Origin of the sequence: Streptococcus infantis, from assembly GCF_047465035.1 — a bacterium.
Lineage (GTDB): Bacteria > Bacillota > Bacilli > Lactobacillales > Streptococcaceae > Streptococcus > Streptococcus infantis_T.
Genome location: NZ_JASHAQ010000018.1, coordinates 1 through 45,174 on the forward strand (window position 1 = coordinate 1; position 45,174 = coordinate 45,174).

Annotated in this window: 31 protein-coding genes; 7 read left to right on the forward strand and 24 right to left on the reverse strand. The window is 41.4% G+C overall.

Features of this window, described 5'->3' with window-relative positions; translation table 11 throughout:
- On the reverse strand, nt 1-5,072 hold a 5,072-nt coding region (locus tag QM406_RS08025; RefSeq protein ID WP_414273912.1), incomplete at its 3' end, for a Rib/alpha-like domain-containing protein.
- A 294-nt stretch (nt 5,073-5,366) separates the two neighbouring features.
- Between QM406_RS08025 and QM406_RS08030 the strand changes: the two genes are divergently transcribed.
- Together QM406_RS08030 and QM406_RS08035 are read left to right on the forward strand one after the other, a co-directional pair.
- On the forward strand, nt 5,367-6,836 hold the full coding sequence (locus QM406_RS08030; RefSeq protein WP_414273913.1) for a M protein trans-acting positive regulator PRD domain-containing protein: 1,470 nt from the start codon (nt 5,367-5,369) through the stop codon (nt 6,834-6,836).
- Between the two features lie 971 nt (nt 6,837-7,807).
- Nucleotides 7,808-11,509, forward strand: a complete 3,702-nt coding sequence (locus QM406_RS08035) for a pullulanase (RefSeq protein WP_414273914.1) — start codon at nt 7,808-7,810, stop codon at nt 11,507-11,509.
- Nucleotides 11,510-11,890: 381 nt separating this feature from the next.
- On the opposite strand, the gene QM406_RS08040 is transcribed toward QM406_RS08035, so the two are convergent.
- Together QM406_RS08040 and QM406_RS08045 are read right to left on the reverse strand one after the other, a co-directional pair.
- A complete protein-coding gene (locus tag QM406_RS08040) occupies nt 11,891-12,328 on the reverse strand; it encodes an Rrf2 family transcriptional regulator (RefSeq protein ID WP_414273915.1) in 438 nt (145 codons plus the stop codon).
- A gap of 71 nt (nt 12,329-12,399) precedes the next feature.
- Nucleotides 12,400-13,239 carry a metallophosphoesterase family protein gene (locus QM406_RS08045; protein WP_311522807.1) on the reverse strand — a complete coding sequence of 280 codons (840 nt, stop codon included), beginning with the start codon at nt 13,237-13,239 and terminating at the stop codon, nt 12,400-12,402.
- 145 nt (nt 13,240-13,384) lie between these two features.
- On the opposite strand from QM406_RS08045, the gene QM406_RS08050 reads away from it, so the two are divergent.
- Nucleotides 13,385-13,837: a universal stress protein gene (locus QM406_RS08050; RefSeq protein ID WP_049504821.1), complete on the forward strand. Its 453-nt coding sequence runs from the start codon at nt 13,385-13,387 to the stop codon at nt 13,835-13,837.
- Between the two features lie 221 nt (nt 13,838-14,058).
- On the opposite strand, the gene QM406_RS08055 is transcribed toward QM406_RS08050, so the two are convergent.
- A complete protein-coding gene (locus QM406_RS08055) occupies nt 14,059-15,450 on the reverse strand; it encodes a Cof-type HAD-IIB family hydrolase (RefSeq protein WP_414273916.1) in 1,392 nt (463 codons plus the stop codon).
- 65 nt (nt 15,451-15,515) lie between these two features.
- On the opposite strand from QM406_RS08055, the gene QM406_RS08060 reads away from it, so the two are divergent.
- A complete protein-coding gene (locus tag QM406_RS08060; RefSeq protein WP_414273917.1) occupies nt 15,516-16,478 on the forward strand; it encodes an asparaginase in 963 nt (320 codons plus the stop codon).
- 303 nt (nt 16,479-16,781) lie between these two features.
- Here the strand turns inward: QM406_RS08060 and ccpA are convergent, their stop codons facing one another.
- The gene (gene ccpA / locus QM406_RS08065) at nt 16,782-17,789 is read right to left on the reverse strand and encodes a catabolite control protein A (RefSeq protein WP_311522810.1); all 1,008 of its coding nucleotides are present in this window, start codon (nt 17,787-17,789) and stop codon (nt 16,782-16,784) included.
- A gap of 205 nt (nt 17,790-17,994) precedes the next feature.
- On the opposite strand from ccpA, the gene QM406_RS08070 reads away from it, so the two are divergent.
- Nucleotides 17,995-18,312 carry a DUF960 domain-containing protein gene (locus tag QM406_RS08070; protein ID WP_311522812.1) on the forward strand — a complete coding sequence of 106 codons (318 nt, stop codon included), beginning with the start codon at nt 17,995-17,997 and terminating at the stop codon, nt 18,310-18,312.
- Nucleotides 18,313-18,354: 42 nt separating this feature from the next.
- On the opposite strand, the gene folK is transcribed toward QM406_RS08070, so the two are convergent.
- The 7 genes from folK to QM406_RS08105 form a co-directional block, all read right to left on the reverse strand.
- A complete protein-coding gene (folK, locus tag QM406_RS08075) occupies nt 18,355-19,167 on the reverse strand; it encodes a 2-amino-4-hydroxy-6-hydroxymethyldihydropteridine diphosphokinase (RefSeq protein WP_153224892.1) in 813 nt (270 codons plus the stop codon).
- A gap of 40 nt (nt 19,168-19,207) precedes the next feature.
- Complete coding sequence (gene folE / locus QM406_RS08080; RefSeq protein ID WP_000380927.1) at nt 19,208-19,762, reverse strand: GTP cyclohydrolase I FolE; 555 nt, start codon at nt 19,760-19,762, stop codon at nt 19,208-19,210.
- 1 nt (nt 19,763) lies between these two features.
- Nucleotides 19,764-21,062 (reverse strand): bifunctional folylpolyglutamate synthase/dihydrofolate synthase, encoded by a 1,299-nt coding sequence (locus QM406_RS08085; RefSeq protein WP_414273918.1) that lies wholly within the window; start codon nt 21,060-21,062, stop codon nt 19,764-19,766.
- A 1-nt stretch (nt 21,063) separates the two neighbouring features.
- Nucleotides 21,064-22,014 (reverse strand): dihydropteroate synthase, encoded by a 951-nt coding sequence (folP, locus tag QM406_RS08090; RefSeq protein ID WP_414273919.1) that lies wholly within the window; start codon nt 22,012-22,014, stop codon nt 21,064-21,066.
- Nucleotides 22,015-22,149: 135 nt separating this feature from the next.
- Nucleotides 22,150-23,349, reverse strand: coding sequence for a phosphoglycerate kinase (locus QM406_RS08095; RefSeq protein ID WP_001096781.1), 1,200 nt, complete (start codon nt 23,347-23,349; stop codon nt 22,150-22,152).
- 374 nt (nt 23,350-23,723) lie between these two features.
- Nucleotides 23,724-24,257, reverse strand: a complete 534-nt coding sequence (locus QM406_RS08100; protein WP_075231975.1) for a hypothetical protein — start codon at nt 24,255-24,257, stop codon at nt 23,724-23,726.
- Nucleotides 24,258-24,508: 251 nt separating this feature from the next.
- A complete protein-coding gene (locus QM406_RS08105; protein ID WP_414273920.1) occupies nt 24,509-29,509 on the reverse strand; it encodes an endo-beta-N-acetylglucosaminidase in 5,001 nt (1,666 codons plus the stop codon).
- Nucleotides 29,510-29,813: 304 nt separating this feature from the next.
- Here QM406_RS08105 and QM406_RS08110 point away from each other — a divergent pair, with 304 nt between their 5' ends.
- Nucleotides 29,814-31,445, forward strand: a complete 1,632-nt coding sequence (locus QM406_RS08110) for a Na/Pi cotransporter family protein (protein WP_414273921.1) — start codon at nt 29,814-29,816, stop codon at nt 31,443-31,445.
- A 96-nt stretch (nt 31,446-31,541) separates the two neighbouring features.
- On the opposite strand, the gene QM406_RS08115 is transcribed toward QM406_RS08110, so the two are convergent.
- From QM406_RS08115 to QM406_RS08170, 12 genes are all read right to left on the reverse strand, one after another.
- Nucleotides 31,542-31,838 carry a bacteriocin immunity protein gene (locus QM406_RS08115; protein WP_414273922.1) on the reverse strand — a complete coding sequence of 99 codons (297 nt, stop codon included), beginning with the start codon at nt 31,836-31,838 and terminating at the stop codon, nt 31,542-31,544.
- 24 nt (nt 31,839-31,862) lie between these two features.
- Nucleotides 31,863-32,927 (reverse strand): glutamyl aminopeptidase, encoded by a 1,065-nt coding sequence (gene pepA, locus QM406_RS08120; protein WP_414273923.1) that lies wholly within the window; start codon nt 32,925-32,927, stop codon nt 31,863-31,865.
- A gap of 103 nt (nt 32,928-33,030) precedes the next feature.
- Nucleotides 33,031-33,285, reverse strand: coding sequence for a membrane protein insertion efficiency factor YidD (yidD, locus tag QM406_RS08125; protein WP_414273924.1), 255 nt, complete (start codon nt 33,283-33,285; stop codon nt 33,031-33,033).
- Nucleotides 33,285-34,010, reverse strand: coding sequence for a pseudouridine synthase (locus tag QM406_RS08130; RefSeq protein WP_414273925.1), 726 nt, complete (start codon nt 34,008-34,010; stop codon nt 33,285-33,287). The genes yidD and QM406_RS08130 overlap by 1 nt, the downstream gene beginning before the upstream one ends.
- On the reverse strand, nt 33,997-34,566 hold the full coding sequence (gene scpB / locus QM406_RS08135) for an SMC-Scp complex subunit ScpB (protein ID WP_371608208.1): 570 nt from the start codon (nt 34,564-34,566) through the stop codon (nt 33,997-33,999). The genes QM406_RS08130 and scpB overlap by 14 nt, the downstream gene beginning before the upstream one ends.
- A 12-nt stretch (nt 34,567-34,578) precedes the next feature.
- Nucleotides 34,579-35,313: a segregation/condensation protein A gene (locus QM406_RS08140; RefSeq protein WP_371608209.1), complete on the reverse strand. Its 735-nt coding sequence runs from the start codon at nt 35,311-35,313 to the stop codon at nt 34,579-34,581.
- Nucleotides 35,313-36,047, reverse strand: a complete 735-nt coding sequence (gene xerD / locus QM406_RS08145; RefSeq protein WP_414273926.1) for a site-specific tyrosine recombinase XerD — start codon at nt 36,045-36,047, stop codon at nt 35,313-35,315. The genes QM406_RS08140 and xerD overlap by 1 nt, the downstream gene beginning before the upstream one ends.
- A complete protein-coding gene (gene cbpB, locus QM406_RS08150) occupies nt 36,044-36,505 on the reverse strand; it encodes a cyclic-di-AMP-binding protein CbpB (RefSeq protein ID WP_414273927.1) in 462 nt (153 codons plus the stop codon). The genes xerD and cbpB overlap by 4 nt, the downstream gene beginning before the upstream one ends.
- A complete protein-coding gene (locus QM406_RS08155) occupies nt 36,502-37,023 on the reverse strand; it encodes a metallophosphoesterase (RefSeq protein WP_004251713.1) in 522 nt (173 codons plus the stop codon). The genes cbpB and QM406_RS08155 overlap by 4 nt, the downstream gene beginning before the upstream one ends.
- Nucleotides 36,999-37,970 (reverse strand): nucleoside-triphosphate diphosphatase, encoded by a 972-nt coding sequence (locus tag QM406_RS08160; protein WP_414273928.1) that lies wholly within the window; start codon nt 37,968-37,970, stop codon nt 36,999-37,001. The genes QM406_RS08155 and QM406_RS08160 overlap by 25 nt, the downstream gene beginning before the upstream one ends.
- Nucleotides 37,967-38,761, reverse strand: a complete 795-nt coding sequence (gene racE, locus QM406_RS08165; RefSeq protein ID WP_049503242.1) for a glutamate racemase — start codon at nt 38,759-38,761, stop codon at nt 37,967-37,969. Before racE ends, QM406_RS08160 begins: the two co-directional genes overlap by 4 nt.
- Nucleotides 38,762-38,966: 205 nt before the next feature.
- Nucleotides 38,967-39,212 carry a YneF family protein gene (locus QM406_RS08170; protein WP_001048970.1) on the reverse strand — a complete coding sequence of 82 codons (246 nt, stop codon included), beginning with the start codon at nt 39,210-39,212 and terminating at the stop codon, nt 38,967-38,969.
- Nucleotides 39,213-39,527: 315 nt separating this feature from the next.
- Here QM406_RS08170 and QM406_RS08175 point away from each other — a divergent pair, with 315 nt between their 5' ends.
- A complete protein-coding gene (locus QM406_RS08175) occupies nt 39,528-44,981 on the forward strand; it encodes an SIALI-17 repeat-containing surface protein (RefSeq protein WP_414273929.1) in 5,454 nt (1,817 codons plus the stop codon).
- The last annotated feature ends 193 nt before the right edge of the window (nt 44,982-45,174 follow it).

A 45,174-nucleotide genomic window follows, 5' to 3' on the forward strand; every position in this document is an offset into this window, starting at 1 on the left:
TTAGGAAGATCTTTCAAGTTACCGATTGAATCTTCTGCTTTTGGTTCAGTTCCTTTATCTACAGTTTGAGCTTTTGGTGTTGGCTCGTTCTTATCTGCATCTGTTGGTTTTTTAGTTACAAATTCTGATAATGGTTTTGTATCTGTAGAACCATCTGTATAGGTTACTACAAGATTTCCTTTGTCATCTTTTGTGACTGATTTAATCTTACCATCTTTATCAACTGGAGTATCTTTTGCGATGTTCGCATCATCGTTATCTTTTTTGTACTCAAGTTGTAATTTTTCTTTGATTTTATCTAACTCAGCATCTGTTACTTTATCTGGATCTGCTACTTCAACTTTATCAGCTGGAGCTGGAGTTGCAATATCGTACTTATCTGTTTGAGATTTAACGATAAAGTGAACATATCCTGGTGTCTGAGTTGCATTAGGGTTTTGATCCAATGCTCTAAAATCAGTAGTTGATGGTGCATTATCATTGTCATTAGCAACAACAAAGCTTGTCCAATGGTTTGGAGCTTTAAGTGTTGTAACACCTGTCATCTTAATAGTAGCTGTAGCACCTGATACAGTACCATCACCATGAGTGACTGCTGAATTCTCGATTTTTCCAGTTGTGAAACCGTAATCTGCCGTATTATCTTTTCCAATACCACCAGGACCACGTACATACATATCTTTAACAGCAGTGTTGTCTGATGCTTTGAATGTTAAATCAGTGTTTTCACCTGTATAAACATAAATTTCTTTCTTAGCTTCATTTGAGTATGGGAGCTCAACTGTTGGAGCTACGTTTACAAATTCTGACAATGGTTTCTTATCTTGAGAACCATCTGCATAGGTTACTACAAGATTTCCATCAGCGTCTTTTGTGACTGATTGAATCTTAGCATCTTTATCAGCTACAGCTGTACCTTTTTTGTCTGCTAAGTTAGCGTCATCGTTGTTTTGAGAGTACTCAAGTTGGACTTTTTCTTTGATTTTAGCCAACTCAGCTTCTGTTACATTTGCTGGATCTGCTACAGTAACTTTTTCAGTTGGAGTAGCAATGTCATATTTTTGAGTTTGTGCCTTAAGCATGACACGGAATGCACCTGGGTCAGTTGCGTTTGAAGCATTTGTTGCTCCATTCTGAATAAATGCACCATCTGTATCCGTTGCAGTTGCATAACGCCATCCCAAAGCCAAACCTTCTGGATTTTCTCCTTTAGTTGCTGCATCTAGTCTTTCTTTTGATAAACCATCTGTTGCTGCTGGAGTACCTGAGTAGGTAATGACTGCTGGTGCATCTGCTGTTGCCGGAGTTTCAGCATTGATAACATTTGCTTTAAATCCATATTGAGTGTTGATGGTATTTGCTTCACCTGCAACATCAGCAAACGCTTTGTTACCACCTTGTTTTACAGTAGCACTTGCAATTTTTCCGCTATCATCTTTGAATTTGATATCGAATGAGTTTGCTTCTCCACCGTATACATAAACTTCTTTAGTAGCTTTATTAGAGTAAGGAATCTCTACTGTTGGTGCTACGTTGTCACGTGCAGGAGTTGTTGTATCTTTAGTTACAAATTCTGACAATGGTTTCTTATCTTGAGAACCATCTTTATAGGTCACAACAAGATTTCCATCAGCGTCTTTTGTGACTGATTGAATCTTAGCATCTTTATCAGCTACAGCTGTACCTTTTTTGTCTGCCAAGTTAGCATCATCATTCGTTTGAGAGTACTCAAGTTGGAGTTTCTCTTTGATTTTAGCTAAGTCGTCATCTGTTACATTCGTTGGGTCTGCTACAGCAACTTTTTCTGTTGGAGCTACAATGTCATATTTTTGAGTTTGTGCCTTAAGCATGACACGGAATGCACCTGGGTCAGTTGGGTTTGAAGCATTTGTTGCTCCATTCTCAATTTTCGCACCATCTGTATCCGTTGCAGTTGCATAACGCCATCCTAAAGCTACACCTTTTGGATTTTCACCTCTAGTGGCAGCATCTAAGTCGTTTTGTGTAAATTTCCCTTCTGGTGCTGGAGTACCTGAATAAGTAATGACTGCTGGTGCATCTGCTGTTGCTGGTGTTTCAGCAGAGATAACATTTGCTTTAAATCCAAATTGAGTGTTAATTTTATTTGCTTCACCTTCAACTGGTTTAAATGCTTGGTTTCCTCCAGCGTTTACAGTAGCACTTGCAATTTTTCCACTATCATCTTTGAATTTGATATCGAATGAGTTTGCTTCTCCACCATAGACATAAACTTCTTTTTCAGCTTTATTAGAGTAAGGAATTTCTACTGTTGGTGCTACGTTTTCACGTGCAGGAGTTGTTGGGTTAACGAGATATGCTGCTGCAACCTTATCTGTTGATTTATCAGGGTATGTGATTGTAAGGTTACCCTTTTCATCTACACTGTATTGTGAACCTGCTGGAAGACTTGGGTTCGCAGTTTTAACTGAGTTGATGATCTTGTTCTTTTCATCTTCACTAACGTTGTTTGGATTTGCAATATCTACTTTTGTACCTGCAACTGGGTCATACTTTTTAGTAGTCTCAAGAACTGTAACAGTGATTACTCGATCAATCGATACTTTCTGATTACTTGTTGGCTCTGGACTTCCAGTAGCTCTAAAGACGACCTTAGTATCCCCTAGAGGTTGGGTCCATGCAACAGTACCTTTTGCTTCAGCATGGCTGTTTCTTATTGCTGCACTTCCATTAGTAGACAATCCACCCGATGGTTCTACCCCTTTTACATTAAAAGCTGTTTCTGGAACAATTCCGAACCAACGCAAAGCTGTCCCAGCAGCATCACCTGTTAAAGTAAGTTTATCTCCACGATAAAGTGTCACCTTTGTCGTATTGGTGATCATTTGCAACTTATAAGGACCCTTGGTCACCTCATCGTTCGAAATCGGCGTTGGTGTTTTTGTAACTGTAATCGGTGCACTCTTAGCTGACTCTGTTCCACCTGCTGGTGTTGAAGTAGCTGTGATCTCTCCTTCAGGAAGGCTGTTTGTAGGGTGAACAGTTGCTACACCTTTATCGTTAGCTACGGCTTCACCGATCACAACGCCATCTTTGTTGTAAAGTTTAACAGTTGAACCTGCTGGTGCTTTCACTGTTACATCAGCTGGAGTACTTGCTTTACCTGCCAAATCATTGACAATTTCTGGGGCTGATGCTGGGGCTGTAGTTGCGCCATCTACTGCTGGAGTAATTGGTTTTGATGGTTCTGGTTGTGGCTGTGGCTGTGGTTGTGGTGCTGGAGTCTCCTCTTTTGGAGCTTCTTCAACGTTACGTGATTGCCATCCTTGAAGACTTGAGTAGCTGCCTTCTTTCATGTTAGAGATAACTCGTGCTGTTGTTCCAGCTTTCATATCTTTGTTCAAGGTCAAGTTGATCGTTGAGTAGTGGGCTCCTTGATCACTTGAAGCAACACTTGCAAGTGCACTGTTTGTTACTTGCCAGTTGCCTGGAACAGCATCACGTTTAAGCACAACTTCTCGAGCATTGCCATCTGCGTCCGTAAATTGGAAATAAGCTGCTCCTGCATCATGCGGTACTTTCAAGGTAACGTTTCTATCATTTTCAACAAGATTATTTTGTTGTTTTGATTTAGATGATGGAACGATCTCTGAGTGACCTAGAGAGACGTTTACAGGTGTAGCAGCACTTTCTACTCCACCAACTGTTTGGCTAACGCTGATTTGACTCCCAGGAACCAGCTGTGCCCCACCAGTAACGTTACTATTCAAACCAATAGTAATTGGGAATGACCACTGTCCGTTCTGTCCAACTACGGTACTATCATTAACAGTTTTACCCTCACTCTTAATATTGATGCGGGCACCTGGTGTTCCTGTACCTGTCAAGACTGTATCTGTAGAAGCTATAGTAGGCACTGTAATCGTGTCATTTGTTTGGGTGTAGGTGTTGTTGACTCCTGGTTGTGGTGCAAGTCTTGATGAAAGATTGATACCGACTTCTGGGAAGTCTGAAGTACGATTTTTAACAGCTGATGAACCATTCATCCCACCATTTTCTAGTGAGTTTTTTACAATAGCTGTTGCAAAACGAGCAAACAGATTGTGACGGGTCCCTTTAGTCACTACACTATAGGTAAGCGAATCAGGAACTCCTCCACCAATGTATTTATAATGAGACGCCAAAGCTTTGTGATTGCTCATAGCAGGGAGCTTTCCAAAATCTTTCTCAACGTAATAATCCTCATTCAGACGTCCAGCATTAGGACCACGGTCTACGACAGTAATACTTTGAATTGTATCATCTGATGCGACCACCAAGCCAGCAGCTTGGTGATTCTTATGCTGCGGTACAACACTAATTGTCCAAGTTGTTCTGTCTCCATCCACACTGTAGCGAACTGACTGAAACTGCTTGACACCCGCACCAGCAAATTCACCTTCAGCGACTGATCCGTCAACTGAACGGTTTGCTGCACGTGAACTTAGATCACGTTTGCCTCTTGGACGAGCTACTTCAGTTTCCGCTACTGCTGTTTCAGCTTTATCCTCTGTCGCTTCAGCTTTAGCTTCAGTGGCTACTGCTGTTGCTTTTTCTTCTTTAGCAGCAAGTTGAGCTACTGCCTCTTTGAGACTAGCGACTGCTGCATCCACTTGGTCTTGGCTAGCTTCTGCATTTGCCAAAACATTTTGTGCTTGTTCAAGTGCTGTGTTCAAGCGAGAAAGAGAGTCTTCTGTCTTTCCTGCTTTGTCCAAGCCTTTTACTTCTTCGACCAACTGGGTCAAAGCTTCTTTGTTAGCTGTTTTAGCAGTAGTGTTTTCCGCTACCACTGCTTTTCCAACTGTTGCTGGCTGAGTCTCTGCCACAGCAGCAGGAGCTTCATAAGTCCCCATTTCTCCACCATATCCAGGCTTAGCCTCTTTAGCTTTTGAGCCACTCTCAACTGTAGATTCCGATGCTGTGTCTGCATGGACCGTTTGAATAGCTAAGCTAGCTCCGACCGCAAAAACAAGCGAACAACCAAAAAGGAAATGTTTTCCTTTTTTAATCATACGCCAGTTCTTCTGCTCTGCATTTTTACGATTAAAATACATTCTTATCTCCTATTTATTTTTTATTAGAGTCGCATGTGTTTTACATACGTTGCTATTATAAAATATGGTATCAACATAGTCAAGTTTTTTGCTCCTTTTAGAAAAAAAAAAAACATTTGATGCAAATCATTTCCAAATTTACTCTTTTTTTAGTAAAATTATTATAAAATTTGATAATTTATAAACGAATTTTAAAAATTTTTTCCGAAAACATGCTATAATAGAAAAAAGCCCTGATAATTGTTTTTATCTTTTTTTGTTTATAAGACTTTATATTTCCAAGGAGTATTTCCCATGAGAGAACTATTATCTCACAAAGAACAGAGACAATTAAAAATTCTAGAATACTTATTTGAGAACCAAGAATGGATTCATATTGACACCTTGGCTGATATTCTAGATTTGAATGGACGCATCATCAAAAGCGATATCAAAGAAATGCGCGAGCAACTTTCGTGTTTTGATATTCTATCATCAACCGCTGGTATCATACTGAGGAACGAACATAATTTTGGTATTGAGCGAATTTATAGACACGTTTTGCAAGAGTCTGTTAATTTTCAGGTACTCAGAGCTTTCTTCCTATTAGAAGAACCATTTACTTTCGAGCACCTAGTTCAAACGCTTGACATTTCTCTTCCCTCACTTCGTAAGAAGGTTGCTGAAATCAATAATATTCTGCAGTCAAAATATAAATTCAAGCTCAAGGTGACGCCTATTTCAATTATTGGAGACGAAAGAGACATTCGCTTCTTTTTTGCCCAGTATTTCCATGAAGCCTATGGTTTCTTCAAATGGCCATTTCATCTGTCTTCTGAAGATGTAGAGGAAATTGTGACTTTTCTTGTCAAGATAACAGGCTATCCCATCACCTACCAAAATATGCTTCAGCTGAAGACACAAATTGCAGTCAATCTCCATCGAGTAAAGATTTTACCGAGACCTAAAGAGGAAATCGAGTTTGACCCTCTTCGCCCTATTTTTAGTCAACTTTCAAACTTCCAGCAGGAATTGCAATCTCTTGGTGATCGTCTTGGAATCACACTCGATTTTACAACTCTTGACCAAATTTTCAGCTCCTATACTCAAGAGGAGATTTTCTTCACGGTCGAGGATTTCCTAGAGGCGCGGAAAGACAATGAGAAAGTCGATCACTCCTATCACTCAGCTCGAGATGTCCTAGACAATCTTACCCGACAGTTTGATGTCCACTTTTCAAATACCGATCAATTGATTTGGCACTTGCATAACACTGCATTTCTAGAACGTCAAGAAATCAACTCAGAATCTATCATTTCTCATAATAAATCTTATGCAGTGAATAAGATTAAAAAGTTCTTCCCAGATTTTTACGAAGCAGCTAGTTTTGAAATGATGCGCTATAAGTCTAGCTTGGGACAAAAGGATAAACTTCACGCTGTAATCCATCTAGTCTATACTCTTTTAACCCACGCAACTGATCTAATGGAACAACTCCTAAAGCGCCAAACTAAGGTTCGTGTTCTTGTTTTGAGTGAGTTTGACTTTGCCCATCCTCAGGCCTTGATTTCACTTTATCAATTTTACACCTCTAAAAACATTCACTTTGAAACATGGGATAAAGAGACACTCAATGTTGATGAAATCATGGAAGCGGGTTACGATGCCATCATTACAAACTTTGATATTGAAGGATTGGTTCATCCGAAGCTCATGAACGTCGGTCGCATGGCTAATCTACAAGTCGTCAATGAACTCAATACTCTTTCCATTGGTAAACTTTAAAAATAGCCTCTGTTTTATGACCAAACAAGCAGGCTAAAACAGATATAAACGCATAATGTCAGGCATCTTAAAAACTTGATATTATGCGTTTTTACTTTCAAAAGTGTAGGGAAATGAAATAAAAGCCAAATCAATCGGGAAATTCATACTCAATGAAAATCAAAGAGCAAACTAGGAAGCGAGCCGCAGGCTGTACTTGAGTACGGCAAGACGCAGCTGACGTGGTTTGAAGAGATTTTTGAAGAGTATCAAATCAATTTCTTACAATTTTTAAGAACTACATCCTACTATTCTAAAATCAGTCAACTATAGATTCGCACTTGTCGATAAAATTTTGCTCATTTACAATAATTTTGTTGTATGATAGATTGAATATAAAACACTATAGTAGATTGAAATAAGGTATGAACAATTCGATTAGAAAAGTCAAACTAATTTCTAGAAATATTTTTAGCAGCCGTTATGTACTATTCTAGATTCAATCTACTATAATTTTGTTGTGTAGCAGATTGAATAGAAAACACTATAGTAGATTCAAATAAGATATAAACAAATAGATTAGGAAAATCAAACTTATTTCTAGAAATATTTTTAGCAGCCGTTATGTACTATTCTAGATTCAATCTACTCTGCATTGTGAATTCTAAAAAATTGCTAGAAATTGACTTAACTTCTCTAGTAAATTTATTCAGATTTTATTTAACTATAACCTATCTATTTCAGTCTAACAAAAGACTTTTCCTTGCTTTGCTAGAATATAGCAAGATCTACTGATTAGCTGGTCAATTTCAATGTTTTTACTCAGGCTAGGATATTTCTTCAGTAGACTATCAACAAAAAGGGGTTTTGATTTTAATGGAGGTTGATTTTTCACCTAGTCTGATTTCTCATCTACAAAACAAAAGAAAACGATTGCATAAACTCTTACTCCATGATATACTAGGATAAAAATAAACAATAGGAGAGTGTCTATGAAAAACACGTCATCTCAACCAGATAAAAAAATGATTTACAGCATCCGTTCTCTGAAAAACGGAACTGGCTCTGTCCTTATTGGAGCAAGCTTTATCCTCCTTGCCTTAACAGCACCTTCTGTATCTGCAGCTGAAACTAGTCTTGGCACACAAGAAAATGTAAGCGCTATTAGTGCAGGCCCAGTTACTACAGAAACCAGCCAAGCTGAGGAAAAAACGCCTATTTTGGACCACAAAGATGCAAACGCTTCCCTAGAGTCTAAAACATCTGAACCAGTAGCAGTTTCTGAAACAGCTACAACTGAGACTAGTGCAAGCCTTCCAAACAATAAAGACGAGAAAACTGAAGTATCAAGTCTAGCTGCTGAGAAAGCTGCGCCAGCAGACACTGTAGCTGAAAATCCAATCCAAGACAACTACTTCCGTATCCACGTCAAAAAACTTCCCCAAGAAAACCAAGATTCGCAAGGTCTTTGGACTTGGGATGATGTTGAAAAACCATCTGAGAACTGGCCAAATGGCGCCCAGTCCTTCAAGGATGCCAAGAAAGACGACTACGGCTACTACCTAGATGTCAAACTAAAAAATGAACAAGCCAAGAAAGTCAGCTTCCTCATCAACAACTCCAAAGGTGACAACCTTACTGGAGACCGTTCGGTAGAGCGCCTCTCTCCAAAGATGAATGAAGCTTGGCTTGATGAGGACTTCAAGGTTCATAACTACCAACCGCAGCCAGCTGGAACAATCCGCGTCAACTATTTCCGCACCGATGGCAACTATGACAAGAAATCTCTCTGGTACTGGGGAGATGTGAAGACTCCAAGTAGTGGAGAATGGCCTGACGGTACAGACTTTACTGCAAGTGGAAAACACGGACGCTACATCGATATTCCGCTCAATGAAGCCGCCAGAGAATTTGGATTTTTACTATTAGATGAGAGCAAGAAAGGCGATGATGTGAAAATCAGAAAAGAAGATTATAAATTTACTGACCTGAAAAACCACAGTCAAATCTTCCTTAAGGATGATGACGAAACAATCTACACCAACCCTTACTATGTGCATGACATCCGTATGACTGGTGCCCAACATGTGGCTAAGTCCCGTATTGAAAGTAGTTTTTCTACCTTGGTTGGTGCTAAAAAAGAAGACATCCTTAAACATTCCAACATCACTGACCACCAAGGGAATAAAGTGGCTATCTCCGATGTTACAATCGATGAAGCAGGTAAGAAGGTAACCTACATCGGTGATTTTTCGGACACTAAAAACCCTTATACAGTTGCCTACGATTCAGACCGTTTTACAACTCGTTCAAGCTGGCGTCTCAAAGATGAGACTTACAGTTACGATGGTCCACTCGGTGCAAATCTTAAAGAAGATGGTAAACGTGTTGATCTGACTCTTTGGTCTCCAAGTGCCGATAAGGTTTCAGTTGTCGTCTACGATAAGAAAGATCCTGAAAAAGTGGTCGGAACCGTCGCCCTTGAAAAAGGAGAAAAAGGAACCTGGAAACAAACTCTGAATGAAAACTCTGGTCTTGGCATCAGCAACTATACTGGCTACTACTACCAATATCAAATTGAGCGCCAAGGCAAGACTGTTCTCGCACTCGATCCTTACGCTAAATCTCTCGCTGCTTGGAACAGTGATCTAGCAAAAACAGATCCTGCCCATAAAGTTGCTAAAGCTGCTTTTGTGGATCCAGCAAAACTTGGACCTCAAGACCTGACTTATGGTAAGATTCATAACTTCAAATCTCGTGAAGATGCTGTTATCTACGAGGCTCACGTTCGTGACTTTACCTCAGATCCTGCTATCGCAAAAGATTTGACCAAACCATTTGGTACTTTTGAAGCCTTTATCGAAAAACTAGACTACCTCAAAGACTTGGGTGTAACCCACATCCAGCTCCTTCCAGTCTTGTCATACTACTATGTCAATGAATTGAAAAACCATGAACGCTTGTCCGCCTATGCTTCAAGCGATAGCAACTACAACTGGGGTTATGATCCTCAAAACTACTTCTCCTTGACTGGTATGTACTCAAGCAATCCTAAGGACCCAGAAAAACGTATCGCAGAATTTAAGAACCTTGTCAACGAAATCCATAAACGTGGCATGGGTGCTATCTTAGACGTAGTTTACAACCATACTGCCAATGTTGATATCTTTGAAGACATTGAGCCAAACTACTACCACTTCATGGATGCAGATGGGACACCTCGTACTAGCTTTGGTGGTGGTCGTCTAGGAACAACCCACTACATGTCTAAACGCGTCATGGTAGACTCTATCAAGTATCTAGTTGAAACCTATAAAGTAGATGGTTTCCGTTTCGATATGATGGGAGATCATGATGCAGCTTCTGTCGAAGAAGCTTACAAGGCTGCACGCGCCCTCAATCCAAATCTCATCATGCTTGGTGAAGGTTGGAGAACCTATTCTGGTGATGAAAATATGCCTACTAAAGCTGCTGACCAAGATTGGATGAAACATACCGATACTGTCGCTGTATTTTCAGATGACATCCGTAACAACCTCAAGTCTGGTTATCCAAATGAAGGTCAACCTGCCTTTATCACAGGTGGAAAACGCGATATCAATACCATCTTTAAAAATCTAATTGCTCAACCAACCAACTTTGAAGCAGATAGCCCTGGAGATGTGATTCAATACATCGCAGCCCATGATAACTTGACCCTCTTTGACATCATTGCCCAATCAATCAAAAAAGACCCAAGCAAGGCTGAAAACTATGCGGAAATCCATCGTCGTTTGCGCCTCGGAAATCTCATGGTCTTGACAGCTCAAGGAACTCCATTTATTCACTCTGGTCAGGAATACGGACGTACCAAACAATTCCGTGACCCAGCCTACAAGACTCCAGTTTCAGAAGATAAGGTACCAAATAAATCTCACTTGTTGCGTGATAAGGACGGTAACCCATTTGACTATCCTTACTTCATCCATGATTCTTATGACTCTAGTGATGCTGTCAACAAGTTTGATTGGACCAAGGCAACTGATGGAAAAGCTTATCCTGAAAATGTCAAGAGCCGTGACTACATGAAAGGTTTAATTGCACTTCGCCAATCTACAGACGCCTTCCGACTTAAGAGTCTTCAAGATATCAAGGACCGTGTCCACCTCATCACTATCCCAGGCCAAAATGGTGTGGACAAAGAAGATGTAGTGATTGGCTACCAAATCACTGCTCCAAACGGAGATATCTACGCAGTCTTTGTCAATGCGGACGAAAAAGCTCGCGAATTTAATTTGGGAACTGCCTTTGCACATCTAAGAAATGCTGAAGTTTTAGCAGATGAAAACCAAGCAGGACCAGTCGGAATTGCCAACCCTCAAGGACTTGAATGGACTGAAAAAGGCTTGAAATTAAATGCCCTTACAGCCACTGTTCTTCGAATCGCTCAAGGCGGTGCCATCGTTGCCCCAGCTGTGGAAGAAAAACCAGAATTTGATCTTTCTAGCTTGAATGTCGAACAAGAACAAGGGCAAGGGCAAGCCCAAAACCTAGCAGCAAATCCTGAAACCCAAGAAACTGCTGCAGAGGCTCTTTCTCAGAAAGTCCTTCCAAACACAGGAACTGAGAGCAAATCTCTTCTTACTCTTGCAGGAATCAGCCTCCTATCCCTCCTTGGACTTGGTAGCTTCCTCAAGTCAAGAAAGGAACAATAAAAGCAAGGACTCTATAAATCCAGCAACTTGATAGAAAAACATGTAAAAAGAGGCTGGGAGAAAAGTCTTTAAAATCAGAAAAACGCATATTATTCAGATGTTTAAAAAAACTTGATAATATGCGTTTTATTGTGGAAAGATTTATACTCAATATTCTACTAAAATTATGTTTGTGTCTCTCCTCTTCAGATTTAAAAAAAGGTTCATTTTGATCAACTTGCTTCAATCTCTTTCTTTTACTAGAGAAAATAAAAAAACTCTTAAAAATAGCATTATGTCAACATTTCTAAGAATTTTTACTATATAGTATCCAACCTCTATAAGGACAATTTTTTTATTACTGATAGGGTATGTCTAGGTTCTGCCTCTTTCTAGAAGCTCTTATTTCTCCATCCTTGCTTCTGCATCTGCCACCACTTGAGCAAGACTGGTTTGGCTCAGCTCCTGCTCCATGGCTAGCTGAATCTTTTGTAATTTCTCATCTAAAACCCCGTGGATATTTGCGCCAACTGGACAGGCTGGATTGGGATTATCATGAAAACTAAAGAGTTGTCCAGTTTTTCCAAGGCATTCGACCGCTTGATAAATATCCAAAAGACTGATATCCTCAAGATTTTTGATAATCTCTGCTCCACCAGTTCCACGCGCAACTGAGATCAACTCCGCCTTTTTCAGTTGAGATAAGGTCTTACGGATAATGACAGGATTGACTCCAACACTACTAGCTAGAAAATCACTAGTCACCTTGCTTTCCTTCCCTTTTAGGGCAATGATTACCAACATATGTGTCGCAATGGTAAATCGGCTTGAAATTTGCATCCTCTTCTCCTTTTTTCGTCAGATTAGTTCCTTCTTTTCTTAAGTTTATTATATCTCTTCTAGTTGTAATGTCAAGAGTTACCACTAAGCCAGTCATCCAATTCAACATCATGTCCTTGACTCTGAGCGATTTCGTGCAACAAGTCCTGATTGTGGGTATGGTGAATCCCATTAACCAAACTTTCATAATAAACTTGGTAGTAGGGTAATTGTAAGTCTTTGGCTAGCTGTAATTCTGCCTCAATATCATAATCGACACGACGAAAATCAGCATCTTTTAAACCTTTTTCGTCAAATTCTAAGATCATGTATTGGGCCCGCAAGTCTTTGCGTAAATTCCCAGATAAAAAGAAGGGTTGCCCAATCGAACCTGGATTCAGGATAAGCTGGCCACCACTACCATAACGAAGAAACTGCTGATGGATATGGCCATAAATGGCAATATCGCAATCTGGATTGGTGACAAGACGATCAAAATCCTCTTGCTTACCAAGATGAATCAGCTCTCTTCCCCAGTTTTTATCAGGCAAGTGATGACTAATCCCTAGCTTCAGATCTCCAAACTGGCGATGCACTTGCAAAGGATAGTCCTGCAGTGCCTCAATCTCCTCGATGCTGAGTTCTTCCATAATATACTGACATTGGCGTAAGAGATAACGATGACTGGGTCTGGTTTCATCTAACTGACGATGGCAGGCGCGCCACAAGCTCTCCTCCCAATTCCCTAAAACTCTATGGGTGATGGGTAAAGTGTCCAGTATCTGGAGAATATTTTTTCGTCCTGTTCCAGGCATGAGGATATCTCCCAAGAGCCAATACTCATCAACCTCCGACTTCTGGGCATCTGCCAGAACAGCCTCTAAGGCTGTTGTATTGCCATGTATATCTGATAATACTGCGATTTTTGTCATATCTTTTCCTCTTAGCTTTTCTATTTTTATTATAACAAACTCCAAGTCAAAGTCAAAAAGCACCTATCTTTTCTATCGTTTTTTACTTTACTTTTTTAGTGAAAAGGATTACAATGAAGGTAATAAGAATGAGGAGGTTTTTGCTATGACACAACGTTATGAAAATATCATGGTAGCAGTTGACGGTTCTAAGGAAGCTGACTTGGCTTTCATCAAAGGGGTTCATTCAGCACTGCGTAACCAAGCAAAACTAACTATTGCTCATGTCATTGACACACGTGCTCTTCAAAGCATCTCAACATTTGATGCTGAAGTTTACGAAGAATTGCAAGTAGAGGCCAACGATTTGATGGCAGAATATGAAAAGCGTGCAAGAGATGCTGGTCTCACAGACATAAAAGTTGTTATTGAGATGGGTAACCCTAAAACTCTCTTAGCTAAAACAATTCCAGACAAAGAAAAGGTTGATTTGATTTTAGTTGGAGCAACAGGACTCAATGCCTTTGAGCGCCTGCTAGTTGGTTCTTCATCAGAATATATCCTACGCCATACCAGCGTTGACCTTCTCGTCGTTAGAGATAAGGATAAAACTTTGTAATAAAAACAGAAATGAGGTTGGGATTTTTCTCCTAACCTCATTTTTTTATATAATAGATTGAATTAAGATGCGAACAAAGAGATTGGGAAAGCCAACTTGATTTCTAGAAGTTTTTTTAGAATCTGTAGTGTACTATTCTAGATTCAACCAACTATAAACTGTTGATGTCGTAGTTGGAGCTAGGAAATAAAAACATCATTCCCGGCTTCCTTTCCTACCGCCTATTTCTTATCGGCTCTTTCCTTGTGGCGTTCATAGGCCTTTATCTGGCGCTCAATTTCCTTTTTAATGGCTGGTTCTGGAGCGTATTTTTCTTCCCAGTCATCTGGTTTTAGGATTTTGTGGGTCACTGGGTCAAAATGAGCTTTTCCATCAGGGAACATTTTACCCATATTGGCTTGATGGACAATATCAAAAATCCGTTCTGGATCCACCCCCATCAAAACAAAGCTACCATAGGTGAAGTATAGGGTGTCTATCAAGGCATCTACTTGTCCTATCAAATCTTGCTTAGCAGGCGTTTTCTTAGCAACTTTATCTGCTGCCTTATCAAGAGCTTGATGAAGTTGCGATAGAGCTTGACCAAAGTTCTCTTCAGAGGGACTGGCTGCTCGAACAAACTCCACCAATTCTTCTATTTTAAAGCCAGCCCTGTGGGTTGCACCTTCTAAATCCCAAGCTCGAGGTTCTTCTTGGGTCCGTTCATCCATCATGTGGTGGAAGGTCTTGACCTTATTGAAATGATAGTCACGGCTGACAAAGACTTTTTCTGAGGCCAGAACGCCAAAATGTTCCAAGGCCTTGTGGATTCCGTCTTGCTGATTGCTGGTTGTAATGTGCTTAGCAACTTCCTTAACACTGCTACTACCATTTCCCATAGCGACAGACATACCGACACCCGCCAGCATTTCTAGGTCGTTATCCGAGTCACCAAAGGCCATGACTTGATTGAGATCAAAACCATACTCTTTTCCGACTCGGCGAATACCTTCTAGCTTGGAATTTCCTTGATTTATGACATCGGCCGCAAAAGGATTACTACGAGTCAATTTCAAGTCTTGAAAATCAGCTGCTGCTTTCTCAGATTCTTCTGGTGTCATTAGCATCAAAACTTGATAAATTGGCTGATTCATCAACTGGAGCAGATCTTCTTCCTTCTGAGGAACGACCTTACTCACCATTCGATTAAAGGAATGACTAACTGTACGAGTCAACATAGAGGGGACAAAACGACTCACTCTTTGCGAAAAAGAACCTAGGCCAAAAGACATGATTTTCGAACCAAGCATGGCATCCTTGGTCCCCAAAGCAATCTCCTTGCCCTCTTTTTTAGCATAGGCTATCAACTGCCGTAAATGAGATTTGGAAAGAGGACTTGTAAACAAAACTCTGTCTTTATTAAAGATATATTGGCCGTTATAGGTTACAGCAAAATCCAGATCTAAATCTTCCATTAAATCCTTAACAAAAAAAGGTCCTCGCCCTGTCGCTACTCCAACAAGCACTCCCTGTTCCTTCACAATCTTAATCGCATCCTTAGTGGATTTCAAAACACTCTTGCGATCGTTGACCAGTGTTCCATCGATATCAAAAAAAACAGCTTTGACTTCCATCCTACCTCAATCTCCCCTTTTGTGATACAATGATTATACCACATTTCAGAAAGAGTGAGTAAATCATGCCTAAGAAAATCCTTGTTTTACATACGGGTGGTACTATTTCCATGCAAGCCGATGACTCTGGCGCTGTTGTGACTAGTCAAGACAACCCTATGAATCATGTATCCAATCAACTTGAGGGAGTTGAAGTCCACGCTCTCGACTTTTTTAATCTGCCAAGTCCCCATATTAAACCAAAGCATATGCTGGCTCTCTATCAAAAAATTAAAGAGGAGGCTGATCATTATGACGGTTTCGTGATTACACATGGGACAGATACCTTGGAGGAAACTGCCTATTTCCTTGATACTATGGAGGTTCCCCACAAACCGATCGTACTAACAGGGGCCATGCGTAGTTCCAACGAACTTGGAAGCGATGGTGTCTACAATTATCTCAGTGCCCTTCGCGTAGCGAGTGACGATAAGGCTGCTGATAAGGGTGTCTTGGTCGTGATGAATGACGAAATTCACGCTGCTAAGTATGTGACCAAGACGCATACAACAAATGTTAGCACCTTTCAAACGCCGACCCATGGCCCTCTTGGGCTCATCATGAAACACGAGATTCTCTACTTTAAAACAGCTGAACCCCGTGTTCGTTTTGACCTTGATAAGATTCAAGGCTTGGTCCCTATTATCCCTGTCTATGCTGGTATGACAGAAGAACTCCTTGATTTACTTCCCGTTGACCAACTGGATGGACTTATTATCCAGGCCTTTGGTGCTGGAAATGTTCCCAAGGAAACAGCACAAAAATTGAACGCCCTCATCCAAGAAGGACTTCCAATCGCCTTGGTCTCTCGTTGTTTTAACGGGATTGCCGAACCTGTTTATGCCTATGAAGGTGGTGGCGTTTGCCTGCAAAATGCTGGTGTCTTCTTTGTCAAAGAGTTAAACGCTCAAAAGGCTCGTCTCAAACTCCTCATTGCTATCAATGCTGGCCTTAGAGGAGAGGAATTACGAGCCTATATGGAAGGATAATACTCTTCGAAAATCAAATTCAAACCTCGTCAACGTCGCCTTGCCGTAGGTATGGTTACTGACTTCGTCAGTTTCATCTACAACCTCAAAGCAGTGCTTTGAGCAACCTGCGGCTAGTTTCCTAGTTTGCTCTTTGATTTTCATTGAGTATAAAAAAGTCGGTGAGATAGAAATTACTAGATCAAGTCTTGTTTTCTAGTCACCCCCAAAGCCTTCTACCATCAACTTGATGCTTGAACTATTGGCTAAAAAGTTTTTACTACTAAAAAGCGAGGTCGGGATTTTTATCCCGACCTCTTCTTGTTAATCTTTACGAGTTGAATGACGTTCTACCAAACCATGTGGCAAAAGAACTTCACGCTCTTCTAACTCTTCCTTATGCATAATCTTCGTCAACATACGCATACTAATAGCACCAAGGTCATACAAAGGTTGCGCAATGGTGGTTAGGTTTGGACGAGTGTAACGCGCGATTTGCGAATCATCACTGGTGATGATTTCAAAGTCTTCTGGTACAGAAACTCCCTTGTCAGCAAGTCCGTTCAACACACCTGCTGCTAGTTCATCTCCTGTTACAATCGCTGCGGTTGCTTTAGAAGAAATCAAACGTTCTGCCAAGGCATAGCCATCATCATAACGGTATTTTGATTCGAAAACAAGACCTTCACTGTAGTTAATTCCCGCTTCTTTCAAAGCATCTTTGTAACCAGATAAGCGAATCTTGCCATTAATATCATCCACTAATGGTCCACTAACGAAGGCAATTTTTTTATTTCGTTTCAAGAGATGCCGGACTGCATCAACCGTAGCATGTTTATAGTCAATATTGACACTTGGAAGTTGGTGCTCCACATCCACTGTTCCTGAAAGAACCACAGGTGTGCGTGAGCGTGAAAACTCTGAGCGAATCTTCTCAGTTAAATGATAACCCATGAAGATAACGCCATCCACCTGTTTAGAAAAGAGAGTATTGACCACAGATACTTCCTTTTCATCATCCTCATCACTGTTAGCAAGGACGATGTTGTATTTGTACATCTCCGCGATATCGTCAATCCCTTTAGCAAGGGCAGAGAAATAAGTATTTGTGATATCTGGAATGACGACTCCAACTGTTGTCGTTTTCTTGCTTGCTAGACCACGTGCTACTGCATTAGGACGATAATCTAGACGTTCAATAACCTCTAAGACTTTCTTTCGAGTATTTTCTTTAACATTTTTATTGCCATTGACAACACGGCTGACAGTCGCCATTGACACTCCCGCTTCTCGGGCAACGTCATAAATTGTTACTGTATCATCTGTGTTCATTCCGTTTCCTTTCTACTTTGAAAATTTTGTTTTCATGATTCCACTGTTCTCATTTTACCACTAATTGTAAGCATTTTCAAGCGTTTGATGAAGATTCGTTGAAAAAATTTCAAAATCATTCTCATATTTTTAAAGGTAGTTGACTTTTCTTGATTTTTCTAGCAGTTTGCAGTATGATAATAAAAAAATCAATTAGGAGATAGGAATGGCTTTTACAGATTCTCATAGACGATGTGCCAGTTTCGGTGTGGTGACCAATTTACCCGACGATGTTATCGATTCAATCTGGTATATAATCGATCATTTTTTAAAGCATGTTTTTGAGCTAGAAGATGAATTGGAATTTCGACTTTTGAATCATGAAGGCTCCATCACTTTTCGTTTTTCTAGTCAACATCTACCAACTACGATTGAATTCGACTTCAATCATCCCTTTGACCCACTCTATCCACCTAAAGTTCTGGTCATGGATATGGATGGGAAGGAAACCATTCTCCTACCAGAAGAAAATGACCTATTTTAAAAACTCTAGTCTCCTCTATCTACTTAGGAAACTAGAGTTTTCTTATTTTTTCAATCCTTGGTACAAGTGGCGAATCGGTTGTTTCAGTATTGGATGAATAAAATGCGGAGCTATTTCCTGTAAAGACTCTAAAACAAAGAGGCGCTCAGCAATATAAGGATGGGGCAAGATGAGGTCGTCTGTATAGATGATCTGGTCCTCTACAAAGAGCAAATCTAGGTCAATCAAGCGAGGTCCCCAATGCACCTCTCTGACCCGTCCCATCTCTGATTCAATCTCTAACAAGGTTTCTAACAAGATTGGAGTTGGCAACCAGGTTTCCACCTCAACCACTTGATTAGCAAAGCTATCCTGCTCCACTCCACCCCAAGGCTCCGTCGCTAAGACACTGGACTCTTTGAGAATATGGATGCCACGAGCTCGCAGTTTGTCAATAGCTTGCTCCAAGTTCGCTTGCTTATCCCCCATATTGCTTCCTAAAGCGATAAAGGCACGCTTTTTGCGACGGTGGATGGTTACTGAACAAGTATCAAGGGGCAGATGCACGGGTGCCCAAGGTTTTTTTAGTTCCAGCTCAATCTCTTGAACGAGAGGGTAGGTCTCAAAAGTACGCTCTACTAGTTTGTAGGCTACTGTTTCAATCAAATCCTCACTCGTTTCCTGAAACCATGTCGTCCATTGCTGGCAAAGTTCTCCGTAATGGACAGAAGCAGTTAAATCCAAGTCTGTCGCAGCCTTGGTCATATCATAGGATAGGGTGGCTGAAACGACAAACTTCTGCCCCAGTTCCTTCTCACTAGGAAAGAGTCCATGAAAGGCGAAAATTTCTAGGTCTTTAATTCGCAGTTGATCCATAACTAGTCCTTTCTAGAAAAATCCGCTTGACGCGGATTTTTTATAGTCCCATCAGACGATAAGCCTGATCCCGAAGATCCTTATCTGTCTCAAATAGACCACGAGCTACTGTAGTCAAGGTCGCAGTTCCTGGTTTTCGAACACCACGCATACTCATACACATATGTTCTGCTTCAATGACAACAAAAGCTCCCTTAGCACCCAAATACTCCATCAAGGCATCAGCAACTTCGATATTCAAACGCTCTTGAATCTGTGGCTTTTTAGAGTAAACTTCCACCGTACGAGCTAGCTTAGACAAGCCTGCTACACGCCCATCTGGGATATAGGCAATGTGAGCTCGACCATAAAATGGTAAGAAGTGATGTTCACACATGGTATGGAAAAAGATATCCTTTTCCACTACCATATTGTCATCGATAATCTCAAAGGACTTTGACAGGTGCTCTTCAGCAGTTTGCCCAAGACCTGAAAAAATCTCTTGGTACATACGAGCGACACGGGCTGGTGTTTCCTGCAAGCCTTCGCGATTTGCATCCTCACCAACTGCCTCGATAATCATTTTTACAGCTTCTTCAATCTTTTGTGTATCCATTCTAATTTTTCCTCTCCATTAGGTAGGCTCTCACTTGGGCTAAAAAGTATAATGAACCCGTGATAATCCTAACTGTTTTTTTCTCTTCATTTTCTGATAATTTTTGGTCTAGAAATTTTTGCCAATCTTGGTAGTTGAGATTTCTAGAATCAGACATCTCTTTCAAGACTTTTTCATCCGTCGCCCGACTATCCTCAAAATGAGTTAGCGTAATCTTATTATCGGGCAAGGTTTCTAGCAAGTCCAACATTTCCTCCAAGGCCTTGGTTTTGATACAAGTAAAGAGGATTTCCTTCTGATAGTCCGTAAAGCGTTCTTTCAAGGTAGCCAACAAGGCCTTGATGGCATGAGGATTGTGGGCCCCATCTAAAATCATCAAAGGTTCTCTAGAAACAACTTCCAAGCGTCCAGGCCAGCTTGTTTCTTCTAAAGCTTGAGCCACTAAAGCATTATCTGGCAATTCTCGACCAGTCGCTTGGCAATAAGTATCCAACAAAGTCAGCGCTATCCCTGCATTCTCTATCTGGTGCAAACCAAGCAATCCTGTTTGGAAACGACCCTGTCTGACTGAGCTTGAATAATCAAAGATTTCGCCCGTCTCCACACTCTCTTGATGGCTAACTTGGTAATCTTCCCCATAAGCAAGCCTAGAAGTTTGTTTCGCTTTCGCAATCTGGTCGATAACCGCCAAGGCTTCTGGGACAATGTGTCCTGTCACTAGAGGAACTCCTTGCTTGATAATCCCTGCTTTCTGCTCTGCTATGGCTTCCAAGCTATCCCCTAAAAGCGCTACATGGTCTAATCCGATAGTCGTGATGCCAGTCAAGATAGGTTGGCAGACATTGGTACTATCCAAAAGTCCGCCCATACCAACTTCCATGATCGCCACATCGACTTGCTCAGAAGCAAAATAATCATAAGCTATAGCAGTGATAATCTCAAATTCTGTCGTTCCTTGCAAGGTTTGAGCATGCTCCCCCTCAAGTAGTGAGCGATAGTCCGCCATCAGCGTTTCCAATCTCGCTTCTGGGATGGACTCGCCGTTAATAGCAATCTGATCGGTATAATGAATCAGATAAGGAGAGCTGAAGACACCAACTCTTAGTCCCATCTTTTCCAACAGATTCTTCAAAAAAGCTATAGTAGAGCCCTTTCCATTGGTTCCACCAATATGAATAACCTTGAGTTTAAGATGAGGATTGCCACGTAAGGCTAATAGCTCCACCATCCTCTCCAGACCAAAATGCGGTTGATCTGTCCGGTAGTTTGCTATCCACTGATTCGTTTCGTTTTTATTCATGTTATTTATATTGTTTCAAATCTAAATTTTCCGCATGGTCTGCCAGACGGATGGCTGATGCAATTTCGACTGCCATCTTGTGACTGGCTACATCGTGCACGCGCACCACTTCCACACCTTGTCTAGCAGCAATGCTGGTCACATGAGCCGAAGCTATGTCCCGATTGCAGAAACCAACTTCTGTATCTGGATTGACTTCAAAGCCATTTTCTTCAAGGATATTGATGACAAAGCGCTTGCGAGAGACTCCTAAAAAGATAGGATAGCCCATTTCGTGCAATTTATCAAGGTCACGTAGGAGGATGAGATTTTCTTTCTTTGTCAAACCAAAGCCAATTCCTGGATCCAGCATGATCTTGTCTTTCGAAATCCCTGCTGCTTTCGCTCTTACTAGAGCACGGTCAAAGAAAGCTATCATCAATTCTTCAACTGATAGTTGTTCAAATTCAGCCAAGTCTTCCTTTGTAAAAGTCTCTCCAAATCCAAAATGAGGGAAGATAAGTGAACTAGGGTGCTGAGGACGTGCCATGACTGGATTAAACATGATGACCACCTGAGCTCCAGCCCTGGCAACCACCTCTGCCATCTTCTCATCCCCCATAAGGCCTGTAATGTCATTGACTATATTGGCACCAGCATTTAAAGCTGCTTCTGCCACTTGGCTTTTCCAAGTATCGACCGAAATCAGAACATCACTTTCTTGACGAATAGCCTGAATGACTGGAACCACACGCTGGATTTCCTCTCCAATCTCAACATAGCCACTTCCAGGTCGAGTAGATTCTCCACCGATATCTAAGATAGTGGCACCTTCAGCTATCAATTTTCTAGCCTGTTTTAAGGCTTCTTCAATAGCAAAAAATTGGCCCCCGTCAGAAAAAGAATCTGGGGTAACATTGATAATACCGCAAATAGCTGTTTTTGTAAGATTCTCTCTTTTTTCCACGTTCATCACTCAAATTTCATTTAGATTGGTATTCCTCTATTTTACTGTTTTTTTTGGATTCTGTCCAATTATCCCTCAGTACTCTTTAACTTTAAAAGAGCGCAAAAAAAGGAGAACCTGAGTCCTCCTTTTTCTATATTCTTATTTCTCAGTCAAAGCTGCAAGTCCTGGAAGAACTTTACCTTCGAGAAGTTCCATTGAAGCGCCTCCGCCCGTACTAATCCATGAGAACTTGTCTGCACGACCAAGGTTGATTGCTGCGGCAGCTGAGTCACCACCACCGATGATTGATTTCACACCTGGTTGTTTAACAATAGCGTCCATTACACCGATTGTACCAGCTTGGAAGTCAGGGTTTTCAAATACACCCATAGGTCCGTTCCATACAACTGTTTTCGCACCAGTCAAAGCTTCGTCGAATTTAGCGATAGATTTAGGACCGATATCCAAACCAAGGAATCCTGGGTCTACTGCTTCACCTTCAGTGTCTTTCACTTCAGTGTAGTCAGCAAATGCGTTCGCTTCTTTTGAGTCAACTGGCAAGATCAATTTGCCGTTTGCTTTTTCAAGAAGAGCTTTAGCGACATCCAATTTGTCTTCTTCTACAAGTGAGTTACCAATTTCGATACCTTGTGCTTTGTAGAATGTGTAAGTCATCCCACCACCGATAAGAACTTTATCAGCTTTTTCAAGCAAGTTTTCGATAACACCGATCTTATCTGAAACTTTTGAACCACCAAGGATAGCCACGAATGGACGTTCTGGAGCTTCAACAGCTTCTTGGATGTAAGCAATTTCGTTTTCAAGAAGGAATCCAGCAACTGCTTTTTCAACGTTTGCTGAGATACCAACGTTAGATGCGTGTGCACGGTGAGCTGTACCGAATGCATCGTTTACGAAGATACCATCTCCAAGTGATGCCCAGTATTTACCAAGTTCAGGATCATTTTTAGATTCTTTCTTACCGTCAACATCTTCAAAACGAGTGTTTTCAACCAAAAGAACTTGTCCATCTTCAAGAGCGTTGATAGCTGCTTCCAATTCAGCACCACGAGTTACACCTGGAAGGAATGTAACTTCTTGACCCAATTTAGCAGCCAAGTCAGCAGCTACAGGAGCAAGTGATTTACCAGCTTTGTCTGCTTCTTCTTTTACACGTCCAAGGTGAGAGAAAAGAATCGCACGTCCACCTTGTTCAAGGATGTACTTGATAGTTGGAAGAGCTGCAGTGATACGGTTGTCATTAGTAATCACGCCATCTTTTACAGGTACGTTGAAGTCAACACGAACGAGAACTTTTTTCCCTTTCAACTCAACGTCTTTAACAGTCAATTTTGCCATTTGGAAAGACTCCTTAATTTTTTTTACGTGTTAATTATATCACAAAATCAATAAAAGAGATAGCAAAACCTTAAACTTTTATCTTGAAACAGGTCTCTCTAGTAAATTAAACTTACTCTTTACTCTCTGAGGAAATCCCTCACTGTTTTTATCTTCATCTATGGTATGTTACTCATTTATAGAGAAAGAGCTACTGTCTGGAGTTGTGTCTTTATTTTTTGAACTAACTCTTCAGAAACCGTTCAATTTTTAAAAATCTATTTTGAAAGTTTTGCATGGCGATAGAAAAACTCTCAGAAATATCAGCATCGCATTTCTAAGAGTTCAATCACTTTTGTTCAGTTTAATTTCAAATTAAAGACCTATCTGCATCTCTAATTAAACCTATCCTGATACTTCATATTAAACAACCATTGAAGATTGACAACGGGCTTAGATTGTACATCAAGTATGGGTTTAAGGGTCTCTCTAATCTCTCCTTTTATCTTTGTTTCATCAATTGTTGCAAGATCAATTTCTTTATACTCTTTATCGAGGGTCCACTCAAGCTCAAAATTCTTATCAAACTTATAGGACACATCGTTTTTATCACTGTAGCCATAACCTCCATCAAACTCACCAAAACTGGTAGGATTACCACTTGAATCGATAGAATTTTCGATAAATTTCGCTCCATCATCATAGCGAATACCTTCAATTTTCGGAGTATAAATCTCCCCCATGTTTTCAATCAACATGACTAAGTCGGGTTCTGTCCCCTCCTTATGAGGCATCCGTTGCGCATAATAGACTGAGTTAGATAGCAAATTGATTGTAGTAACAGCATACATACTCGCTCCTATGAATACTACTAAGCCAAGGCTCACTACTACAATGATTACAGCAATGACTACTTTTAACAATTTCATCGTCTTTTTCCTTTCCTATCCCCAAACCAATTCTTGATGAGAGTTACTTGAGAGTTACTAGAAATAACTCTATAAACAGACACAACCAAAAAAATTAAAAGCAGAACATGCAAACATTTCATTACAAGGTTTCTTATGGAGTAATAAAAATCTTAACACAAACATTCTAAGAATGCAAAAAGGCAGGAACCAAAAATGGCTCTTGCCTTTTAATACTATTATCTTGTCAGACGGTAATTTAGAAGTTCAACTCAATCTTCTTTTTTCTTTTGAGCGAGTAGTCCAAAGCCACCTAGAACTCCAACCAATCCAAGAGCTACTAGATTTGCATCTACTCCTTCACCTGTACTTGGAAGTTGTTTTCCTTCAGGTTTTTCAGATTGTGCTTCTGTTTTTGCTGGTTCCTGCTTAGCTGCTTCTACTACTGGAGCAGGTGCAAGAGATTTGTCAGTTTTGACATCCACTTTTGGACCAATCTCAACAATCTCAGTTACAGTTTCTTTGACAAGTTCTGTCCCCTTCAGACTGCGGTTCCCTTCTGCATCAACTTCTACAAGATTTCTACGAAGCCCTTCAACTCCGGCCTGAACAATTCGACGTTCTCCTGCTTGAAGGCTAGGATTTACTCTTTCTTCATGGCCGTATGCAACTTTTTCTTCTTCAATCACCAATGCTGGATTGCTAATTGTCAAATCTTTGACTCCATCTAGTGGCTGAACACGGCTTTCTACCTTCGTACCAACCTCAGTAATCTCTGCCACGGCTTCCTTGACGACTTCTGTCTTAAGAAGTGTGCGACTGCCTTTAGCATCTACCTCAATCAAGTGACGGATTTGACCAGCCTCACCTGCTTGAACCAGACGGCGTTCACCTAGTAAAAGCTCTCCTGTCGGACGCTCTTGGTGTTTGAAGGCTACGGCTTCTTCTTTCACTTCCAATTCTAGTTTTTCGAGAACAAGATTTCCAGAACCGTCCAATGGTTGAACACGGCTTTCTACCTTAGTACCAACCTCAGTAATCTCTGCCACTGCTTCCTTGACTACTTCTGTCTTAAGAAGAGTACGGTTGCCTTTGGCATCCACTTCGATCAAATGACGGATTTGTCCTTCTGCACCAGCCTGAACGACTCGACGTTCACCCAACAAGAGGTCTCCTGACGGACGTTCTTGACTCTCGAAGGCTTGAGTTTCTGTCTCAACCACTAATTCAGGTAGTGCTTCAACTGTTGGGGCAGTTTCGCCTTCTTCTAAGCTACCTACATGATGGCTTTCTTTAACAAGGAGTTTTTTATTGAGTTCTTCCTTGAGGTTGGCAAATGCTTCTGGAGTTGGATTTGTTGAGCCAATAAGAGTTTCTGCTTGAGCGATGATTGGATCGTCTGCATTTTTCTCACGAACTTTTCCTAGAAGAGTTTCAAGCTCTTCCTTAGCTGTTTGATAAACCTGTACACCATTCAAGTCAGCACCTGCTTGTTTCAAGTCGTTCAAGGCTTGGTTGACTGCTTCTTGACTAGCGTCGTGGTTTTCTAGGACAGCTTTTGCTGCTTCAATCTTCTCAACGAGAGCTGCTTGTTTTTCAGCATCCGCAAATGTATAAGCTGTCGTTCCTTTGCGTCCTTGAGCAGATGTGATTTCTTGTTTCAGATATTCGTCGTTGACAGCTGCTTTAGGTGATACTAGAACATCAAATTCGACAGTTTGTCCTTGATAGTGCAATTGGAGTTTTTGACGGCCTGTTTTTTGAGCATCATAGCCTGTAATTTCGACTCCTTGGTCTGTAAAGCTATGTTCTGTCTCAGTTTCATCATCATACAAGACCTTGAAGCGTCCCTCTGATAAGTCAAGAGCATCGCCTACCAAGTAATCAATTTTCGGTTGTTTGCTAATATACAAGGCTGCGACTTCTTTTGGACCAGCTTCTTCACCAGTCACTTGAACCTTGAAGCTTCCTGCAACTGGAAGACCAAGATAAGTTACTGTTAACTCTTGTTCACCATGATGGTGAGCATCATAGCCGTTAACAACTACACCTGCATGACTGAGGTTGATGACTTCATCTGCTTCTTCACCCTCATATTTGACACGGAGAAGACCACCTTTAAGATTCAATTCCTCACCAACTTGATAACTTGCCTTTTTAGGTGCCGCTTCTAGACTGACAGCCTTAATCTTTCTTTCATCCTGAGGAATCGTCACAGCAAGAGTATTACTGATTTCTTTACCTGGCAATTGTGTACGATAGTAAAGAAGGCTTGGACGTTTTTCAAAGCTCAATGGTTCTGTTGCCAAATCCCCTCCAACTACTGTGTTTAAAGTAGCGATAGGAGTTTGTGAATCTGCCTTGTCATAGACTGTAATGGTTGCCCCAGCAGGAACTTCTGAGAAGCCGAGCTGAACCTTATTGTCAGTTAGAACACGCGCTGCAACTTTACTCATTGGAATGTTTTGGCTCTCCGTATCAAGAGTTTCATACATCTTCCAGTTGTAGATACGAATGGCTTTCCATGGTGTTCCATTGTCAGATGTAATAACGTGCAATCGCCAGTCTTTCGCAGTGATTGGGCTATCAAGGGTGATATCTGAAACATGGGCTTTATTGCCACGAACAGCTTTAGCTAGTTTCCATTCTCCTGCTTCATCTTTGTAGTAAAGGTCAAAGTCTTTGGTGTTCATCAAGCCATCATTAACAGATTCTCCACCCGCACCAGCATGGTCCATGACCCATCTAACGACACGGCGTGGTTGTGTCAAACGGATATCAACGCTACCACTCAACTGAGCAGAAGACCATTTATCAGATAAGCTAGTGATAGTTCCATTCAACATACCTTCGATACCTTCGCCACCTTCTGTGTCTGGGAAGGTACTTCCGATAACGGTAGCCCCTGGAACGATATTTTCTGCTAGAGGTCTTGGAAGACTGGTATCTTGGACAGTCATCCCCCACTCAAAGTTTGTAGTTGCTGCTTCAGAGCGAAGACCGTTCTTCCCAACTGCGACAACCTTCAACTCCTGACTAGTACCAGTTGCACTAGCTGAACGACTAACTTTTGGTAGGTAGATCGTAGTGGCAGATGAGCCTGTCAATAGACGCCAAGTATCGCCATCCTTCTCATAAACTTCATAGAAGTCAGCATCCTTGTTACCTGTAAATTGAACAATGGCTTCCGCTTCTTGAGCGTTTTTAAGAGATTTCTTGGCTACGGTTAGAGCTGTTGGTGCTTGAGGAGCCTCTTGATTATCTGTTACAATCAACTCACCCAAGTTAAATTGATAGCCCTTAAGAGCAGCAGTATTTTCAAAAGTAAGCTTGATACCGTAAATAGTCTGACCTGCCAAGGCACTCAAATCAAATTCATCTTTTGTCCAATCGTCAGATAGAGTCAGCTCTTTACGAGCATTCTCGCCACCATAGGTGTAGTTTTTCTGAGTCGCAAACTCTACATAGACCTTACTTCCCTTACCACCTTTATGAGCAACACGGAGTTTGGTTTTATCTGTTACTTCCAGTTTTGTAGAGTAGAGACGAACATCTTGATTTGTATTTTCAGCTAAATCACCCGCAAACTTAAGTGAGTTACCACCATTGTAGGCATCTTCAAAGTCATAGTCAGCTTGAAGTTTAGCACCTGATGACGTTTGCCACCAACGCCATGTAGGCAAGATACCTGATACAGAACGATAGTTCCATTCAGAATCCTTAGAAACTTTACCGTCTACAAACCATTTTTTACCATGTCCTGTGTTAAAGGATGTTGTGAAGCTACGTCCCACTGCTGGTGTACGGTCAGCTACTAGGTTGGCAATCCCGTACCAGTCCTTGTCCTCTGGTTTTTGACCAGTTGGATCTCCTTGATAACCTGTAAAGAAGATGTTTTCATTCTTATGATAGTCTTCGCCTGTCTTCCCAAGACTCGTGATAGTATCAGGTGCAAAGAGTCCAAGTGACAAACGGAGCTTGCCATTTTCATCTAAAAGGGCATCCCATTTCACTTTTGTCTTGTAGGAACCACCTTGTTGCAATTCCAAACCTGCAAAAACATCATACTGACTACGTCCAAGCCATTTGGCCATAGTTACAGAGTAATCATTTTTCTCTTTGGTCCAGTTAAAGTTGGCAAAGAAGTGATCCGCAGGAACCTTGTCTCCTTCTTTTTGCATGAATGGATAGTTGTACTCGCCTAGTCCGTCTTCATGATAACGACCATATTCATAGGTCATGGCATCGTACCAAGAATACTTGACAGGATGGTTGACTTTGGCAGCATATTCCTTGGTATAAAGCATGAAGTCACGCATTTTCTTACCAAGAGGTGTTACGATATCACCTGTTGTTTCTTGGTTGATAAAGTAACCATCAAATCCATAATATTTAGCCAAATCAACTAACTTACGAGCGATAGGGAAAGTACCGTCTTCATCTTGTTGAAGGGCTGCAGCAAATTTTTCTTGGTCTGCAATGCTATTTGACCAGTTGAAAAATAGGGTACCCAATACAGGGACACCATTACGGTGACCAGCATCAATCACGTCCGGAGTTGGAACCAGCCCTTCCCAGAAGACCATTGAATTCAAGTATTGCCAGTAGTCAAATGCATAGGCTTTAAACTCTTCACCACCTACAGAAGCGTGGTCTTTAGCCTTAGAGTTGGTATTGGCAAGAGCTTCAACCTTGGCATCCTTATTGGCTTTTTCGTTAACTACATGTCCACGATAGCGCTTGGCAAGTTCTACTGAAGAGCGGTTAATAGCATCGTCTTCGCGAGCACCCGGTTCCCATTTCAACAAATCTTCCCAAGTGTCAAATTTAATTTCTTTTGGTCGAAGACTTTTTTCTTCTTTCTTAGGAACATCTGAAACAGTTGCTTTCTCTTCAGCCTTATTTTCTGTAGCCACAGGTGCTTCTTCAGCCTTAGGCGTTTCAGCAGTCGGACTTGTCGCTTCTTTATCTGTTGCTGTCAGCTCTTCCAGTGATGGCTTCTCATCTGAAACTGGTTGCTCACTTTCCTTGTCTTCCCTTGCTTCTAGCTCTTTCAATACTTCTGGTGCTGGTGTAGTTGCTTCTGCTGGAGTAGTGGTTGACGGTTGCTCTGAAACTACTGCTGTAGTTGTTGTCCCATTTTCTGGAACGACAGACTCTTCAGCCAAAGCTGGACCTGCAAATAGAACTGAACCAATCATCAATGAGCAGGCACCCACTGACAATTTTCGAATACTATAGCGACAACGTTTTTCAAAAAATGGATTCTTCATCTTTTTCTCCTTTGACTTTCTCCTGAAAGTAAGCGCTTTATTTTTGAATTAAAAAAGTAGCTGTTCCAAAAATACACAGAACAGGTCATTTTTATTTTACGATATTTAGAAAAAGAGTCAACACTGGCCCTTTAAGAACTATAAAGAAGTGAAGAATTAATATAAATTAGACAATCATCTGCCATTTTTCGAATAAAATCAACATTTTTCTAAAAAAAGAGCATTTACTACTTGTTAGATTTACTTTTATCCTTTAAAATAGAATGGGAGAAATTCCGCGATTATTTTTCGGAGGAAAAAGAAAATGTCCATTAATTGGCAGGAAATTATTTTTCACTTTTTAGGTGGTCTGGGACTGTTTTTGTATAGTATCAAGACCATGGGAGACGGTTTGCAACAAGCTGCTGGAGATCGCCTTCGTTATTACATTGACAAATACACAAGTAATCCCTTCTTAGGGGTCTTAGTGGGGATTGTCGTCACTGCCCTCATCCAGTCAAGTACAGGTGTAACGGTTATTACGGTTGGACTGGTTAGTGCTAGTCTCCTCACCCTTAGACAGGCCATCGGGATTATCATGGGAGCCAATATTGGAACGACCGTAACGTCCTTCATCATCGGTTTCAAACTTGGTGAGTATGCCCTTCCCTTGATTTTCCTTGGAACCATGTTCTTATTCTTTACAAAAAACCGTACTGCAAATAATATTGGACGTATCCTTTTTGGTGTGGGTGGTATCTTCTACGCCCTCAACCTCATTAGTGCTGGGATGAGCCCTCTTAAAGACTTGCCTCAGTTTAAGGAATACATGATTACCTTGGGGCAAAATCCTATCTTGGGAGTTGTGGCTGGTGCTGTCATTACCGTTCTGATTCAGGCATCTTCTGCAACCATCGGGATTCTACAAGGTCTTTATGCAGGTGGATTCCTCGACCTCAAAGGGGCACTACCAGTCCTATTCGGAGATAATATCGGTACAACCTTAACAGTTATTATCGCAGCAGCCGGAGCAAATATTTCTGCTAAACGAGTTGCAGCAACACACGTTACTTTTAACGTTTTAGGAACCATCCTCTGCTTAATCTTGTTAGGCCCATTCACTGCGATGATCGAGTACTTCCAGGCACTACTTCACCTCTCACCCGAGATGACGATTGCCTTCTCACACGGTGCCTTCAACGTAAGTAACACCATTGTACAATTCCCATTCATCGGTGCTCTGGCTTACTTTGTTACTAAGCTAATCCCTGGTGAAGACGAAGTTGTTAAATACGAACCTCTTTACTTGGATGAACAACTCATCAAGCAAGCCCCTTCTATCGCCCTAGGAAATGCCAAGAAAGAACTCTTGCACCTAGGAAACTATGCGGTTAAAGCATTTGACCTTTCTTATGACTACATCATCAATTCTGACGATAAAGTAGCTGAAAAAGGACACAAGACGGAAGAAGCTATCAACACAATCGACGAGAAATTAACACGTTACCTCATTAGTCTATCTAGTGAAGCATTGAGTCAAAAAGAGAGTGAAGTCTTAACCAACATCCTTGATTCTTCTCGAGACTTGGAACGTATCGGTGACCACGCTGAAGCTTTGATTAATCTTAATGACTACTTGCAACGCAAGAATGTTCAATTCTCTAACTCAGCCTTAGAAGAGTTGGAAGATATTTACCGTCAAACAAGCGATTTCGTTAAAGATGCTCTTGAGAGTGTTGAAAACAATGACCTTGAAAAAGCTCAAGCTCTTATTGAACGCCATGAAGCCATCAACAAGATGGAACGCGTCCTTCGTAAGACTCACATTAAACGTCTCAACAACGGCGAATGTTCTACCCAAGCTGGTGTCAACTTTATTGATATTATTTCACACTACACTCGTGTGTCAGACCACGCTATGAACCTGGCCGAAAAGGTTTTGGCAGAACAAATTTAATAGATAAGAAGCCACCTTGACTTAGGTGGTTTTTTCATCTCTTACTCGAGAGTATCTTTTCTAACGTATAGAAAAATGCTTTGATTCACAATGGAATCAAAGCATTTTAAATAGTTCTCCAATCATAATGGAAGATGCAGCTGCGCCCTTGTACCTAGCTTCTTCCTTTTGGATAAAGCGGGCCAGATTGACTAACTCTGGTGCTGGTGTTTTGGGATTTTGGAGTAATTCGAGTGTAACTAAACCTGAAAGTCGTACCGCCAATAATCGCTCATTGGTGCTGGGCAATTGCTTGGCAGTTTCTAGGAGTGCAGCCACTAAATCTTCACTCAAGTTTTGACGGGCATGATTGTAAAGGTCCCGTATCAAGGTTTCTAGGTTTGGTTCTTCCATACCTATCACCTCCATCTTTTTAGTTTAATAATTTTTAATCAAATCAACCGTTGAACGATCCAATTTCTTCACCAAGGCTTGTAGGAAAGCTTGGGCTTCAAGGAAATCATCCATTGCATAAAGTGTTTGGTGAGAGTGGATATAACGGGCACAAACACCGATTGTTGTTGATGGTACTCCACCATTTTTCAGATGAGCTGCACCTGCGTCAGTTCCACCTTTTCCACAGTAGTATTGGTACTTGATTCCGGCTTCTTCAGCAGTTGTCAAAAGGAAATCTTTCATCCCTGGGAGAAGCAAGTGACCTGGATCGTAGAAACGAATCAAGGTTCCATCACCAATCTTACCTTGGCCACCATAAACATCTCCAGCTGGTGAGCAATCTACAGCAAGGAATACTTCTGGGTCAAATTTTGTTGTAGATGCATGAGCACCACGAAGTCCGACTTCTTCTTGGACATTAGCCCCAAGATAAAGTTCATTGCCTAGTTTTTGGCTTGACAAGTTTTCTGCCAACTCGCTAACCATGAGAACTCCGTAGCGGTTGTCCCATGCTTTTGAGATGATATTTTTTTCGTTAGCTGTTAGGATTGCGCTACTGTCTGGAACGATTGTGTCCCCAGGACGGATACCAAAACTTTCAGCCTCAGCCTTATCCGCAAAACCACCGTCAAAAACGATATCTGAAATAGCTGGCATGGTTGGTCCACCTGTCCCACGAGTCAAATGTGGAGGTACTGAACCTGAGATGACTGGAATTTCACGTCCTTGACGCGTAAAGAGTTTAAATCGTTGGCTGCTAACAACCATCGGGTTCCAACCACCGATTTCAACGACTCGGAAGGTTCCATCTGGTTTGATTTCACTCACCATAAAACCAACTTCATCCATGTGAGATGCTACCAAGACGCGAGGTGCATTCGCAACTTCTGAATGTTTGATACCAAAAATACCACCCAAGCCATCTGTCACTACTTCATCCACGTGAGGTGTAATTTTTTCACGAAGATAAGCGCGGACAGGTGCTTCATGACCTGAGATAGCGGAAAGTTCTGTTACTTCTTTGATTTTAGAAAATAATGTTGTCATTTCTATCCCTTCTTTCTTTCAACCATTTTACCACTTTTTATAGGAGAAAGGTAGTGGAAATCAACATTTTACCAAGTAACTTACTCTTATAACAATAAAAGAATCACAAATGTGATCCTTCTTCTCTTGTATTTCGCTTTAATGAAAAATGATCTGGTACTGGATCTTTACCCGTTTCAGACCAAGGATGGCAACGTAATATCCTAGCCAAGCCCATCAAAACTCCCTTGAATCCATGTTTTTCAATAGCCTGAATCATATAGTTTGAACAACTAGGCTCAAATCTGCAAGACGGTGGAAAGGCTGGCGAGATAAAGCGTTGGTAAAAGCGCACTGGCGCAATTAAGATTTTTTTCATTATTTATTATTTGTTACAGCCATGTTGTGTAGTTGGCTGATTTCTTTTTTATTAAGACGGCGTGATTCTCCTGGACGAAGTCCTGTCAAGTCTAGATGACCAAAACGAGTTCGAGAAAGTTTATCTACTTGGAGACCAACTGCTTCAAACATCTTTTTAACCTGGTGATTGCGTCCTTCATGAATGGTTAGCTGGACAACCGAACGGTTTTTAACAGGATCTACTTTTAGAATTTCATAAACAGCTGGCTTGGTTTTCTTGCCTTCAATCTCAACTCCACGAGTCAAAGGACGAAGATTTTCCTTGTTAGCTACACCTTTAACACGCGCAACATAGACCTTGTCAATCTCATTTCGAGGGTGAATCATCTCGTCTGTAAAGTCCCCATCGTTGGTCAAAATCAAAACTCCAGATGTATCCCAATCCAAACGCCCTACCGGATAAATCCGTTCTTTAACATTGCGTAAAAGGTCAACAACAGTCTTGCGGCCCTTGTCATCTGTCACGCTGGAAATTACACCACGTGGTTTATTGAGCAGATAATAGACCTTTTCTTCGTTGTAGATGGGTTGGCCTTCAACTTCGACCTTGTCTCCTGACTTGATAGTCGTCGCTAGTTCACGTACTACCTCACCGTTGACAGTCACCAAGCCCTGCTTGATCAACTCTTCTGCTTTTCTCCTACTGGCCACACCTGCGTGGGCAATATATTTATTGATTCTCATCTTCTTCTATCCTTTCACCAAATAATTGGCTTTCTTGTGCTTGAATATCAAGCTCATCTATCACTGGCAATTCTTCCAAATGATTAATACCCATGTAATCCAGGAAATAATCCGTCGTTACATAGAGATTAGGGCGTCCAAGAACTTCTTTTTTCCCGTCTTCTTTTATCAAGTCAAAGGCTTGCAACTTAGCTAGCGCTCCACTTGAATTAACCCCCCGGATAGCATCGATCTCTATCCGTGTGATAGGCTGCTTATAAGCAATGATGGACAAGGTTTCAAGGGCAGCCCGAGACAGGCTCTGATTGATAGGTGCCTTAGAGTATTCTTTCAAAACGGCTGCGAATTGAGGCTTGGTTACCAATCTGTAGGCACCACCTGTCTCAATCAAGGCTAAACTGGAATCCTGGTCTTTTTCATACTTTTTGGCTAATTTTTCTAAGCTTTGCTGGATACCAGTCGGTGGCAAAGAAAGGAGCTCAGCCAACTGGCGAATCCTAATCCCCTCTTCACCCGCTACAAACAAGAGCGCTTCTATTTCTGCTAAAGTACTCATATTCCCTCTCTATCAAGCTTGACTCTGCTCTACTTGATTTTCCTCATTCTTTTTCAGGAGATAGATATCTCCAAAGCTCTCTTTTTGAATCAAGAGAATTTCTTGGGTTTTAATCAACTCCAAGGTTGCTAAAAATAGTGTGATGACCTCTTGTAAATCCTTGGTTTCTTTAAACAAATCCTGCAAGCATAATTGCTCACCTTCAACCAAGGCTTCTCGGACGATAACCATCATATCCTCAATCTTATACTCATCTCGTAAGATTGTTGTGTGACTTTTCGAGAATTCTTCCTTTTTCTTGGTCAGTAAGGTTGAAAAGGCTAAGAAAAGATCAATCGTCGTCTTATCATGCACAAGTTCAGCATCCTCATAAATCAACTCTGTCGGCGCTTTTGAGTAATATCGAGCTCGTTCTTGATGCTTCACTTCCAACTGCTCTCCCAAAAGTTTAAACTTACGGTATTCTTCGATTTGAGAAAGGAGATCCTGCTCTAGGTCATCCTCTAAATCCGTCACTTCTGCAACCTTTGGCAAGAGCTTGCGACTCTTGATTAGCATGAGTTGACTAGCCATGACCATGTATTCACCTGCCACCTCTAAACGCATGGCTTGTAAGGTCGAGATATAAGCTAGATATTGCTCGATAACCTCTGTAATCGGCACATCATAGATATCCATCTGGTACTTTGAAACCAAGTGTAGGAGCAAGTCCAAAGGCCCTTCAAAATCTTTTAATTTAATATCCATTATCTATATTTTTCCAAGGTCATGACTGTCTTTAATCCTAATTTTTTAGCAATTTCGTACAAGTCAACCTTTTCTTCGATTTGTCTTAATATAAACTGTTCTCTCAATTCTTGGGCAGATAAGGCTGAAAAACCTTTTTCCTTTAGAAAGGCTTCTAACTGACGAAAGGCCCACTGACGAGAATAGGGCTTCCCAGCTTTTTCAAAGAGGTAGCTCTGTCCCATCAAAGGTTCTAACTCCGCAAGCAGGTTTGTGGGAAGGCTCAAGATTCTTTGTTGAGAAGCTTTATTGACTCTCAACACTTGAAAATCTAGGTTCACATCACTTGTTTTTAAGGCTAGAATTTCACTTGGTAAGAGGCCCAATTCAACTATCAGTAAGGCCAACAAGCGTCCCTCAGGATAAGCACTTTCTTGCCAGAAAGAACTGAGGTCTAAAAGTTCTGATTGAACTTTCTTTTTCTCAGCCTGTTTAGGCAATTCTAAACGATAAAAGGTACCAATTTTCCCTTTCTGGTATAAAAAGTAAAGAAATTGATTACAAGCAGAAACCTTACGCTTTTGGGCACTAATTTTAAAATTTGATAGTTGAGCTTGGTAGATTTTTAAACTTGTCTCAGAGATTCGTTCTCCAATCAAATCTAAAAACTGCTCCAAGTCATACTTATAGGATTGCTTAGAATTTACAGACAAACCTTGTTTTTCTTCTAAAAATGCTGAAATTCCTTCTCTCATTTGCTTCGAATCTCATATTCCTTACTAAAATCATGCAAGAGAGCATTGACAGCCTTAAGGATAGACTTCCGTGTGATAATGCCTTGGAAGATACCATCCTTGTCAACGACTGGTAGGAAAGACTCATCCACTAACTTATGTAAAACATCCGTCAGTGTATAGTCTGGACTGACAACTGCTACGTCCTTCTTGGCCATATGTACGATATCCGTATCTGCCATGGCTTCCTGACTCAAGCCCTGCTCCATCTGGTAGGCCAGAATGTCTCTAAGTCCAATGGTTCCGACAAATTCTTTCTCATCAGTCACCACTGGCACTCTGGTATAGGTCATCTGGCTAAGGAGGAGAATTGCATGATCTGCATTGTGGGTATCAATGAGCACAGCCAAATTTTCAGCAGGAGTTAAAAAGGTTTCCTCTTGCTCCAGTAAAAACTGTTCAAACTCTTTGGCAATCATCGAGCAAACTCCTTGGATAAGCCTGGATAGACCTCATGGTTCCGTGTCAAAAAGTCCACTTTAAAGTAGCTATCATCAATCTCTACACGGGCATAGAGACATTCTCTGATGGTCCCACGTGGTTGACTAATAGAACCAGGATTTAGGAAAAGGGTCTTCCCTTCCATCCAAGCATTTGGAACATGCAAGTGCCCATAAAGACAGATATCTGCATCTTCCTCTTGAGCCCAAAAATCAAGCTTTTGGAAATTGAAGTTAATATCAAACAAATGTCCATGAGTCTGGATAATCTTGGTAGGACCCAGTTGAGTCACCAAACGTTCTGGATAGTCTGAATAAAAGTCCATGTTTCCTCGGACTACTTGGATTCCTTCCCAGAGTGGTGAGTCTGGGCGAAGTTCCGAGTCACCATCGTGAAAAATAGCATCGACTTTCCCAAGATAACGGTCCCGGATTTCTTCTACAATTAAGCTATCTCCGTGGGAGTCACTCATTACAATGATGGTTTGCTTTGCCATGATGGAAATACCTCCAAAAGTTTCTTAACGGCTAAGGCACGGTGGGATTGACTATTTTTTTCTTCGAGGGTTAATTCAGCTGATGATTTGCCTGTTTCTCCTACTAAGAAGAGTGGATCATAACCAAAACCATTTTCACCCTTAGGTTCAAAATTAATGTAGCCTGGCCAGTCAGCTTCGACAACCAAGCTTTCCTTACCTGGGCTAGCCACGACCAAAGTTGTGTGGAATTGTGCTGAACGGTCCTTAAGTTCAAAGACCATAGCTAGTTCGTGCAAGAGTTTGGCGTTATTTTCTTGATCAGTTGCCCCTACTCCGGCGAAACGAGCTGACCAGACACCTGGTAGACCACCAAGCACATCGACTTTGAGTCCAGAATCATCTGCCAGAACCATCTTGCCTGTTAATTTAGAAATAGTTTCAGCCTTGAGGCGAGCATTTTCTTCAAAGGTCATACCTGTTTCAGCTACTTCAGGTAGATCTGGATAATCATTTAGATTTTCTACGTCATAGCCCAGTTTGTCAAAGATAGCTCGAAATTCCTTGGTTTTACCCTCGTTACGAGTTGCAATCAACAAGGTTTCTCTGACTTTATTTGTCTCGAAAAAGTCCTGAACATTGACTCCTTCTTTAGGCAATTCTACATGCAAGAGCTTCCCATTTTCAACCAGAAGCAGAGCTCCCTGACGTTGGATGACTTCCAAGTTTCGATTCGCTTCTTGGTTGAGAATATCTACCACAAAAGAGAGTAAGCGGTAGGCTGAACCATATCGTAAAACAGTGACTGAAAGTGGAAATCCTCGCTCCTCATCTCGAAAGATTTTAGCCAAATCAAATAGCGGAAACTCTAACTCATCATCCGTCAAAGTCCGAATGCCACCAAAAACACTGTAGGATCCAACATACCAGTCCTGGTCATCCTTGTATTCATAAATTTTGTTTGTCATAATGTTACATGCTCCACATGAATCTCTTTTTCCAGCCATTCTGCTCCTATCTGGGCAAAACTTTGGCTATTTGCAGTTGTATAAAAACGGTGTTGAAGGGGCGCCGCATCTCGGCTACGGTTAATCTCAAAGTAATTGAGCAAGACTGAAATATCACGTACACACTCAGCTCCGCTATCAATCAGTTGAACCTTAGGCCCCATGACATTTTGGATGATAGGTCTGAGGAGTGGATAATGAGTACAGCCTAAAATCAAGCTATCTACTTTTCCGACCAAGGGACGCAAGGTTTCATAAACGACTTTCTTAGTCACACTGGTCGATAGAGCACCTGACTCTACCAAGGGAGCAAACTTAGGGCAGGCCAAGCTTTCCACTTGTAAATCTGGGTCTAGATCATGAATCTTTTGTCGATAAATATCTGATTTTACCGTCATCGGGGTTCCAATCACACCGATCTTCCCACCTTGACTTGCTTTGATAGCTGCTGATGCACCAGGCAAAATCACACCCAACACCGGAATATCCAACTTAGCTTTAATCTCTTCCCAGACGACTGCCGTTGCTGTATTACAAGCAATAACAATCATCTTAACATCCTTGGTCAAAAGAAAGTTGACCAGTTGCCAAGTATATTCACGAATCTGCTCAGCAGGACGGGGACCATAAGGAGCCCGTGCCGAATCTCCAATATAGACGATTTCTTCATGGGGAAGCTGGCGCATGAGTTCACGTACAACGGTCAAGCCTCCAACGCCCGAATCCAAAAAACCAATCGGTCGATTATCCATACAGTCTTCTTTCTAGTATTTTTTTCTGATTGATAGTTCATTATTATTCATTTCTTCCTGAAATTGCTGACAGACTGGGTAGCTCCCCACTGTCTCCCTCTTAATCATAATCAATTATCAATAGAATGCAAGGAAAAAGTCTTATCTCTAAATATCAGTCAAACATAGTGAGAAGTCTGGAACTTTCATCCCAGACTTTTCCTATTTATTTCTTTTTATTGTTAGCAAGGGCTGCTTTTTGTTGGCGAATGATTTGGTGGTAAACTTGTTGTACTTTAGCTTCACTTGGCTTTTGACCGTTTGCACTCAAGAGAGTACGAACTGCTTCTGCGTTCAAACGTGGGTTATCCGCAAATTCTTTTTCGATTTGCTTGCGCACCAAGTACATACCTCCAAGAGCTCCTCCTAGAAAAGCCAAAAGAATCAATACAATTGCTAAAATAAGGTTCATAACATTTCTCCTGTTTCTTTTTGAATCTTCTATATTATACCATAAAGTCCTACGCCTGACTAGTTTGAGTTACGCTTTCAGATGGCTAATTCCTCATATTTCATTTCATATCTAATCATTTTTAAGTTCGATTTTTATAAAAAAAATAGAAGCACTAAAATTTGGTAAAATAAGGCCATTTCTCTTGAAAGCCCTTGCAATAGTTTTGTTTATTTGTTATATTAAGATTATCTGAAAAAATCACACATATTTCTGCAAGACTTATTTTTTTAAAAGACAATGTATGCGCTTACAGAATTAAGAAAGGAGAATTTTGTGGATAAGAGATATTGGGAAAAATCCTGCAAGTATAGCATCCGCAAGCTAAGTGTCGGAGCTGCCTCTGTTTTACTTGGAGCTGTGTTTTTAGCAGCACAGGGTGTTGCTGCTGATGGTGTCGAGATTACGGAAAGTGAGGCAACAATTACTGAAACCTCTGCTAAACCGGATACGAAGGTAGAGGAAGTTGTTGCTTCTAACACAGAGACTCAGCCTGTAGCTGAATCAGCTGAAAAGCAAACAAACCCTGAGGCAGAACTACCTCAAACTAGTAGTCAGTCAGAGACAAGTGCTACTACCGCACCTGCTGACAATAAGGAGAGCGAGAAACCAGAACTTCCTGTGAACAAGCAAGAACATTACGAATTACATTACAACCAGCCAACTGCTCCTTCCTATGACGGATGGGAAAAACAAGCCCTCCCAGTCGGAAATGGGGAAATGGGTGCCAAGGTTTTCGGACTCATCGGTGAAGAAAGAATCCAATACAACGAAAAAACACTTTGGTCTGGAGGCCCACAGCCAGATAGTCAAGACTACAACGGAGGAAACTACAAGGACCGCTACAAAGTCTTAGCCGAAATTCGTAAGGCCTTAGAAGACGGTAACCGTCAAAAAGCCAAACAACTAGCAGAGAGAAATTTGGTTGGGCCAAACAATGCCCAATACGGTCGCTACCTAGCCTTCGGTGATATCTTCATGGTCTTTAATAACCAGAAGAAGGGCTTGGAAAATGTTACTGACTATCATCGTGGCTTAGATATTTCTGAAGCTATCACAACTACCTCCTATACCCAAGATGGGACAAGTTTCAAACGAGAAACCTTCTCTAGTTATCCAGATGACGTCACTGTTACCCATTTGACTAAAAAGGGAGATAAGACGCTTGATTTTACCCTTTGGAACAGCTTGACTGAAGATTTGATTGCTAATGGAGATTATTCTTGGGAGAATTCTAAATACAAACAAGGGACTGTTAGCGTTGATTCTAATGGTATTTTACTCAAGGGAACTGTCAAAGACAACGGTCTGAAATTTGCCTCTTATCTTGGTATCAAGACAGATGGACAAGTCACTGCTCAAGATGGTTATTTGACTGTTACAGGAGCAAGTTATGCAACACTGCTACTCAGCGCCAAGACTAATTTTGCTCAAAATCCGAAAACCAACTACCGCAAGGATATTGATGTAGAAAAAACTGTCAAATCTATCGTCGAAACTGCCAAAGCCAAAGACTATGAGACTCTGAAAAATGACCACATCAAGGATTACCAAAGTCTTTTCAATCGTGTTCAACTAAACCTCGGCGGTAGCAAGTCTAATCAAACTACAAAAGAAGCTCTCCAAACCTATAATCCAACAAAAGGGCAAAAACTAGAAGAGCTCTTCTTCCAATACGGACGTTACCTACTGATCAGTTCTTCTCGTAACCGGACAGATGCCCTCCCTGCCAACTTGCAAGGAGTCTGGAATGCTGTAGATAATCCACCTTGGAACTCAGACTACCACCTCAATGTCAACCTACAAATGAACTACTGGCCTGCCTACATGAGTAATCTCGCAGAAACGGCTAAGCCAATGATCAATTATATCGATGACATGCGTTACTATGGCCGTATCGCTGCAAAAGAATATGCAGGTATCGAATCCAAAGAAGGTCAAGAAAACGGTTGGTTGGTTCATACTCAGGCGACACCATTTGGCTGGACTACTCCTGGCTGGAACTATTATTGGGGTTGGTCTCCTGCTGCCAATGCTTGGATGATGCAAAACGTCTATGACTACTACAAATTCACCAAGGATGAAACTTATCTTAAAGAAAAGATTTATCCAATGCTCAAGGAAACTGCTAAGTTCTGGAATTCCTTCTTGCACTACGACAAGGCTAGTGACCGTTGGGTTTCTTCTCCATCCTACTCACCAGAGCATGGAACTATCACGATTGGGAATACCTTCGACCAATCTCTAGTTTGGCAGCTATTCCACGACTATATGGAAGCAGCCAATCATCTGAAAGTCGACCAAGATTTGGTGACAGAAGTGAAGGCTAAATTTGATAAGCTCAAACCACTTCATATCAACCAAGACGGCCGTATCAAGGAATGGTACGAAGAAGACAGCCCGCAATTCACCAACGAAGGCATTGAAAATCACCACCGTCACGTTTCTCATCTGGTCGGACTCTTCCCTGGTACCCTATTTAGCAAGGATCAACCTGAGTACCTTGAGGCTGCGCGTGCTAGCTTGAATCACCGTGGAGATGGTGGTACTGGATGGTCTAAGGCCAATAAAATCAACCTCTGGGCTCGTCTTCTAGATGGAAATCGTGCCCACCGTTTATTGGCTGAACAGCTCAAATCTTCAACCCTAGAAAACCTCTGGGATACGCACGCGCCTTTCCAAATTGATGGTAACTTTGGCGCAACCAGCGGTATGGCAGAAATGCTCCTTCAGTCTCACACAGGTTATATCGCACCATTACCAGCCCTTCCAGATGCTTGGAAAGACGGGCAAGTTTCTGATCTTGTAGCCCGTGGCAACTTTGAAGTCAGCATGAAATGGCAAGAAAAGAATCTTGAATCCCTCACCTTCCTTTCAAATGTTGGTGGAGATTTGGTTGTAGACTATCCAAATATTGAAGCTAGCATTGTCAAGGTAAACGGTAAGGAAGTACAAGCTACCCGTATCAAAGATAACCGTATTCAGCTTGCTACTCAAAAGGGCGATGTCATTACCTTTGAAAACTTCCCTGGACGTGTGACTCGTTTGACAGCTGTTCGAAAAGATGCCATGACGGCTGAACTTGACTTTAACCCAGTCAAGGGAGCAAGTCATTATGTCATCCAACGAGAAAGCAAGGATGAAAATAGCCAAGCTTCTACTGTCCGTGAGTTTATCACCAACCAAACTCACTTTATCGATCGCTCAATTGATTCTAGCCATGCCTATACCTATACTGTTAAAGCTATGATGGGCGAACGTTCAACACCAGTTTCAGATGCTGCTTCTATTGATGCCTTTAGTGAGTTGGTAGATGACCGTGACAAACGCATTCAGTACGGCTCTGCCTTTGGAAATTGGTCTGACACAGAACTATTTGGTGGAACAGAGAAATACGCTGATATCTCAAATGGAAATTATTCTGATAAAGATGCGACTGCAACCATTCCATTCAATGGACCTGGTATTGAAATCTACGGACTCAAGTCATCTCAATTGGGACTTGCTGACGTTAAAATCGATGGCAAGTCTGTTGGAGAACTTGACTTCTATACAGCAGGAGCAACTGAAAAAGGGGTATTGATAGGACGCTACACAAATCTATCCTCAGGCCCTCACCTCATGACCATCACTGTTAAACGCGAACATAAGGGACGAGGAAGTGAACGCTCCAAAATTTCCTTAGATTACTTCAAGGTTTTCCCAGGACAAGGAGAAACAGTTGAGAAAATCGACGACCGTGACCCTCGAATCCAGTATGGTTCCATGTTTAAGGATTGGAGCGATGCAGAACTATATGCTTCTACAGAAAAATACGCTGACATCAACGCTGATGATAACCTTGCTTCTGAAGCCACTGCAACCATCCCATTCTCTGGAACAGGTATCCGAATCTATGGATTAAAAACGGCATCACTAGGCAAGGCACTTGTCACACTGGATGGAAAAGAGATGCCAGCTCTTGACTTCTACACTCCAGGAGCGACTGAAAAAGGAGCTTTGATTGGTGAATTCACCAATCTAGCTGATGGTGATCATGTTCTCACTTTGAAAGTAGATCCAAATTCTCCACAAGGACGAAAGAAAATCTCTCTTGATTCCTTTGATATCTTAAAAGCACCATCTGTATCTCTCGATAGTCCAAGCCTTGATCCTATTAAGTCCAAAGATAAGACTGTTACCTTAACCCTACCAACTGGTAATTGGGATGGAGTCGCTGTCACCTTCCCTGGTATCAAAGATCCTCTTCTACTCAGAAAAGTCGATGAGGACCATCTTGTCACATCAGGTGAACAAACTGTTCTAACCATTAAGGATAACAAGGTCCAACTAGACATTCCTGAAACTACAGATCGTAAAGCTGGCAATTCGATAGAAGCTTATGCCATCCAAGATACAACAACTACTAGTCCTGTTGTAGCAGTCTTTCCTAAAGACGAAACTGCTCCAGTTGAAGAAAAAATCCTTACAAGTAAAGGGGATGAGCCTGCTCCAGTTGTAACCATTCCTGAGTACACAGAGCCTATTGGAACAGCGGGAGATCAAGAAGCACCTACTGTGGAAAGACCTGAATACACTGGTCCTATCGGAACTGCTGGGGAGCAAGAAGCACCTTCCGTGGAAAGACCTGAATACACTGGTCCTATCGGAACTGCTGGGGATCAGGAGGCACCTTCTGTGGAAATTCCTGAATACACTGAACCTATCGGTACTGCAGGTGACCAAGAAGCGCCTTCTGTAGTAATTCCTGAATACACTGAACCTATCGGTACTGCGGGTGAGCAGGAAGCGCCTACTGTGAAAATCCCTGAATACACTGAGCCTATCGGGACTGCAGGAGACCAAGAAGCGCCTTCTGTGGTAATTCCTGAATACACTGGTCCTGTCGGAACAGTTGGGGATCAGAAAGCACCTACTGTGGAAAGACCTGAATATACCAAACCTATCGGGACAGTGGGAGACCAAGAAGCGCCTTCCGTGATAATTCCGGAATACACTGAGCCTATCGGTACTGCAAGAGATCAGGAAGCGCCTTCTGTGGTTATCCCTGAATACACCGAGCCTATCGGTACTGCGGGAGACCAGGAAGCGCCTTCTGTGGTTATCCCTGAATACACTGAGCCTATCAGTACTGCAGGAGACCAAGAAGCACCAAGTATCACACTTCCTGAGTTTAAACTCAAAGTAATGAAAGATCAGACCACAAGAGCTCAAGTTATTAGTGGAACAACTGAACTCGAAGGAGCAAGTTACCTTAACAGTCAAAAAGTTGAAAACAAAGAACTCTTAGGTAAAAAATACGATGCTTATGCCCTTCAACTCAAGGATAAAGATGGCAAACCAGTTCAACCAAAAGGTGCTGTACTCGTTCGTTTACCAGTTTCAGGTGCTGTCCAAGAAGTCTATCAATTGACTCCGACAAAAGACTTAAAATCACAAGAATTCACCATCCGAGATGGGTATCTTGAGTTTATCGCTCTTGATCTGAACACCTATGCTATTGTTTACAAGACAGAAGGATCAACTATTAAACCTATCCCAGTTCATATGGAAGAAAGAAACCTAGAAACTACAAAACCATTGGTTGAAAGTAATGATGTCAATGACAAAGCCTCTACGAATGAAAAACAACTTCCAGCTACTGGTGAACAGACTAGTCCTCTCCTCTTTATGGCAAGCCTCAGCCTAGCCCTCTCGGCTGCCTTCTTACTAAAAGGTAAGAAAGATTAAACATTGTCCCCCCAGGAATAAAAATTTATTCCTAGATAAAAAAGGATGGAAAATCATTCCATCCTTTCAGAACGAAGACAAATGTCATTTTTGGCGTTTGTCTTTTTTACTTTTCAAAAATATGTTGTCTCATCATCTGATATTCCATCCGAAAATCTGTATTTGAGAAAAATAAAAAGGGATATTTCCTATC

Excerpts from the sequence above, each read along its gene's own strand:
- QM406_RS08030 (WP_414273913.1), top strand. The coding sequence starts at position 5,367 with ATGAGAGAACTATTATCTCACAAAGAACAGAGACAATTAAAAATTCTA.
- QM406_RS08035 (WP_414273914.1), top strand. The coding sequence starts at position 7,808 with ATGAAAAACACGTCATCTCAACCAGATAAAAAAATGATTTACAGCATC.
- QM406_RS08040 (WP_414273915.1), bottom strand. The coding sequence starts at position 12,328 with ATGCAAATTTCAAGCCGATTTACCATTGCGACACATATGTTGGTAATC.
- QM406_RS08045 (WP_311522807.1), bottom strand. The coding sequence starts at position 13,239 with ATGACAAAAATCGCAGTATTATCAGATATACATGGCAATACAACAGCC.
- QM406_RS08050 (WP_049504821.1), top strand. The coding sequence starts at position 13,385 with ATGACACAACGTTATGAAAATATCATGGTAGCAGTTGACGGTTCTAAG.
- QM406_RS08055 (WP_414273916.1), bottom strand. The coding sequence starts at position 15,450 with ATGGAAGTCAAAGCTGTTTTTTTTGATATCGATGGAACACTGGTCAAC.
- QM406_RS08060 (WP_414273917.1), top strand. The coding sequence starts at position 15,516 with ATGCCTAAGAAAATCCTTGTTTTACATACGGGTGGTACTATTTCCATG.
- ccpA (WP_311522810.1), bottom strand. The coding sequence starts at position 17,789 with ATGAACACAGATGATACAGTAACAATTTATGACGTTGCCCGAGAAGCG.
- QM406_RS08070 (WP_311522812.1), top strand. The coding sequence starts at position 17,995 with ATGGCTTTTACAGATTCTCATAGACGATGTGCCAGTTTCGGTGTGGTG.
- folK (WP_153224892.1), bottom strand. The coding sequence starts at position 19,167 with ATGGATCAACTGCGAATTAAAGACCTAGAAATTTTCGCCTTTCATGGA.
- folE (WP_000380927.1), bottom strand. The coding sequence starts at position 19,762 with ATGGATACACAAAAGATTGAAGAAGCTGTAAAAATGATTATCGAGGCA.
- QM406_RS08085 (WP_414273918.1), bottom strand. The coding sequence starts at position 21,062 with ATGAATAAAAACGAAACGAATCAGTGGATAGCAAACTACCGGACAGAT.
- folP (WP_414273919.1), bottom strand. The coding sequence starts at position 22,014 with ATGAACGTGGAAAAAAGAGAGAATCTTACAAAAACAGCTATTTGCGGT.
- QM406_RS08095 (WP_001096781.1), bottom strand. The coding sequence starts at position 23,349 with ATGGCAAAATTGACTGTTAAAGACGTTGAGTTGAAAGGGAAAAAAGTT.
- QM406_RS08100 (WP_075231975.1), bottom strand. The coding sequence starts at position 24,257 with ATGAAATTGTTAAAAGTAGTCATTGCTGTAATCATTGTAGTAGTGAGC.
- QM406_RS08105 (WP_414273920.1), bottom strand. The coding sequence starts at position 29,509 with ATGAAGAATCCATTTTTTGAAAAACGTTGTCGCTATAGTATTCGAAAA.
- QM406_RS08110 (WP_414273921.1), top strand. The coding sequence starts at position 29,814 with ATGTCCATTAATTGGCAGGAAATTATTTTTCACTTTTTAGGTGGTCTG.
- QM406_RS08115 (WP_414273922.1), bottom strand. The coding sequence starts at position 31,838 with ATGGAAGAACCAAACCTAGAAACCTTGATACGGGACCTTTACAATCAT.
- pepA (WP_414273923.1), bottom strand. The coding sequence starts at position 32,927 with ATGACAACATTATTTTCTAAAATCAAAGAAGTAACAGAACTTTCCGCT.
- yidD (WP_414273924.1), bottom strand. The coding sequence starts at position 33,285 with ATGAAAAAAATCTTAATTGCGCCAGTGCGCTTTTACCAACGCTTTATC.
- QM406_RS08130 (WP_414273925.1), bottom strand. The coding sequence starts at position 34,010 with ATGAGAATCAATAAATATATTGCCCACGCAGGTGTGGCCAGTAGGAGA.
- scpB (WP_371608208.1), bottom strand. The coding sequence starts at position 34,566 with ATGAGTACTTTAGCAGAAATAGAAGCGCTCTTGTTTGTAGCGGGTGAA.
- QM406_RS08140 (WP_371608209.1), bottom strand. The coding sequence starts at position 35,313 with ATGGATATTAAATTAAAAGATTTTGAAGGGCCTTTGGACTTGCTCCTA.
- xerD (WP_414273926.1), bottom strand. The coding sequence starts at position 36,047 with ATGAGAGAAGGAATTTCAGCATTTTTAGAAGAAAAACAAGGTTTGTCT.
- cbpB (WP_414273927.1), bottom strand. The coding sequence starts at position 36,505 with ATGATTGCCAAAGAGTTTGAACAGTTTTTACTGGAGCAAGAGGAAACC.
- QM406_RS08155 (WP_004251713.1), bottom strand. The coding sequence starts at position 37,023 with ATGGCAAAGCAAACCATCATTGTAATGAGTGACTCCCACGGAGATAGC.
- QM406_RS08160 (WP_414273928.1), bottom strand. The coding sequence starts at position 37,970 with ATGACAAACAAAATTTATGAATACAAGGATGACCAGGACTGGTATGTT.
- racE (WP_049503242.1), bottom strand. The coding sequence starts at position 38,761 with ATGGATAATCGACCGATTGGTTTTTTGGATTCGGGCGTTGGAGGCTTG.
- QM406_RS08170 (WP_001048970.1), bottom strand. The coding sequence starts at position 39,212 with ATGAACCTTATTTTAGCAATTGTATTGATTCTTTTGGCTTTTCTAGGA.